Origin of the sequence: Candidatus Effluviviaceae Genus V sp. (assembly GCA_014728125.1) — a bacterium.
Lineage (GTDB): Bacteria > Joyebacterota > Joyebacteria > Joyebacterales > Joyebacteraceae > WJMD01.
The window spans coordinates 1-47,880 of the sequence record WJMD01000162.1 but is presented as its reverse complement, the minus strand read 5'-3'; the positions used below and the strand labels follow the sequence as shown (position 1 = coordinate 47,880).

The 47,880-nt window shown below is 67.7% G+C and carries 35 protein-coding genes; 30 read left to right on the top strand and 5 right to left on the bottom strand.

All coding sequences use genetic code 11. The annotated features are described in order from the left end of the window. The 11 genes from GF405_09915 to GF405_09865 form a co-directional block, all read left to right on the top strand. Nucleotides 1-980 (top strand): hypothetical protein (locus GF405_09915; GenBank protein MBD3368469.1); only part of this gene is annotated, 980 nt, incomplete at its 5' end. Next, nucleotides 920-2,191: an anhydro-N-acetylmuramic acid kinase gene (locus tag GF405_09910; protein ID MBD3368468.1), complete on the top strand. Its 1,272-nt coding sequence runs from the start codon at nt 920-922 to the stop codon at nt 2,189-2,191. The genes GF405_09915 and GF405_09910, both read left to right, overlap by 61 nt. Nucleotides 2,192-2,282: 91 nt before the next feature. Then, nucleotides 2,283-3,800: a hypothetical protein gene (locus tag GF405_09905; GenBank protein ID MBD3368467.1), complete on the top strand. Its 1,518-nt coding sequence runs from the start codon at nt 2,283-2,285 to the stop codon at nt 3,798-3,800. Nucleotides 3,801-3,940: 140 nt separating this feature from the next. Continuing rightward, the gene (locus tag GF405_09900; GenBank protein MBD3368466.1) at nt 3,941-5,317 is read left to right on the top strand and encodes an MATE family efflux transporter; all 1,377 of its coding nucleotides are present in this window, start codon (nt 3,941-3,943) and stop codon (nt 5,315-5,317) included. A 7-nt stretch (nt 5,318-5,324) separates the two neighbouring features. Continuing rightward, nucleotides 5,325-6,302: a ribokinase gene (locus tag GF405_09895; protein MBD3368465.1), complete on the top strand. Its 978-nt coding sequence runs from the start codon at nt 5,325-5,327 to the stop codon at nt 6,300-6,302. Nucleotides 6,303-6,313: 11 nt separating this feature from the next. Next, nucleotides 6,314-7,555, top strand: coding sequence for an HAD hydrolase-like protein (locus tag GF405_09890; GenBank protein MBD3368464.1), 1,242 nt, complete (start codon nt 6,314-6,316; stop codon nt 7,553-7,555). Then, nucleotides 7,552-9,084 carry a D-alanyl-D-alanine carboxypeptidase/D-alanyl-D-alanine-endopeptidase gene (dacB, locus tag GF405_09885; GenBank protein ID MBD3368463.1) on the top strand — a complete coding sequence of 511 codons (1,533 nt, stop codon included), beginning with the start codon at nt 7,552-7,554 and terminating at the stop codon, nt 9,082-9,084. The genes GF405_09890 and dacB overlap by 4 nt, the downstream gene beginning before the upstream one ends. Continuing rightward, the gene (locus GF405_09880; protein ID MBD3368462.1) at nt 9,050-10,246 is read left to right on the top strand and encodes a hypothetical protein; all 1,197 of its coding nucleotides are present in this window, start codon (nt 9,050-9,052) and stop codon (nt 10,244-10,246) included. The genes dacB and GF405_09880 overlap by 35 nt, the downstream gene beginning before the upstream one ends. Further along, nucleotides 10,239-11,009: a response regulator gene (locus GF405_09875; protein ID MBD3368461.1), complete on the top strand. Its 771-nt coding sequence runs from the start codon at nt 10,239-10,241 to the stop codon at nt 11,007-11,009. Before GF405_09880 ends, GF405_09875 begins: the two co-directional genes overlap by 8 nt. Nucleotides 11,010-11,250: 241 nt before the next feature. Beyond that, nucleotides 11,251-12,702: a hypothetical protein gene (locus GF405_09870; protein MBD3368460.1), complete on the top strand. Its 1,452-nt coding sequence runs from the start codon at nt 11,251-11,253 to the stop codon at nt 12,700-12,702. 19 nt (nt 12,703-12,721) lie between these two features. Further along, a complete protein-coding gene (locus GF405_09865; GenBank protein ID MBD3368459.1) occupies nt 12,722-14,101 on the top strand; it encodes a SpoIIE family protein phosphatase in 1,380 nt (459 codons plus the stop codon). An 89-nt stretch (nt 14,102-14,190) separates the two neighbouring features. On the opposite strand, the gene GF405_09860 is transcribed toward GF405_09865, so the two are convergent. Beyond that, nucleotides 14,191-16,233: a hypothetical protein gene (locus tag GF405_09860; GenBank protein MBD3368458.1), complete on the bottom strand. Its 2,043-nt coding sequence runs from the start codon at nt 16,231-16,233 to the stop codon at nt 14,191-14,193. A 247-nt stretch (nt 16,234-16,480) separates the two neighbouring features. Here GF405_09860 and GF405_09855 point away from each other — a divergent pair, with 247 nt between their 5' ends. Next, nucleotides 16,481-17,962, top strand: a complete 1,482-nt coding sequence (locus GF405_09855) for a hypothetical protein (GenBank protein ID MBD3368457.1) — start codon at nt 16,481-16,483, stop codon at nt 17,960-17,962. A 92-nt stretch (nt 17,963-18,054) separates the two neighbouring features. Here the strand turns inward: GF405_09855 and GF405_09850 are convergent, their stop codons facing one another. After that, entirely contained in the window at nt 18,055-18,768 is a 714-nt protein-coding gene (locus GF405_09850) for a hypothetical protein (protein ID MBD3368456.1), read from the bottom strand. 326 nt (nt 18,769-19,094) lie between these two features. Here GF405_09850 and GF405_09845 point away from each other — a divergent pair, with 326 nt between their 5' ends. From GF405_09845 to GF405_09790, 12 genes are all read left to right on the top strand, one after another. Next, nucleotides 19,095-20,057 (top strand): radical SAM protein, encoded by a 963-nt coding sequence (locus GF405_09845; protein ID MBD3368455.1) that lies wholly within the window; start codon nt 19,095-19,097, stop codon nt 20,055-20,057. A gap of 147 nt (nt 20,058-20,204) precedes the next feature. Next, nucleotides 20,205-21,107: a DUF4912 domain-containing protein gene (locus GF405_09840; GenBank protein MBD3368454.1), complete on the top strand. Its 903-nt coding sequence runs from the start codon at nt 20,205-20,207 to the stop codon at nt 21,105-21,107. 67 nt (nt 21,108-21,174) lie between these two features. Next, on the top strand, nt 21,175-22,779 hold the full coding sequence (locus GF405_09835) for a DUF1957 domain-containing protein (protein MBD3368453.1): 1,605 nt from the start codon (nt 21,175-21,177) through the stop codon (nt 22,777-22,779). A 41-nt stretch (nt 22,780-22,820) separates the two neighbouring features. After that, nucleotides 22,821-24,821 carry a hypothetical protein gene (locus GF405_09830; protein ID MBD3368452.1) on the top strand — a complete coding sequence of 667 codons (2,001 nt, stop codon included), beginning with the start codon at nt 22,821-22,823 and terminating at the stop codon, nt 24,819-24,821. 94 nt (nt 24,822-24,915) lie between these two features. Beyond that, nucleotides 24,916-29,127: a hypothetical protein gene (locus GF405_09825; protein MBD3368451.1), complete on the top strand. Its 4,212-nt coding sequence runs from the start codon at nt 24,916-24,918 to the stop codon at nt 29,125-29,127. Then, nucleotides 29,090-30,931, top strand: coding sequence for an outer membrane protein assembly factor BamA (bamA, locus tag GF405_09820; GenBank protein MBD3368450.1), 1,842 nt, complete (start codon nt 29,090-29,092; stop codon nt 30,929-30,931). Before GF405_09825 ends, bamA begins: the two co-directional genes overlap by 38 nt. Nucleotides 30,932-31,123: 192 nt before the next feature. Then, the gene (gene groL, locus GF405_09815) at nt 31,124-32,782 is read left to right on the top strand and encodes a chaperonin GroEL (GenBank protein ID MBD3368449.1); all 1,659 of its coding nucleotides are present in this window, start codon (nt 31,124-31,126) and stop codon (nt 32,780-32,782) included. A gap of 393 nt (nt 32,783-33,175) precedes the next feature. Continuing rightward, entirely contained in the window at nt 33,176-35,659 is a 2,484-nt protein-coding gene (locus GF405_09810; GenBank protein ID MBD3368448.1) for a valine--tRNA ligase, read from the top strand. Nucleotides 35,660-35,682: 23 nt separating this feature from the next. Beyond that, nucleotides 35,683-36,741: a hypothetical protein gene (locus tag GF405_09805; protein MBD3368447.1), complete on the top strand. Its 1,059-nt coding sequence runs from the start codon at nt 35,683-35,685 to the stop codon at nt 36,739-36,741. After that, nucleotides 36,738-37,835, top strand: coding sequence for a glycosyltransferase (locus GF405_09800; protein MBD3368446.1), 1,098 nt, complete (start codon nt 36,738-36,740; stop codon nt 37,833-37,835). The genes GF405_09805 and GF405_09800 overlap by 4 nt, the downstream gene beginning before the upstream one ends. A 31-nt stretch (nt 37,836-37,866) precedes the next feature. Continuing rightward, complete coding sequence (locus GF405_09795; protein MBD3368445.1) at nt 37,867-38,346, top strand: hypothetical protein; 480 nt, start codon at nt 37,867-37,869, stop codon at nt 38,344-38,346. Then, entirely contained in the window at nt 38,343-39,500 is a 1,158-nt protein-coding gene (locus GF405_09790; protein ID MBD3368444.1) for a glycosyltransferase, read from the top strand. The genes GF405_09795 and GF405_09790 overlap by 4 nt, the downstream gene beginning before the upstream one ends. 38 nt (nt 39,501-39,538) lie before the next feature. On the opposite strand, the gene GF405_09785 is transcribed toward GF405_09790, so the two are convergent. Beyond that, nucleotides 39,539-39,937, bottom strand: a complete 399-nt coding sequence (locus GF405_09785) for a hypothetical protein (protein MBD3368443.1) — start codon at nt 39,935-39,937, stop codon at nt 39,539-39,541. Between the two features lie 152 nt (nt 39,938-40,089). Here GF405_09785 and GF405_09780 point away from each other — a divergent pair, with 152 nt between their 5' ends. Genes GF405_09780 through GF405_09770 form a run of 3 tightly spaced genes read left to right on the top strand, consistent with a single transcriptional unit; the run spans nt 40,090 to nt 41,217 of the window. Further along, the gene (locus GF405_09780; protein ID MBD3368442.1) at nt 40,090-40,305 is read left to right on the top strand and encodes a DUF1858 domain-containing protein; all 216 of its coding nucleotides are present in this window, start codon (nt 40,090-40,092) and stop codon (nt 40,303-40,305) included. Continuing rightward, nucleotides 40,302-40,769 (top strand): hypothetical protein, encoded by a 468-nt coding sequence (locus GF405_09775; protein MBD3368441.1) that lies wholly within the window; start codon nt 40,302-40,304, stop codon nt 40,767-40,769. Before GF405_09780 ends, GF405_09775 begins: the two co-directional genes overlap by 4 nt. 4 nt (nt 40,770-40,773) lie before the next feature. Beyond that, nucleotides 40,774-41,217 (top strand): hypothetical protein, encoded by a 444-nt coding sequence (locus tag GF405_09770; protein MBD3368440.1) that lies wholly within the window; start codon nt 40,774-40,776, stop codon nt 41,215-41,217. Nucleotides 41,218-41,234: 17 nt separating this feature from the next. On the opposite strand, the gene GF405_09765 is transcribed toward GF405_09770, so the two are convergent. Then, a complete protein-coding gene (locus GF405_09765) occupies nt 41,235-42,479 on the bottom strand; it encodes a SagB/ThcOx family dehydrogenase (GenBank protein MBD3368439.1) in 1,245 nt (414 codons plus the stop codon). Here GF405_09765 and GF405_09760 point away from each other — a divergent pair. From GF405_09760 to GF405_09750, 3 genes are all read left to right on the top strand, one after another. Beyond that, entirely contained in the window at nt 42,018-43,253 is a 1,236-nt protein-coding gene (locus GF405_09760) for a hypothetical protein (protein MBD3368438.1), read from the top strand. The genes GF405_09765 and GF405_09760 overlap by 462 nt on opposite strands. A 3-nt stretch (nt 43,254-43,256) precedes the next feature. Further along, on the top strand, nt 43,257-43,910 hold the full coding sequence (locus tag GF405_09755) for a histidine phosphatase family protein (GenBank protein MBD3368437.1): 654 nt from the start codon (nt 43,257-43,259) through the stop codon (nt 43,908-43,910). A gap of 75 nt (nt 43,911-43,985) precedes the next feature. Beyond that, nucleotides 43,986-47,153, top strand: coding sequence for a hypothetical protein (locus GF405_09750; protein MBD3368436.1), 3,168 nt, complete (start codon nt 43,986-43,988; stop codon nt 47,151-47,153). A gap of 46 nt (nt 47,154-47,199) precedes the next feature. Here GF405_09750 and GF405_09745 read toward each other — a convergent pair whose 3' ends face one another. Beyond that, a complete protein-coding gene (locus GF405_09745) occupies nt 47,200-47,550 on the bottom strand; it encodes a carboxymuconolactone decarboxylase family protein (protein ID MBD3368435.1) in 351 nt (116 codons plus the stop codon). Between the last annotated feature and the right edge of the window lie 330 nt (nt 47,551-47,880).

Below are 47,880 nucleotides of genomic sequence, written 5' to 3'. Positions count from 1 at the left end.
GCCGCGGACCGGAGGCTCGAGCGGGCCGGGGGATCGGTCCGCAGAGCGCTCGAGTGGGAGGAGAAGGAGAGCTCTTGAGCTCGATCATCGTGCACGGAGGAGCCGGAGCCTTCGATCCCGGAGAGGACTACGAGAAGGGGCTCCTCGAGGCCATTGCCGCGGCGACCGCCTGCCTCTCAGACGGCGGCGCGGCCGTCGACGCCGTGGAGGCGGCCGTCATCAGCATGGAGAACGAGCCCGTGTTCAACGCCGGCTACGGCTCGTCGCTCAACTGGGACGGCGAGGTGGAGATGGACGCGTCCATCATGACCGGCGAGGGGGAGTGCGGCGCCGTCGCGTGTCTTCGCGCGGCCCGGAACCCGATCCGGGCGGCGCGGCTCGTCATGGATGAGCTCGACCACGTCATGCTCGCCGGCCCCGGCGCCGACGCCTTCGCCGCCGCGATGGAGCTGCCTTCGGGTGACCTGGTGACCGAGCGCCGGAGGAAGCTCCACGCGAAATACCGCGCGCAGTACAAGGCGGGGAAGGTCCTGCGGCACATGCCGAGACTGCGGGACGTCGAGGAGCGGCTCGGGCTCGGCACGGTTGGCGCCGTTGTCGTCGACGACGAGACGCGTGTGGCGGCGGCGACCTCGACAGGGGGGATGATGATGCATTTGCCCGGCCGCGTCGGCGACAGCGCCATCATCGGCGCCGGGACGTATGCGAACAGGGCCGGAGGCGTGTCGCTGACCGGCCACGGCGAGCCGATCATCCGGGACGCGCTCGGCAAGGTCGCCGTCGAGGCCATCGAGGCCAACGGCGCCAGGGAGGGCATCCAGACGGCGGTCGAGATCGCGCGGTCGCGGGAGGCGCGGATCGGCATTATCGGGCTCGAGGCGAACGGCGCCGCGGCGTACGGCTTCACGACGGAGGCCATGTGCTGGGCGGCGTCGCGCGACGGGGAGGTCCGGACCTTCCTGGAGGAGCGAACGTCGTGACGAAAGGCCCCGGGGCACTGGTCGAGAGACTCCAGCGGGCGACCGGATCGACCGAGCGGTCGGTCGTCGGGCTCTCCTCAGGCACGTCACGCGACGGCGTCGATGCAGCTCTCGTGCGGGTTCGGGGAGACCGACCGGACCTGTCGGTCGAGCTGGTCGGCTACCGCTGCATCCCGTACGAGGCCGAGCTGGCGGCGGCGCTCGAGGGCGCCGAGAGCGCCCCGGCGTCCCGTGCGGCACATCTCGACCTCGCGGTCGGTGAGGCGTTCGCGGCCGCGGCAGGGGCGCTTCTCTCGGAGCTCTCATGCTCGCCGGACGACGTCTCATGCATCGGCTCGCACGGACAGACGATCTACCACGAACCGCCGGGTCCGGGACGAACCGGCACGACCTTCCAGATCGGCGATCTCAACGTCATCGCCGAGCGGACGGGCATTCCCACCATCGGGGACTTCCGCCGGGCGGACGTCGCCGCCGGCGGGTCGGGCGCGCCGCTCATTCCACTCGTCGACTGGCTGCTCTACCGGCGTCCGAACGAGGCCCGTCTCCTCCTGAACATCGGGGGCATCGCCAATGTGACGATGGTCGTCCCGGCGCTCGAGGACATTGCCGCTTTCGATACCGGCCCCGGCAACACGCTCTCCGACGCGATCGTCAGGGAGGCGACGCACGGACGGCTGGACCGTGACGAGAACGGACAGCTCGCCCTCGAGGGAGCACCGGATGGAAGCGCGGGCGAGGCGTTCCTCGCGACGTACGACTACTTCACGGCGCCGCCGCCGAAGTCGACGGGGAAGGAGCTCTTCGGCGTCGACGCAGCCCGGCGGCTCTCGGAGCTCGCGACGGGAACCCGCGACATCGGATCACTCGGTCGTGAAGCGCTCAGCGACCTGCTCGCCACAGCGGCCCTGGTCGTCGGTCTGTCGATCGCACGGGGTCTCGAGATGCTTCCGTCCGACCCCCCGGCGTCGGAGCTCATCGTGAGCGGCGGCGGCGTGAGGAACCGGGCCATCATGAAGGCGCTCGACGAGAGCTGCGGCGGTCTCACAGTGCGCAGTCTCGAAGACCTCGGACACGACCCCGACGCCAAGGAGGCCGTCGGGTTCGCCGTGCTGGCGCACGAGACGCTCTACGGGCGGCCGGGGAACGTCCCCGGCGCGACCGGGGCCCGGCGGCCGGTCGTGCTCGGGAAGCTGGCGCCCGGGCTCTGACCTGGGTGCGCGGGGGGCGTCAGATGGTTCTCGAGAAGTCCGAACCCTGCTCTGAACGCCCGCGCGCGCGGTCGAACGAGAGGGAGGTTGCATGACGTCGGAGCGGCTGGCGGCCAGACTCGTCATGGTCGGCGCGCGGTGCGGCGAGGACGAGATCGAAGGATCGCGGCGGGAGGTGCTCCGGCTGGTCCGTGACCTCGGCGTCGGGGGACTCATCATCTTCGGCGGGCGTCGGGAGACCGTCGGAGAGCTCATCGCAGAAGTCCGCGCGGCGTCGCACGGGCCGCTTCTCGTCGCGTCCGACCTGGAACGCGGACTCGGCTGGCAGGTGAAAGGGGGGACGCTCCTCCCGTGCCCGATGGCGATCGCGGCGTCCGGGGACACCTCTCTCGCCTTCGAGGCGGGGCGAGTGACGGGGTCCGAGGCACGGGATGTCGGCATCGATCTGGTGTTCGCGCCGGTCGCCGACCTCGCGGACCGTCCGGACAACCCCATTGTCTCCAACCGCTCGTTCGGCGGCGACCCGCATGCCGTGCGCCGCTTTGTTCAGGCGTTCATCCGAGGCTGTCACGCCGGAGGAGCCGCGGCGACCGCGAAGCACTTCCCGGGGCACGGGAGGACGCGCACGGATTCCCACATCGAGCTGCCGACGGTCGACGCACCGGAGGAGCGGCTTCGCGGGCGCGACCTCGTCCCCTTCCGGGGCGCCATCGAGGCCGGCGTCGACGCGGTCATGACGGCCCACGTCGCCTATCCGGCGCTCGACGCCTCCGGCGGCCCGGCCGGCTTCTCCCGGACCGTCGTCACCGGTCTGCTCAGACGTGAGTTCGGCTTCGACGGGCTGGTCGTCACCGACGCGCTCGTCATGGGCGGCGTCACGGCGAACGGGGCCGAGGCCGCGCGGCGGGCGCTCGCGGCGGGAAGCGACGTACTTCTCGCGCCGGCCGACGCGCGCGAGACGGTCGAGAGCGTCGCGGGGGAGATCGAGGAGGATCCGGGAACGGCGTCGCAGGCCGAGCGTTCCGTCGAGCGCATCGAGGCGCTCGTTCGTCGTGTCCGCTCGGTGACGCCGCCGCCGGTCGACGGCTCGGAACTCGCTGACAGGATCGCCGGAGCGGGAGCGACCGTGCTGCGCGGTTCGGTCGGGCCGGACATCGGGAGCGCCGCCGATGTGGCCGTCGTCATCGCGGGGGAGCGGCGCCGGCTGCCGGACGCTCCCGAGCTTCTCACGGCGCTCCCGCGTGCCGTGCGCGGGCACGGGATTCTGCGGCTCGACGAGCGGGGAGAGATGATGGACAAGGCCTGCGAGGCGGCGCGAAGTGCCGAGCTCACACTGGTCGCCCTCTACGATGAGCCGGCGGCGTGGCGGGGTGGCCATCTGCCTCCGGACGCGGTCGTGGGGGGCGTCAGAAGCCTGCTGAGGGTGGCCCGAAACGCCGTCCTCGTCCTGTGTTGCCCACCGTTCGTTCTCTCCGAGCTCGATGCCGACTGCCCCGTGATCTGTGTCTGGGACACCGCGCCCGCCTCGGAACGAGCGGCGGCCGGCGTTCTCCTCGGCCGGTCGGCGCCGGGAACGCAGCCCGACGTTCTTCCGGGCGACGGTGCGTGAACCCGCGACACCCCGCGGCGGCTCTTGAGTCGGGGCTGCGGCGGGGGTATGCTGAATGTGCTCTCTGACCGCCTCGCGAGGACCAGAGCCGACAGGGGCCCTGAGCGGCCCCTGTCTCTCGTGTACGCACCGGAGCGTTCATGTCGGACCGGCAGACGAATCGATCAGAGCCGCCCGAGCGGCCCCAGGTCGACATCACCGAGGGGAACACCCTGCGGAACGTCCTGTACATGGGCATTCCCTCGATGATCGGCTTCGGCGCGATGACGATCTACAGCCTGACCGATATCTACTGGGTCGGCAGGCTGGGAACTGCTCCCGTCGCCGCCATCACGCTCTTCGCCGCCATCGCCTGGGTGCTCGGTTCGGCGAACCAGATCGTCGGGACGGGTTCGGTGGCGCTCATATCGAGGCGCTTCGGCGAGCGTGAGTACGAGGCCACGCGCGACGTCATCCGTCAGACCCTCTTCCTGAAGGCGGCCATCGCCGTCATCATGGCGGCGATCGGTCTCCTGGCACTCGAGTCGATCCTCGGCATCATGAACGCGGACGAGGCGGCGCGGTCGCAGGCGGTCGTTTACGGCAGGATCTACTTCCTCGGCCTTCCGTTCATGTTCTCCTCGTACACGATCTACACCGCGCTCCGCGGCGTCGGAGACGCGCCGAAGGCCATGTACATCATGCTCCTGTCGACCGCCCTGAACGTCGGCCTCGACCCTGTCTTCATCTTCGGGCTGGACATGGGGATCGCCGGCGCGGCGCTGGCGACCGTTCTCTCCGCCACGATCGCCGTTCTCGTCGGTGTCGTGGTGCTGGCGACCGGCTGGGCCAACATCCGGGTGCCGATGTGGGGGCGCTTCCGGCCCCGCTTCCGTGTGATGCTGCAGATCCTGAAGATCGGGATTCCCGCGGGCCTGAACGGCATTCTGAGAAGCACCGGCCACTGGTACGTCACGGCGCTCGTCGCGACCTTCGGGACGGTCGTCGTCGCGGCCTACGGAATCAGCGGAAGGATCCTGCAGCTCGGCATCCTGTTCGCCGTCGGGCTCAATCTGGGCTCGAGCGCCATCGTCGGACAGAACCTCGGAGCGCAGAAGAAGGAGAGGGCGCGCGATGCGGTCGTCAAGTCGACCCTTCTCGTGCTCGGTCTGACGGGCATCCTCGCGGCCGTCGAAATCGCGTTCGCACGACAGATCCTCGGCGTCTTCACGAACGACGCCGGCGTCATCGAATCGGGCGTTCTCCTCGTCCGCATCTTCGCCGTGTCGCAGATTCTCATCGGCATGCACATCGTCCTCTCCTCCGCTTTCTGGGGTTCCGGTCACACGTGGCCCCCGACCATCGTGACGGCCATCGTGCAGTGGGCGGTTCAGATCCCGCTCATCCTGGTCGTCATCCACGTGATCGGCGGGTCCGAGACGATGGTGTGGTGGACGATGCTCGTCGCTGCAGTGATTGAGGTGCTTCTGACCTACCTCTGGTTCCGACGCGGCAGCTGGATGCACCGGGAGGTCTGAGTTACACGTGATCTTCGGACTCGAGATGCCTGAAGAGCGCGCGTTCGACGCTGTGGGCCTCGGCCTGAACGCCGTCGATCACCTGTGTGTGGTCGGTGCCTTTCCGGAGCCCGATACGAAACCCCGCGTCGACCGGTTCGCGCGGTCGCCGGGAGGACAGGCTGCGAGCGCGATGGTCGTTCTGAGCCGCCTCGGGTATCACACCAAGTACATCGGGAAGGTCGGCGGCGACGAGATCGGTCGCTTCTCGCTCGAGAGCATCAGGTCCGAGGGGGTCGACGTCGCCGATGTCGTGACCGTCGGAGGCGTCACGAACCAGCTCGCCATGATCATCGTGGATACGGGGCGGGGAGAGAGGACGATCCTCTGGCATCGGCCCGACGATGTAGCTACCCTTCCGGATGAAGTCGCCGCCGACGCTGTGAGCGCGGGACGCGTGCTCCTGGTCGACGGTCACGACGCAGAGGCCGCCGCCCGGGCGGCCGAACTCGCGCGGGAGCGGGGAACGCTCGTCGTGATGGACGCGGAGTCCGTGAAGAGGGGGACGCGCGAGCTTGTCGAGAGGGTCGACGTCCTGCTGGCGTCGCGCGACTTCCCGGAGCGCCTGACGGGCGAGACGAACCTCGACCGGTCTTTCGATCTGCTGCGGGCGATGGGCCCGCGGGTGGTCGGCGTGACGCTAGGACGCCTTGGCTCGATCGTCATGACGGCGGACGGCTCGGTCTACGGCTCACCGTCCTTCGATGTTGAGGTCGTCGATACGACGGGCGCCGGCGACGTGTACCATGGCGCGTTCATCGCCGGTCTGCTCGAGGGATGGTCGGTCGAGCGGACGGTCGACTTCGCGAACGCGGCCGCGGCGCTCAACTGCGAGGGACTCGGAGCCCGTTTCGGACCATCGAGCCGACGTGAGGTAGAGGCTCTGGTCGAGCGGCAGAGGCGGCGACCGGGGCAGGGGCGCGACTGCGGACTGATGTGCGACTGACGGGAGACCGTGTGAGACGCTTCGATCTGGTGATTCTCGATCTGGACGGAACGCTCTACTCGTCGACACGGACGACGCTCGGCGCGGTGGAGCGGGCCGTCAACGAGCTGAACGAACGGCATGGGTTGGATCTCTCCGTACCAGACGAGGCGACGGTCCTCGGCGGCGTCGGTCGGACGCGGGACGAGTTCGCCCGCGTCGTCCTTCCGGATCTCGACGAGAGCCTCTACGACGAGCTGGATGAGCTCATCTGGAAGTGGGAGAACGCGCTGATCTCGCGGGGGCTCGGCTCGCTCTACGACGGCGCGCGGGACGCACTCGAGGGCCTGGAGAAGAAGGGATACGAACTGGCGGTCGCGACGAATGCCGGGGCCGACTACATGGACCACATCCTGGACATCTTCGACCTTCGTCGTTACTTCTCGGCCATCCGCTGCGCAGGCTGCGAGAACACGACCGACAAGGCACACCTCATCCGGCGCATCCTCGAGGAACTCGATACGGACCCGGAACGCTCGGTCATGGTGGGTGACAGGGCGTCGGACGTCGATGCCGCACAACGATGCGGAACCGCGTCGGTGGGCTGCACGTGGGGGTTCGGCAGCAGGGCGGAGCTTGAGGCCGCCGACCGTGTCGCGGACTGCCTTGGTGAGCTTGTCACGATCATCGAGACGTGGGATGGTGAGCGTCCGACGGTGCGCATCAGCGACATCGCGTCGAAGCTCCCGGTCTCCAGGGAACCCGAGCGTCGCGACCCGGAGGGGATCGACACGGTCGTGCTCCACTGCACGGCGATGCCGGGATGGGACGTCCGTGACACGGCGACATACCACACGCAGCCGAACCACATCTCGGACGAGGGATGTCCCACGATCGCCTATGCGTACTTCATCGAGGCGGACGGACGCGCGTACCGCTGTCTGCCGGACGACGTCCGGGCATGGCACGTTGGCCCCTGGAACGACCGCTCCATCGGTGTCTGTCTGGCGTACGAGGGTGCCGACGAGGCCCCGCCGGCGCGCCAGCTGGAGGTCGCGGCAGCCGTGTGCGCCCATCTCGTCTCGCGGTTCGGACTGTCGCCCGATCGCGTGCTGGCACACCGCGAGCTCGAGGGCACCGGGTTCGTCGTCGAGGACGGCCGGAGCGTTCAGAGGAAGGAATGCCCGGGCATGAGGATCGACATGGATGCCTTCAGGGACCGTGTGCGGGAGCACCTTGAGGGGTCCGGTGATGTGGAGGTGTGCGAGACATGAGGCCGCGGAGACGACAGGAACCGGTCCGAAGAGGGAGGGCGCTCGCGGCCCTCGCCCTCGTCGCGGCGCTCGTGTCGGCCGCCCTCGCTCAGCCGGCAACGGCCGCCGAGCCGGCACCGGCCGACTCCTCGTCCGCCGCCGGGCCGGGGCGTCGGGCCCTGGAGCGCATCGATTGGGTCATCGAGTCGCTGCTGTCCCGGCCGGAGCTGTCCGGGGCGCGGGTCGGCGTGCTGGTCGAGGGACTTCACTCCGGAGAGGTCCTCTATGAGCGGAACGCGGACGAGCTCTTCATCCCCGCCTCGAACATGAAGATCGTGACGGCCGCCGCTGCGCTCGACATCCTGGGCCCGCAGTACGTCTACGAGACCGTGTTGTCGGCCGGAACGCCCGTCATGGACGGAGTGCTCGGCGACCTCTACGTGACCGGACACGGCGACCCATCGCTGGTCTTCGAGGAGATGGTCCGACTCGCCGAGTCGCTTCGCCTGCGGGGGCTCGAGCGCATAGCCGGCGACATCGTCCTCGACGACACGCTGTTCGCCGTCGCCGGTCCGGTCGACCCGGACGCAGTCGACGGTGACCGGGCCTATCACGCGCGCGTCGGAGCCCTCTCGTTCAACTTCAACGCGGTCGCCGTGCGCGTGAGCCCGGGTGCGTCCTCCGGTGACACGGCCGTCGTGCGGCTCTCGCCACGAACGGGGTTCGTGGAGGTCAGGAACCGGGCGACGACGATCTCCTCGAGATCGCGCTCGACCGTTACCGTCCGCCGGCGCAGCGGAGACGGCGGGAACGTCATCGTCGTCGAGGGGCGCGTGCCGCTGGGGACCGGCGGCCGAACGTACTACAGGAGCCTCGATGACCCGACGGGGTGGTTCGGCTCGGCGCTCGTCGCGGAGCTCGACCGGGCGGGCGTGGCATTCGAAGGTACGATACGGCGCGGGGCGACGCCGGACGAGGCCGTCGGAATCGCCGTCCACGAGTCGAAGCCGGTCTCTCTGCTGGTGAGGGACCTCGGCAAGTACAGCAACAACTTCATCGCCGAGCAGCTCGTTCTGGCGATCGCCGCGGAGCGGGGGCACGTCCCGGCGACGACGGAGGCCGGCGCGATGGAGATCTCCGAGTACCTGAGCGAGGTCGCCGGGCACGGCGATGAGAACGGCGGGACGGCGTTCCGCGTCCTTGACGGGTCCGGGTTCTCCAGGGGTAACCGGCTGTCCCCGAGGGTCCTCGTCGCCGTGATGCGACGTGCCCTGTCGACGTTCGAAACCTCGTACGAGTTCGGCGGGTCCCTCAGTGTGAGCGGCACCGACGGCACGCTCTCCGACCGGATGGGGTATCCCCATCTGAAGCGCGCTGTCAGGGCGAAGACGGGGCTTCTCGACGGCGTGACCGGTATCTCGGGGTTGATGGAGACGCTGGGTGGCGAGGAGGTGCTCTTCTCCGTTCTCGTTAACGGCTTCGGCTGCGAAGCGTGGCGCTCGCACGACATGGAGCATGCGATCCTCGGGTCGATCCGCGAGGGGCGCTGACACGTTCGTGAGCGAACAGACCTGGACTGATATGAGACCGAGCGATGGTCGTGAACACAAGCGGAAGCAGACGCGCGCCTCGGCGCAGGGGCTCGCAGTCTGGGTCGCCGCGAACACGGCGGCCGGCGTCGTGGTCGGGGCGGCTATCGCGTTCTTCTCCGAGGAACCGGGCTCGACCGCCCGCCTCATCGGGACGAGCGTGCTTCTGGCGAACACGATCGGGTTCGCGACGGTCTTCTCGGCGCGCTTCCTGCTGCCGCGGTACAGCGAGCTTCCGAAGATCGTGGGCGTACCGCTAGCCGTCGTCACGCTGCTGGCCGGGGGCGCGTTCGGTACGCTGCTCGTTGTCCTCTTCTATCCCCTGAGCATCTTCTACCAGGGCAGACTGCTGCTGCTCCTGGTCGTCGTCTGCAGCGTCATAGCCGCGATCGTCGGGCTCATCATCTATGCCTACGAGCGCATGCGCGACCAGCTCGAAGAGAGCTACCGGGCGGCGGCCGAGATCCGGGTTCGGGCGGAGCGCCTGAGGGAGCTGGCGGCCCGCTCGGAGCTCAAGGCGCTGAAGGCCCAGATCAACCCCCATTTCCTCTTCAACGCACTCAACTCGATCTCTGCGCTCATTCCCATCGACCCTCCGGCCGCCGAGCGCACGGTCGAGCGGCTGGCGGGCATCTTCCGCGGCTCGCTGCTGGCGTCGGAGAAGGAGACGATCCCGTTGAAGAAAGAGCTCGAACTCGTCAACGCCTACCTCGATATCGAGCGCGCCCGGTTCGGCGAACGCCTCGAGGTCGACGAGGACGTCGCCGACGAGGCGTACGACGTCCCCATTCCTCCGCTCGTCGTCCAGCCGGTCGTCGAGAATGCCGTTCGCCACGGCATCTCGCCGCTCATCGAGGGCGGCCGCGTCTCGATCTCGGCCCGTGTCCGCGCGGGCGAGCTGCACGTGACGGTCGAGGACGACGGTGCCGGGTGGGAGGGGAAGGCCGGCGACGAACTCTTCGAACGGGGATACGGACTGAGAAACGTACGCGACCGGCTTCGCAACAGGTACGGTGAGCGGCGCTGGGTCTCGATCGGCCGTTCCGCTGACGGCGGCACGCGCGTCGTGATCGTCGTGCCGCTCGAGACGGCGACCGGCGACCGAGGGAGAACAGGTGCGTGACGCGAACGGACGACCGACGGTGAGAGCGCTCGTCGTGGACGACGAGCCGCTGGCGAGGACCCGCGTGCGGCGGTTCCTCGAGGCGATCGACGACGTGGAGGTCGTCGCGGAGGCGGCCAACGGCGTGCAGGCGCTGACAATGATCGAGGAGCACCGGCCCGATGTGGTGATACTCGACATTCAGATGCCGGGGATGGACGGGTTCCAGATGCTCAAGGAGCTCGACGAGATGCCGCTCGTCGTCTTCGCGACGGCGTACAACGAGTATGCCATCCAGGCCTTCGAGATCAACTCGGTCGACTATATCCTGAAGCCGATCGAGCGGGAGCGGCTCGAGGAGGCGGTCGACCGCGTCCGCGGGCTGCTGGCGAGCGAGACGCAGAGAGCGGACGAGCTCGAACGGCTCTCCGGGCTCGTGCGCTCCCAGGGCCCGGACCGGCTGCCGGTGCTTCGCGGAAAGAGGATCGTGCTGCTCGACTCCGCCGACGTCGTATGGGCCGAGGTCGAGAACGAGCTCGTCTTCGTGCACACGCGGGACGAGCGCTACATGATGAACACGACGCTGACAGACCTCGAGAAGAGACTGGACCCCGCGCGGTTCTTCAGGATCCACCGTTCGACGATCGTCAACCTCGATCACGTGGTCGAGATCATCCCCTGGTTCAGCGGGAAGTACAAGGTCGTCGTGGACGACAAGGAGCGGTCGGAGCTCGTGCTGTCGCGTGGCCGAGCCAGAGAGCTCCGCGAGTTCCTGCCGTGGTAGTCCACAACGTCCCTGCGACCGCCTCTCGGGACGCCGCGGCATGCGTTCGGCGTCGCCCGTCGTGCGGTCCGCCGTCCACACTGCCCGAAGCCGGCCCGCGGCCGTTTCCCGCAACGTGCGATTCGACCCCCCGTCTGTGCACTTCACCCTCCGGAAACACCGTTCCACAGGCCGTTCTTTGCCGCCACAGGGAGACAGGCTCTAGAATGGCACTGTGAAACAAACCGGGAGGTGATGCATCATGTTGAGCACACTGGAGAGAGAGAAGAGGCCGGCAGCGGCTGTCGCCGCCGTCGCCCGGGGTCGTGTCCTTCCGCTGGTCGCCGCCGTCCTGGCGGCCCTGGTGCTCGTGCTGTCGAGCGTCGCGCCCGCCGGTGCGGCCATCGTTCCGCTGCCCTCGGCGGGGGAGCGGGCCGTCCGGTCGCCGCTCACCGATGCGGTGTCGATCGCGGCGAGGGGCGCGGTCGGCGACGCCGTCGTGGGGGCCATCGGCAATGCGGCCGAGCGAAGCGCCGGCAGTCTGCAGTTCCTGCAGGAGGACGAGTACATCGTCCCTTACGGAGAGACGGAGGTCAAGGACCTCTACCTCTTCGCGCAGAGCATGTCGATCGACGGCACGCTCGACGGGGACCTGATCTGCTGGGTCCAGAACGGTAACATCACCGGAACCGTGACCGAGGACGTCAACGTCTTCGCACAGATCCTGACGATCGACGGCGTCATCGAGGACGACGTCAGGATCTTCGCGCAGAACCTCTACATCAACGGCACGGTCCGCGGCGAGGCCCTCGTCATGGCCGCCAACGTCTTCATCGGCGACGGCGCCGTCATCGAGGGTGACGCGCTCATCGCCTGCGGCACGGCCTCGATGGACGGGACGATCGGAGGCGACGCCAGGCTCGTCGGCGGAACCGTCTCGATGAACGGGACGATCGACGGCAACGCCGAGATCATGACCGACGGCGGGATCACGCTGGGAGACGAGGCCTCGATCGGGGGGAACCTGCACTACACGAGCCCCGTCGAGATCGAGTTCCAGCGCGGGATCGTGTCCGGGACGATCTCGTTCGACGCGCCCGAGGAGAAGGACGAGGTGACGGCCGATGTCGACTTCGACATTCCAGGCGTCGTCGGCGTGGTCATCCAGGTTTTCCTCTTCCTCGGGGCCGTCATCGTCGGCTCGATCCTCGTCGCCTTCACGAAGAAGCACGCGAGGCGAACGGCGAACACGATCCGGACCAGGCCGATGCAGAGCCTCGGCATCGGGTTCGTGGCCTTCATCCTGGCGCCGATCGTCGCCTTCATCGCACTGATACTGATCATCACGATCCCATTGTCCTGGATCATCACTCTCGGCTTCTGGATCGCGATCTACATCGCCAAGTTCTACGTGGCCATCTGGCTCGGCGATCTCATCCTCAGACGGGCTGACCGCCCCGACACCTCGCCGATACCGTCGATGATCCTCGGCCTCGCCATCCTCTATATCATCGCCGCGATACCGGTCGTCGGCACGCTGGCCATGTTCATCATCGTCTTCTTCGGGCTCGGCGCGCTGCTGCAGCGCCGCGGCACGAAGCTCGACATGGCGTTCGAGGACGACGCGGGTGAGGTCGACGAGGGGCTCCCGAGCAGCTTCCCGGCTCCCCCGGCGCCGCCGGCCCCGCAGACCGGCAGCGGCGGGAACGACTAGACCCGCTGACGGACGAGGCATGACGCAACGGCTTTGGGAAGGACGCGTGACGATGTCGACGAGGCAGGACAGACGAGCCGGATCGACCAGGCCGAGGCGGCTCAAGGCACGCACGGTGTTCCTCTGGGCGCTCTTCAACAGCCTGGCGGGACTGGCCATCGGCGGGGCGATCAAGCTCTTCGCCGACGGCTCCTCGTCGGCACACGCCCTCATCCCTATGAGCATCGTCTTCGCCAATGTCGTCGGCTTCGCCGCCGTACTGACGGTGCGATACGTGTTTCCGAAGTACTCCGGGTTCCCCGGGTACGTGCGGCTGCCGATGGGCGTCCTCACCCTGGTCGCCGCGGGCGTCTTCGGAAGCGGCGTCGCCATTCTCGTCAACCCGCTCGTCGTCTTCTATCAGATGCGGCTGGCGCTCATGGCGGTGACGGTCAACGGCGTGCTCGCGCTCGCGGTGGGCTTCGTCGTCTATACGTACGAGCAGATGCGCGGGCGTATCGAAGAGGAGGCCTCGGCCAGGGGACGCCTCGAGCACGAGATGAATGTCGCGCGGGACATCCAGATGGAGCTTCTGCCGAAGACGTTCCCGAACCTGGCAGGACTCGACATCTACGGCTTCTCCGTCCCGGCCCGACACGTGGGCGGCGACTGCTACGACATCATCGATCTCGGCGACGGCAGGCTGGCCTTCACGATCGGCGATGTCTCGGGGAAGGGAACGCCGGCCGCACTGCTCATGGCGAACGTCCAGGCGGCGGTCAGGGCGCTGGCCGACAGCGGGGCGAGACCGTCGGACCTTATCCGGCGCGTCAACCGCATCGTGCACGGCTACACGAAGGAGAGCGTCTTCATCACCTTCTTCTACGGGGTGCTCGACAGCGGCACCGGCGAGTGCCTCTACGTCAACGCAGGACACAATCCGCCCTGCGTCATGCGCGCCGGCGGCGACCGCGAGCACCTGACCGAGGGTGGGCTCGTGGTCGGCGCGATGCCGGGTACGACGTACGACGAGGGACGGTGCCGCCTGGGACCCGGCGACGAGGTCGTCCTCTACACCGACGGCATCACGGAGGCGACGAACCCAGCCGACGAGATGTTCGGCGAGGAGCGGCTGATGGAGCTGCTCGACATCAACCGTTCGTTGTCCGCGAGGGAGATCGAGGAGCGGGTCTATTCGAGCCTGCGGGACTTCACCGAGGGCGCTCCTCAGTCGGACGACCTGACCATGGTGATCATCAAGCTGGCTTCAGGCATCGGGACATCGGAGGCAGACAGCGATTCGGACTCCCCCCGAGAGGCTGAGGGCGGGCTCTCTGCCGCGCGAGGCGCGTCCTCCACGGACGCCCTCAGAGAGCCCGCCAAGGCCGTCGAGAGAGCGGAGAACGCACTGCTCTCCTGAAGAGCTGGATGCTGACGTGCGAGAGGGCCGCCTCCCGTCCGGGAGACGGCCCTCTTCGTGTCTCGGAGCGGCCCGACCGGCGTCGGCCGCTAGCGTATGAACGACACGCGGGCGAGGTCGCTTCCGCCGGGCGTGTCGAGCCTGAAGAAGTAGACGCCCGACGAGACCCGGCGTCCGTCGGCCGTGTTCCCGTTCCAGGTCACCTCGGTCGGGCCCGCCGGGAGGTCCCGGTCGAGCGGGGTGGCGACCCGGCGGCCGCTGGCATCGTAGACAGTGACGGTCGCGCGTCCGGGCTCCGGCAGCTGAAGAGCCATCCGGGCCGACCCGACGGCGGGCGTCGCCGCGAGCGAGAGCGTCGCCGCGTTCGGAGCGTCCGCGACGCCCGTGACCACCTGCGCGGCGTCCTTGAGTATCCAGTTGTACGGGTCGAGGTCGACGCCGATCGGCGACCAGGTGACCTCGAAGAAGAAGTCCTGGTTCCACTGGTCGTTCCAGACGGTGACGAGCTCGTCGGGACCGGTCGTCTCGATCAGCAGGTCGATCGGCATCGTGAAGAGCCCCGCGTCGGTCTGGACCTGCTCGATGTGCACCATGACGTCCCAGTGGTCTCCGGCGTTCGAGGCGACCCACGAGTACTCGTACTCGGGACGGTTCTCACCGTAGACCCACGGCTGGAAGAACCAGTCGAGGCTGCTCCCGTAGACGCTCTCGGCCGCCGCCTGGAACTCGGGCGTCGTCGCCGAGTCGTAGGCCTTGTCGGCGCCGTAGACCGCCAGCACGTCGAGCAGACCGTCGAGCGGGTAGTGGCTCATCGGGCCCTCGTCGACCTCGAGCACGCGTCTGAGCATGTGAAGGACGAGGGCGCCCTTGTCGTAGACGGTCTTGCTGAACGTGCTCCACGGGTCGTAGACCGGTCCGCCGAACGACCCGTCGCTGTCGTACGAGGCGACGTAGCTCCTGTACGACGACACGCCGCCGAGGTGCTCGAACCAGAGCGCCTCGGAGTAGCTGGCGAACCCCTCGTTCAGCCAGATGTCGTCCCACGTCGCGCAGGTCACCCAGTCTCCCCACCACTGGTGCGCAAGCTCGTGGACGAGGATCCAGTCGTAGTAGTGGTCGCCGCGGATGAGGATGGCGCCGTAGCTCGTCGCCGTCTGGTGCTCCATGGCGCCGTACCACGGGAACTCCGCGTGGCCGTACTTCTCCTCGATAAACGGGTACTCCCCGTAGATCGATGCCAGGAACCCGATGGCGTCGGCCGTGATATCGAGATCGATGAGGGCGTCCGAGAGGTCCTCCGGATAGACGTAGTTGTCGATCGGCATCGAGTCGCCGACGGCGGGGTGGTAGTAGTCCGTGAACTTCGAGTAGTTGGTGATCGCAACGGAGACGAGGTAGGTCGTGATCGGGTACCCCTCGAACCACTCGTAGGTCTTCGTTCCGTCGCCGTTGTCGATCTCCGAGACGAGCAGTCCCTGCGAGACGGCGACGAGGTCGTCCGGAACGGTCAGCGCGATGCGGGCCGAGTCGGCCTTGTCGTCCGGGCGGTCCTTGCACGGCCACCACTCCCGGGAGCCGATCGGCTCGGACAGGCTCGAGATGATCGGCTCGCCCCAGTGCGTGGAGAAGTCGAGCGCGTTGTCGATCGGCGCCCCGTGGTATGAGACCACGAGCTCGAAGACCTCGCCGGTGTCGAACGACTGGTCGAGTGTCACCGTGATGACGTCGTTCGTGTGTGAGTAGGAGAGGGGCGCTGCGTTTCCTGTAACCGAATCGACAGTCATGTTGTCCAAGAAGTTGAGAGCCACGCTCGAAAGACCGTCGACCGTGCTCTCCGCCCGCATCAGGACATCGCCGGCGACGGTCTCGGGACCCGGGTCGATCGCGATGTCGATGTCGTAGAAGAGAACGTCGTAGTCCTCCTGCGAGGCGTGGACCGCATCAGGGGGCAGCCAGAGGGCGGTCTGGAGTCTCTCGTGGAGTTCCTGCTTCGCACGCCACAGTATCTCCCTCTCAGCACCGTCCGGAATCCGGGGCACGACACCGTCCTCACGCGCGAGCACGGTTGCAGGGACGAGGGTGATGGCGAGCATCAACGCGACGAGTACGAGGAGCGGTGCACGACGGGTCATCGGAGACCTCCTGGGCGGAACCGGGAGTGGACGCCGGTCGTCCCGAGCCCCGGCGCTGGTCCGGCGGGGCGGAGACGACCGTACGGTGGTGTCAGATGATGCAGGTTCTCTTTATGCATTATACCGCAGGCGTGTCGTCTCGTCAAGAGTTGTCCCCGAATGCACCCTGCCCGTGCCTTGCGACGCTTGACGAGCTATCTTACAATGAACGCGTCTCGAATGGCCGTCCCCGAGGGGGTGGTTCGACATGACACGCTGGCCGAGACCCGCGGCATTGCTCCTGGGTATCCTGCTGCCGGCGATCCCCGTCCTCTCCTCCGCCGATGCGCCGGACCCCGCCGACCTCGCTGCGCTCCGACTGATCGAGCCCGCTCTCGAAGCCACCGGCTCGAGCGACGCGGTCTGGCCGGGCTGGGACATCTCCGACGTGCCGCTGGCCCTTCTCTCTCCCGGGAGGGCATGCATCCTCGTGCATCACCCGCGCCCGCCTGTCGGCTTCCGCCGGCTGTCTCACAGTGACGACCTGGACCTGACGATCTACCGGGGCGAGCCCGACAGCATCTCGATCCCGACGGCCGAACTGGGACGAACGACGGCGGCCGTCGTTGAGCGGCGTGAGCTCGAGGCCGCGGGGCCCGCGGTCGTGTTCGAGCGGGCGTTCCTCGTGCATGAGACGGAGCTCTGTTCCCGGGCGCTCGAGCCGGTCGACCTCACGATCGCCTACCCGGTCACCGCGAAGAACCTCGTGCTGTCGGACATCGAGTGCGAGATCCTCGTGGCTGCGGGCGAGGCGATGGAGACGGGCGCGGCTCCGGCGGTCGTTGAGTCCATGGCGAGGGACTTCGTCTGCGTAAGATCGTTCCGTCGCATTCAGATGGGCAACCGCTTCGCCGAGTACGAGCGGCGCTTGGAGTTGCGGTACGGCCTGCCGCGCTACGTGGCCGGCCGCATGCTGGAACGCACAAGCGAGCAGCGGACGAGCGCCGTCTTCGAGGAGGCGGTGGCCCGCAGTCGGGACAAGGCTGGGCGCGGGCTCGGAGACCGCCCGTGGTGTACCGACCCGGGGGCCGACCTCACCTGGTACCGGGAGCTGCGCTTCGGGCCGTGCGGCGCCTCCGTCTGCCGGTTGCTCGACGCGACCGTCCCCGGCTGGAAGGAGCGCGTGCGCGACGACTGCGTGGACCCGTATTCCGTTCTCGAGGAGCGCTTCAGGCTCGAGGCGCCGCGGCCCGCACATGTCACACCGCGGTACGGGTACGAGACCCGTCTGGCTGAACGGGCGGCGTTCGCGGAGGAGGCGCTGACACCGGGCGAGAGGCGCTTCAACGAGCTGACGCGCGGCGACTCACTCCGCTTCTGCGTGAACACCCACCTTCTGGCGAACGTCAGCGTCAGCTACGAGCGGAACACGATGACGGAGGTCGACGGGCACCGCCAGATCCACGAGCGGATCCTCCGTCTCGAGTTTTCCGGAACGACCCGCCTCGAGCTGGTGGGACGTCCGTGCGCGGTCATCGTTGAGAACGGAGCGTTCGATGTCCGGCAGGTGATCCTGCCCGCGCCGGAGCGCTTCACGCTGAAGGTGGGAGGACGAGAGGTCGCCCTCGAGCACGGTATTCACGAGATCGACGAGCCGCACCGCGTCGAGGCCAGGGGGTTCCTGCTGGAGGCGGAGCGCACCGTCGTCTTCGTCTCGGATGAGCGCATCACGTTCGTGATCCACAGATGACAACGGTACAGAGAAGCCGAGGGCGGGCCGACGGGCCCGCCCTCACGTTCTGCTCATCTTCTGCCGTCCGACCGGGATGCCGCGTTGCAGCGCTACTCCTCGCGGTAGATGGCCTTGATGGTCGTCCAGGAGCTCGGCTCGACCGCCGTCGGTCCCTGGCACTGCAGGGTTGCGTAGAGGCTGAGATCGCCCGGGAAGCCGAAGTCGCACATGTCCTGCCAGCCGGAACCCCAGTGGTTCCACGAGCTGCCTTCAGTACACGGACCGGAGTCGGTCACGACCTTCGGGAGGTTCCCGCACGGATCCATGAACTCGACGGCGACGAAGAACGGGTCCGTCAGAATAGGCGTGTCCTGCGGGAGCTCGATCGTGACCGCCCAGAGACCGCAGGTGCCGGTGATACCGACCTCGGTCGGGTCGGACGTCACGATAGGGTCACCCGGGACCAGTGTCTCTCCGCATTCCTCCACCTCGCGTATGGTCGCGACGGCCGACATCCGACATGTATCCGCCGTGGTCCAGTAGAGGAAGATCGTCACGTCGTCCGCCTGCCACCCGCCCCCACAGTCTGAGCAGTCGTCGGGGTCGGCCAGAGCGGCGTACACTTCGTTGCCGGTGAACCAGTCACCGACAGCCCAGTAGTAGTCGCTTCTGCCGGCGGAGCAGCGATCGCCCGGAACACGCGTGGTCGCGGCCGTCCGGTGCAGCTCAACCTCTCCGAGCGGCGCGATCCGCGGCTCCCGGGCGCCGGCGTGGACGACCAGGACGGCCAGCAGGACCGTCAAGACAATCGCTCTCACCATCATGCGCCCACCTCCTTCGCCCGCACGGAATGTCCGTCCGGTCGCGCGGCGTCTTCACCGTTGCTTCCCTGAGGGCAGCGGTGCTAAGAGTCATACGAACCCACTCAGCAGAGTGCATGAAGCGTACCGCATTGCCGGCCGCCGGACGTTCGAAGGGGCGATGACCGCCTCTGGAACGCGTCGAGCGGTCCCGATGACGGCCTCGTGAACGCATCGGGCGGCCCCGACGACGGGCTCGTGAACGCGTCGGGCGGCCCCCGACGACGGCGTCGAGAGCGCGTCGGGCGGCCTCGTACGGGCCGCGGCGCGGCAGGAAAAGAGGATCTGCGATGGCCCGAAGACCCGGCTTCCAGAAGCTCTTCTCAACCGGCATCCTCGAGCGGCGGGCCCGGGCGGCTGAGGCTTCGCTCAGCGCGTGCCGGCTCTGTCCCAGGACGTGCGGGGCCGACCGGGCGTCAGATGAGGCAGGCGCCTGCGGGGCGACCGGGGAGCTCAGGATCTACCGGCACATGCCGCACCACGGTGAGGAGCCGCCGATCTCGGGTACGCGGGGGAGCGGAACCGTCTTCTTCTCCAACTGCACGATGTCGTGCGTCTACTGTCAAAACGAACGCATGAGCAGGAGAGGAGAGGGGTCGGCCCGGTCCGCGGAGGAGCTGGCGCGCATGCTCGAGGAGCTGGCGGACGCGGGGTGCCACAACTGGAACTTCGTCTCGCCGACGCAGTATCTCCCCTGGATCCTCCGCGCGCTCGTGGAGCTGGCCGGACGGGATGTCGCGCTCCCCGTGGTCTGGAACACGTCGGGTTACGAGTGTTCCTCGACCCTCGAGCTCCTGGAGGGGATCGTGGACGTCTATCTCTCGGACATTCGCTACGGCGTGCCGGGGCCGGACGCGCGTCTCTCGGGCGTCTCCGACTACGTCCCGGTCTCGCGGGAGGCCCTGATCGAGATGCGGGAACAGGTGGGTCCGCTGGTGCTCGACGACGAGGGAACGGCCTTGCGAGGGCTCGTCGTCCGCCATCTCGTGATCCCGAACGGGCTATCAGGCACACGCGAGGCGTTGCGCTTCGTCGCCGAGAGGCTCGGACGGGACACCGCCGTCAGCCTGATGTCTCAGTACTATCCGGTTGGAGAGGCGGTCGGCGACGAGGAGGTCGGCCGGCGCATCACGCGCGGGGAGTGGCGTGACGCCGTCGACACCCTCGAGAGCCTCGGGCTCGACAACGGGTGGGTCCAGGAGTTCCACGGTGAGCTCTACCCGGCCGCCGGGAGCAGGATAGAGCCCGACTGAACGCCGACTCGCCCGGTGAGTATTCCATGAATCCCAGCGACCGTGTTGACATACGTCTCCGACGCGACCATACTGAGGCGCTTCAGTGAAGACCATTCTGAGCGGCACCTCCCGGCGAAGAGCGCCGGCACGGGAGCAGGGAGAGCGTTGAAGAAGAACGAGCTGACGAAGAAGACGGTGGCCGAGCTTCGCGAGATGGCCGGACGTCTGGGCCTCACTGGCATCTCGAGGCTCAGGAAGGCCGATCTCATCGCGGTCATCATGAACGCGGCGAAGAAGGGCTCGAGGGCGAAGCCGTCCGCGACGAAGCGGAAGGGCGCCGGCGGCGCCTCGTCACGCGTGGTCAGAAAGTCGGACGCGAAGCGCGCCGCGCCGAAGAAGACCGGCAGGACGTCGCGGACGAAGAAGCGCACCGGCAAGACGGCCGCGAAGAAGCCGTCCGGCAGCTCCTCGCTGTCGCCGCGGACCTCGAAAGCGTTCGCTGCGTTCAGGGAGCGAGGCGACCAGCGCGTCCGCGCGAGCAAGTACTACCTCGCGCCCCACGAGACGCCGGAGCTCGATTCCGACTTCGAGTTCCCTGCCACCTATGGTCAGAACCGCATCGCCCTGATGGTCAGGGATCCCTACTGGCTGTTCTCCTACTGGGAGTTCAGACCCGACCTCGAGGCTGAGCTGGTCGAGCGGCTCGGACGGGAGACAGTCGAGAACAGCAGGCTCATTCTCCGCGTCTACGACGTGACCGGGACCGATCCGGAGAGCGCCGACGGCTGGCATGACATCGAGGTCGCCGGAGGGGCTCGGAACTGGTACATCAACGTCATGCGGGTCGAGCGCGAGTACTGCGTCGACATCGGGCTTCTGACACCCGACGGTGAGTTCATCCTGATCGCCCGTTCCAACCGCGTGTCGCTGCCTCCGGTGGGGCCGTCCGATGTCGTCGACGAGGAATGGGTCGTCGTCGAGGCGCTCGACGAACTCTACCGAGACACCGGTCCCGGCGGTCCCACCTCGGGATCCGGCGGATGGGGTTCAGGCGGGCTCAGGGACTGATGGGTCCGTCCGGCCGTCCGACCGGACCTCACTCTTGCTGTGACAGAGCGCGCACCATGAGGGAAGCATGGAAAAGGGCTACCTGAGTCTCGTTCTGCACGCGCACCTTCCGTACGTGCGCCATCCGGAGTACCGGAGCTTCCTTGAGGAGGACTGGCTCTTCGAGGCGATCACGGAGACCTATGTCCCGCTGATCCAGGCGTTCCAGCGACTCTCCGACGAGGACGTCGACTTCCATCTGACGCTGTCTCTGAGTCCGCCTCTCGTCTCGATGCTCCAGGACCCGCTCCTTCAGGAGCGGTACCTCGGTCACATCGACCGGCTGATCGAGCTCACGGGCCGTGAGGTCGACCGGTGCCGGAAGGACCCGCCTCTCAAAAGGCTGGCCGAGATGTACCACGAGAGCTTCCTCGCGTGCCGCCGGACGTTCGCCGATGAGTACGGTCTCGATCTCGTGCGCGCCTTCCGTGCGTTCCGCGATGCCGGGAGTCTCGAGCTGACGACCTGCGGGGCGACCCACGGGTACCTTCCGCTCATGCAGGAGCACCCGGCCGCGGTTCGTGCTCAGGTCGAGATAGCCGCCAGGCATCACGAACAGTCGCTGGGCAGGAGGCCGCGGGGGATCTGGTTGCCGGAGTGCGGCTACTTCCAGGGTGTCGACGAGTATCTCCGCGAGGCCGGGATCCGGTTCACGTTCGTCGACAGTCACGGGCTGCTCCACGCCGTGCCGAGACCGCGGTACGGCACGTACTCGCCGGTCATCTCGCCCGCCGGGGTCGCCGTGTTCGGACGCGATCTCGAGTCGTCGAAACAGGTCTGGAGCGCCGAAGAGGGTTATCCGGGGCATCCCGCGTACCGGGACTTCTACAAGGACTACGCGTACGAGCTGGACTACGACTACATCCGTCCCTATCTGGGCGAGGACGGCCGGCGGAAGATGCTGGGTCTCAAGTACTACAGGATCACGGGGAAGACCGACGACAAGGAGCTCTACGACCCGGACGAGGCGCGCCTGCTCGCCGACGAGCACGCGGGGAACTTCATGTTCAACCGCGAGCGCCAGGTCGAGTACCTCGAGGGCGTTCTCGGCAAGCGCCCCATCATCGTGGCTCCATACGACGCTGAGCTCTTCGGGCACTGGTGGTACGAGGGACCGATGTGGATCGAGTCGCTTCTCCGGAAGATCGACCAGGTTCGCGGTCCCGTCCGAACTGCGACGCCCGTCGACTACCTCCAGAGCGAGGGGCCGTTCCAGACGGGACGGTTGTATCACTCCAGCTGGGGGCACAAGGGCTACAGCGAGGTCTGGCTCAACGGCGCGAACGACTACATCTACCAGCACCTTCACCGGGCCGCCGAGCGCATGACCCGTCTTGCGAAGCTCTATCCGAACGCCGAGGGTCTGAGGCTCCGTGCGCTCAACCAGGCCGCGCGGGAGCTGCTGCTCGCGCAGGCGAGCGACTGGGCCTTCATCATGAAGACCGGCACGATGGTCGAATACGCCCACAAGCGGACGCGCGATCACGTCTCGAGGTTCACGCGGATCGCCGACGCCGTTGAGTCGAACGCTGTCGACGAGACGTGGCTCGGCGAGATCGAGCGGCGCGACAACATCTTCCCGGAAATCGACTACCGCATCTACGCCGACGACCGACCGCCCGGGAGCGCCTGACGGGCAGCGTCTCCGGCGTCGCACCGGATCCCGGAGGTACGATGGCTGCACGGAAGCGCCGGCGCGGACGTCTCCCTGTCGGCATCCTCTGGCACCAGCACCAGCCGTTCTACAGAACGCGGCTGGGTGGCGACCCGCGCGATGCGTACCTGCTCCCCTGGGTGCGGCTGCACGCGGTGCGCGACTACTATCCCATGGCGGCGCTCGTCGCCGAGTACCCCGGCGTCCACCTGACCGTCAACCTGGTTCCGTCCCTTCTCGCCCAGATCGAGGACTACACGGAGCGCGGGGCGACCGACCGCTGGATGGAGCTCTCACTCAAGCCGGCGCCGTCGCTGACGTCGCTCGAGCGCGACTTCCTCATCGCGAGGTTCTTCGACGCGGACTGGGACAACGAGGTCCGCGTGCATCCCCGCTACGCGGAGCTTCTCGAACTCAGACTGAACCGCGTCTCCTTCCGCGACAGAGACATCACCGACCTCCAGATGTGGTTCAACCTGGCCTGGTTCCCGCCGGAGATGCGCAACGGCTCGATGACGCTCGAGGACGGCAGCGAGCTCTCCGTGCGTGATCTCGTCAGGAAGGGACACGGGTTCACCAGAGACGAGATCGCCGAGCTCATCGAACGGCAGCTCTCCGTCATGCGCAGCGTCATCCCGATCCACAGACGCCTGCTGGAGTCAGGGCAGATCGACGTCTCGGTGACGCCGTTCTATCATCCGATCCTCCCCATCCTGGTCGACAGCGACAGGGCGACGATCGACGCTGAAGGCGCATCGCTTCCGCCCCGCTTCGCCTACCCACAGGACGCCCGGGCCCAGATCGAACGCGCCGTATCGTCCTACCGGGAGCGGTTCGGACGGGCCCCGAGGGGGATGTGGCCGTCGGAGGGTTCCGTCGGCGAGCACATGGTGGAACTCGTCGCCGACGCCGGCTTCACGTGGATGGCGACCGATCGTGGCGTGCTCGAGAAGTCCGGGGAGTGGGGTTACGAGACCGAGGACCCGGACATCCTCCTGAGACCATACCTCGCCGGGCCGGAGGGGAAGAGCGTGAGCGTCTTCTTCCGGCACACCCGTCTCTCCGACGACATCGGCTTCACGCTCCAGGGGTACGCGGACTACGACCACGCGGCCGAGGAGTACCTCGGCTGGATGAGGAAGGGGTTCGCCGACCGCGTCGAGGACAGGCCCAACCGCATTCTGTCGCTCATCCTCGACGGCGAGAACTGCTGGGGTTCCTACAGGAACGCCGGGCGGGCGTTCCTGAGGGGGCTCTACGGACGACTGCAGGACGACGCGGACCTCGTGGCGGTCTCGTTCTCCGACTTCATCGACGGGGACGAGGCGAGGGGCGTCCCGGCGCATCCGCAGGAGGAACAGCACGAGGTGTCGCCGCTCTTCACCGCGAGCTGGATCGACGAGATGGGGTCTCCGCACGGGAACGACCTCAACATCTGGATCGGCTCACCGGAGGAGAATAGGGCGTGGGAGCTTCTGGGGAAGGCGCGCGCCCGGCTCGCCGAGGAGGGGGCGACGCCGGAGTCGCATCCGCGCGCGTATGAGTCGGTCTACGTTGCGGAGGGAAGCGACTGGTTCTGGTGGTTCGGGGACGACTTCGTGCTGGCCCCGGGTGTCGACGTGGCCTTCGACTGGCTCTTCCGGGAGCGGCTCCGCGATGTCTACCGGGAACTGGGTGAGGAGCCGCCGCCGGAGCTCGACGAGCCGGTCCGGCGTCGTTTCTCGGTGTGGACCCACGACGAGCCGCTTGAGGCGCTGCCCGCCTCAGGGGCTCTTCGATGCCTGACCGACCGTCCGGGCACGCTCGTCTGGACGACCGACGGCTGGAAGACCCGGCACGAGACGCCGCTCGCGGCCATCGGCGACGTGATGGGGCTGCACGCCGGCTACGCGGCCACGATCGGTCCGTTCGGGGAGGACTGCAGCAGGCTCGGGTTCGGGTTCCGCTGGCGCGGCGCCAGGCGTGTCGCGCGACGCCACTCCCTGCGGATCGTGCGGGGCGAGGAGACCGAACCGACGTAGCCCGGGCGGCGGATCAAGGGCGTTTCGGCAGGACCATACGTTGCAGCCCCCGGCCTCCGGTTGCTAGACTGCAGGGTAGCTGGAGGTCTTGCGCTTGAAGCGTTGGCAGACAACGATCCTCACCTTCATCGCCGTCCTCGCGATCCTCATTGTGACGCTCGCTCTGACGCCCGTCGGGCACGAGCCCGCCCGCCGGATCATCGAGGACGTCGTGCGCGACGCGTCCGGGTACGAGCTCTCGATGTCGGACCTCTCCGGCAATCTCCTCTCCAGAATCGCAGCGACCGACGTGCGGCTCATCTCCGGATCGGGCGTCCCGCTGGTCGAGGCGGACAGGATCGTCGTCGACTTCGAACTCCTGCCTGTCCTCTCCCGCACAGTCTCGGTCCCGCTCCTTCACTTCGAGAACGCGCAGGTCTGGTTCACGGTCGCCTCTGACGGCAGGCTCGTCGGGTGGACGGACGTCCCTTCCGGCAGTACCGCCGCGCCTCCGGACACGACGACCTCGTCCGAACCGTGGGAGATCTCCGCCGTCGTCCTGTTCGACGGGCTCGCGGCGGTCTACGCAGACAGCGCCGCATCGCTCAGTGTGAAGGCCGACCTCGACCGTCTCGAGGCGCAGGGCGGCATCGACGCCTTCGACGCCGACCTCGAGGGTCGCGTGCGGTACGAGGGGACGCCGTTCGAGAGGCCGCTCGACGTCGCTCTCTCGATCGCCGGAGGCCTCGAGGGGACGACGGTCCGCGTGACATCACTTGAACTCTCGACCGAAGCCGCCGATGTCTCGGCGACCGGCTCGCTCGCCTTTCCATCGACCGGCCTCGAGCTCGACGTCGAGGCGGCATCGCAGCTCGACACCCGGAGGCTGGCGGGCCTCTTCGGCATCGACGGCATGGCGGGCGCCGCGACGCTCCGCGCCGCCGTCGATGGACCCGCCCGCGAGCTGCGCTACGATGCGACGGTCCGTTCGGATAGCCTGCTCCTGTCCGGCGTGGCGCTGGAGTCGGTCGCGGCCGACATCGAGGGACACGGCGGACGCGCCACACTGACGTCTCTCCAGGGAAGTGCCCTCGGCGGCTCGTTCGTTCTGAGCGGAACGGCAGACATCACCCGACCGTCCGGCTCCCTCGTGTCCTTCGAGGCGGCGGGAGACCGGCTTGCGCTCTCTGCGGTACCGGGGGCCCGGCTTTCGGGCACGTCGTCGTTCGTGGCGCGAGGCGAGATCCCACTCGAGCGACTGCCCGCGGCGACCGGCACGCTCGCCGTCGATGTGTGGGACCTGCGGTACGAGGCGTGGGCGTTCGGCGACGCGGGGGTCCGGGCGGGCGTCGGGGACGGCCTCGCGCGGGCGCGCGCGTGGTGCTGCTCGACGGATGTGACGGCGACGGCGGAGCTTCGCGGGGCCGGCGTCGACAGCCTGTCCGCCACGGTCGACGCGCCGGACCTCGGCCGCATCGCGGCCCTCTTCGGTATGGAGGGGCTCGCGGGCCGCGCGACGGTCGATGTGAGGGCGGATTCTTTGCCCGGGGACCGTCTTCGGTACGCCGCCGTCATGCCTGAGCTCCGGTACCGCGGCGTGAGCCTGGGCCCGGTCGAGGTGCGGGGAAGCGCCTTGAGGAACGTGTACGACCTCTCGTGGTCGCTTCTGGACGGCGTCGCGGACGGCGACGCGTCGGTCGATGCGGTGGAGGGGACGTACGCGGCACAGACGGAGATCGACGGCCTCCAGCTCGGCGCGGTCCTCTCTGACTCCCTCCTCCGGGCGTACGACGCGGAGGGCGCCCTATCGCTCTCCGCGACCGTCGAAGGGTCGTTCGATGGCGACATCGCCGTGTCCGGCACCGTGAGCTCACTCGACGGCGCGCTCCGCGGCGAACGGTTGGAGCTCGAGAGGTCCTTCAGCTTCAATGCGACGAACGACGGACTGAGACTGAGCCCGGTGTGGCTCGCCGGTTCGTTCGGGACCTTAGGGGTGTCCGGAACGGTCTCCGCCGACGACTCGCTCGACCTCAGGGCCACGCTCGACCGGCTCGACCTGGCGGTCGTCGACCGCGTGGCCCGCGGGGCAACGCGCGGTCCGGGGGTGGCGGGAGTCGTCAGCGGCTCGCTGGCCGTCTCCGGTAGCCGCCGCTCCCCGGTGGCTGTGCTCGACGTATCCGCCGACAGCCTGAACGCGGCCGGCGTCTCGTTCGCACAGGCCCTTGTCGAAGCCGACATCGACACGTCGATGGTCATCTTCTCGGTGAGCGCCGCCACGGAGGCCGACGGCGTCCTTCTCGCCAACGGTCTGCTGCCGCTTCGCCCCGACAGCGCGGCCGTCCTCGCGCTCGATACCGACCGGGAGTTCGCCCTCAGTCTGTCGGCAGAGAACTTCGAGGCCGACGTCGGCGAGGCACTGTTGACGGGAACCCGGGGGCCGAAGGTCGTCCGCCTCGACGGTGCTTTGCTCGTGACCGGACTCATCGACTCGCTCGCAAGCCTGAACGGCCGGGGCGATCTGAACGAGCTGGCTCTGTCGCTCGCCCCCGCGCGCGTCGCGCTCGCCGACAGCTTCTCCTTCGAGATCGACGAGGGCGATGTATGGTTGGACAACCTCGCGCTCGACATCACCAGGACACGCGTCCTGAGCGAAGCGTCAGGAGGACGCTTGACGGTGTCGGGATTCGTCGGGGTCAGGGACTCGATCGATGTGTCGGCACGGCTCGACTCGCTCGACGTAGCGACCATCTTCCGCGTCGTGAGCCCGGGCCCTACGGCGCCCGTCGCCGGCAGGCTCGATCTGACCGGAACGGTGCGCGGCCGCCTCTCGGCACCGTCGATCGATGCGCGTTGGACGATGCGGAAGCCGGTCTTCGCGCAGTTCGGTTTCGAGTCGTTCGAGGGTCGCATTCACGCGGAGGACGAGCGCGTCGTTCTCGACCACGCGACGCTGCGCACCCGCACCGACTCGCTGAAGGTGACGGGTGCTGTGGGCGTCGCGGGAGTGCAGGGAGAGGCGCTCCCCATCGACTTCGCGGTACGAAGCAAGGGCATCGACCTCAGCGGCCTCTCGTCGTATCCCCGGAACGTGGACGAGCTCGAGGGGGTCTTCACGGCCGACCTGACGGCAGCCGGGACGACCTCACGCCCGACGTTCGAGGGCTCCCTGAAGCTGTCGGACGGGCTCCTGCGCGGGTACGGCATGACAGAGCCCGCGCGCGATATCGACGTCGGGATCGCGGCGCTCAACCGCGCGTTCACCATCCTGGAGGCGGATGCCTCGCTCGGCTCGGGAAGCGTCTCGGTGGACGGCTCGTACGATCTCGACTCGAACGGTTCGTTTCGGCTGCGCACCCGTCTCGATTCGCCCGAGCTCAGGATCACCGACACGCTCGACGCGCGCCTCGGCGGGAAGGTCACCTGGGCGGGCGACCGGGACCGCTCCGTCATGTCGGGCAACGTCGACATCGAGAAGGCCGAGGTCCTGTACGAGTTCAACATCGCCGATCTGGCCTCGCGCCGGGTGAAGCGGGTGGCGGTCAGATCGTCCGAGGACCCGCGTTCCCGCGTGAGGCTCGATCTCGAGGTGAACGTGCGCGACCCGGTCTCATTCAACTCGAACCTGGCGAACCTCGAACTCTCAGGAGGCGTGCGCATCTCCGGCACGCTGCTCCATCCCAGGCCGACGGGGTCGTTCTACACCGAGAGCGGGACCTTCCGGTATCTGGGTACAGAGTTCCAGATCGAGACGCTGACCGTGAGCTGGCGGGACCCCAGAAGGAGCGATCCGTACATCAACGTGGTCGCCGTCGCGGACGTCGAGGCCCGGAGCGGCGACAGCTACTCGGTGACCGTTCGGTTCGACGACTACTGGTACGACGGGACCTTCAGCTTCACGAGCACGCCGCCGCTGTCCGAGCCCGACGTGATCGCGCTTCTGACCTTCGGCGACACGGTGGGCGGTGTCGTGTCGGGGGGCGACCGTCCGGGTACGTCGAGGACGAGCTTCTCCGAGATGGCGCGGAGGACGTTCGTCGGACGCGTGTTCGGCGTCGCGGAGTCGAAGCTCGAGGACCTCCTGGCTCTCGACGTCGTCGCCATCGACGAGGAGACCACCGAGGAGGGGTCGCTCGTTGAGGGGGCCGGCGTGACGGTCGGGAAGCGGTTCGGGCGCGTCGCGGTCAGCTATACGACCGCCGTCGGCCGCTTCGAGGAGCGGGAGGTCGAGGTATCGTTCTTTCTGACGGAGCACCTGTCACTTGTCACCAAAGCCGATCCCGGCGGGAATCATGCTGCGCGAATCAAGCTCCACATCCCCATTGAGTAGGGCGCTGCGTTTCCTGCTCATCCTGCTGGTGTCGCTTGCGGCCCTCGAGGCGGCCGCGGCGCCGATCGACCCCTCGCTGGTGAAGCGGCGGCGGGAGCGGAGGCGACGCCTGGGTCCGCTCGTCGAGGAGTTGAGGATCGCGGGCAACGAGACCTTCGACCGCGATACCCTCCTCGAGTACATGGAGACCGTCGAGAGCGGGCTCTTCGGCGGCGTCCACTACGACTACGGGACCCTGACCGGGGACCTCGACAACCTCGAACGCTTCTACGCCGTGCAGGGCTTCCTCGGCGCGTCGGCCGTGCTCGAGGACGTCGAGCTCTCGGCCGACTCGCTCCGCGTCCGTCTGCTGATCGGCATCTACGAGGGGCCGCGCTGGCGCATCACCGACATCGCGTTCGAGGGGAACGAGGTGCTTCCTGATTCGCTCCTGCGCGCATCCACGGAGCTCGAGAGGGACGATCCGCTGCTGTCGCGAGCGCTCGACAGGGACTGGCGCTCCATTCTCGACGAGTACGCGCGCAGATCGTACCTGGACGCCAGGGTCGAGCAGAAGATCGAACGCGACGACACGGAGCACGCGGCTCAGGTCACGTACGAGATCGTCGAACGCCACCGCGCCTTCATCGACTCCATCCTGCTCCGCGGGAACGACCGCACCCGCGACTACGTCGTCCGCCGCGAGATCATCCCCCGGCCGGGCGACCCCTTCGATCCGGACGAGACGGGGAGGACACAGGCGGAGCTCTACGAGACGGGGCTCTTCCACGCCGTGTGGGTCGAGCCCGACCCGGCCGACACCGGGCTCGTCAAGAAGGACCTGATCGTCGGCGTCCGCGAGCGGCCGGCCGGCGCGCTCGACCTCTCGATGGGCTATGCCGCCGTCGACGGCATCGAGGTCGGGGGACAGATCGAGAATCGGAACCTGCAGGGACAGGCGACACGTCTGAGGCTCGAGGCCGAGTACAGTGAGCCCTCGAGGCACGGGAGGGTCTCGGTCGCCGATCCGTGGTTCCTGGGTTTCCCCGTGTCGGGCGAGTTGTCGTTCATGTACGAACGGAACGACGAGGGGACCTACGTGGCGGAGAACTTCGGAGGGAGCTTCTTTCTGACGAAGGCGTTGACGCCGGCTGTCACGGTCGAGGGGGGGTACACGTACGAACGCACGATCGTCTTCGACGTGACGGAGACGCTCGAGAACGTCGGCGAGAGCTACACCACCGACGTGCTGCTGGCTGCGACGTACGATTCACGGGACGATGTCCTCAACGCGAAGCGAGGCGCGTTCGCCCGAACGGCCGTCGACATCGCGAGCAGCCGCCTGGGCGGCACCAACGACTACCTCAGGACCGACGTGACGCTGAGCGGATACAAGGAGTGGACGCACGATCGCGTCATCGCCGGCTCGTTCACCGTGGGATGGATCGGGCCGCTGGGTTCGGACTTCGAGGTTCCGGCCAGCGAGCTCTATCTTGCCGGCGGCGTCGGGAGCGTCCGCGGGTTTGACAGGAACTCGCTCGGACCGGAGGGCGAGGGCGGAGACGCGGTCGGCGGCCGCGCACTCATGGTGTCACGCGCAGAGGTCCGCTTCCCGATCGCCGGTCCGGTGACCGGTGCGCTCTTCGGTGACGCCGGTCAGGTGTACGAACATCTGCAGTCGGTTCGTCTGGACGAGTTGGCCGTCGGAGCAGGCCTCGGGGTCCGGTACGATTCCCCGTTCGCGCTCTTCCGTCTCGACTTCGCCTCACCGGTCACGGACGACTTCCGCGTGGCCTGGTACCTGGGCATCGGCCAGGCCTTCTAGCGGCCCCATCCCGGTACGTGGCGCCGTTAAGGCCCATTGCACGGGCCCTCGGCGGGACCCGTTAGCACTCTACCTTCCGGGTTGCCAAGACCCCCATCCGCGTGTAGAATGTTGGCTCGGCCTGAGAAGGCCTGATGGTCAGTGTTTCACCAAGGACAGCAGAGGTTCAGCAAGAAGGGAAAGGAGACGCCTATGCCTGCGAAGGAACTTCTCTTCGGAGAGGAAGCGCGCCACGCGGTGCTCCGCGGCGTGGAGCAGCTTTCGAAGGCCGTCAAGGTGACCCTCGGCCCCAAGGGCAGGAACGTCGTGCTCGACCGGAAGTGGGGCGGGCCCAGGATCACGAAGGACGGTGTCACGGTTGCCAAGGAGGTCGATCTCGACGACCGCTTCGAGAACATGGGCGCACAGATGGTCCGCGAGGTCGCCTCGAAGACGTCGGACGTCGCCGGCGACGGCACGACCACCGCGACCGTGCTCGCAGAGGCCGTCTTCCGCGAGGGCCTGAAGAGCGTGACCGCGGGCGCGAACCCGATGTACGTCAAGCGCGGCATCGAGAAGGCGACGAGCGCCGTCGTCAAGGAACTCGGCGGCATGTCGCGCAAGGTGCGCGACCGCAGCGAGATCCTGAGCGTCGCGAAGATCTCGGCCAACAACGACCAGACCATCGGCGAGCTGATCGCCGACGCGATGGACAAGGTCGGGCGCGACGGCACGATCACCATCGAGGAAGCCAAGAGCATCGAGACGACTCTCGAGGTCGTCGAGGGCATGCAGTTCGACCGCGGCTATATCTCGCCCTACTTCGTCACGGACGCGCAGAGCATGGAGGCCGTGTTCGAGGACGCCTACATCCTCATCTTCGAGGACAAGCTCTCGAACATGAAGGACTTCGTTCCGCTCCTCGAGAAGGTCGCGCAGTCCGGCAGACCGTTCGTCGTCATCGCCGAGAACGTCGAGGGCGAGGCGCTCGCGACGCTTGTCGTCAACAAGCTGCGCGGGGTGCTGCCGTGCGTGGCCGTCAAGGCGCCGGGCTACGGCGATCGCAGGAAGGCCATGCTGGAGGACATCGCGGCCCTGACCGGCGGCACCTTCGTCGCCAAGGACCTCGGGCTCAAACTCGAGGGTCTGCAGCTCACCGACCTCGGCCGCGCCAAGCGCGTCATCATCACTAAGGACGACACGACGATCGTCGAGGGCGCGGGCAAGAAGAAGGACATCGAAGGGCGCATCGCGCAGATCAGGCACCAGATCGAGGAGACGACGTCCGACTACGATCGGGAGAAGCTCGAGGAGCGTCTCGCGAAGCTGGCGGGCGGCGTCGCCGTCCTGAAGATCGGCGCGGCGACCGAGCTCGAGATGAAGGAGAAGAAGGCGCGCGTCGACGACGCGCTGCACGCGACCCGCGCGGCCGCCGAGGAAGGCATCGTGCCGGGCGGCGGCGTCGCGCTCGTGAGGTCCGTCAAGGCCCTCGACAAGCTCAAGGCCGAGACGACGGACGAGCAGATGGGAATCGACATCGTCCGCCGCGCGCTCGAGTCGCCGATGCGTCAGATCGCGCAGAACGCCGGCTACGAGGGTTCGCTCATCGTTCAGAGGATCCTCAAGGAGCGGAAGAAGTCGTTCGGGTTCAACGCCGAGTCGGGCGAGTACGTCGACATGCTGGACGCCGGTGTGATCGACCCGACGAAGGTGACGCGGGTTGCGCTCCAGAACGCGACCTCGATCGCGTCGCTGCTTCTGACCACCGAGTCGCTCGTGACCGAGATCCCCGAGGAGGAGCCGCCGCCGGCGCCTCCGGGAGCCGGCATGGGCGGCATGGGCGGTATGGGCGGTATGGGCGGTATGATGTAGAATGAGGGTGGGCGTCCGGGCGAGGAGCCCGGACGCCGCCGACAACCGAATACGCGGTCAAAGGCGTTGATGGAGAGGAGTAGACCGGAAACGCGCGTCCAGGAGAGAGGGGCTCCATAGGCTGAGAGAGCCCCGGGCGACGCCGGTCGAAGTCGCTCCGGAGCCGCCGGTTCGAGGGACCAGCAGATGGTCCGGTAGGGCCGGCCGGGCGGGCCCGTCACAGCCCGAATCGAGCGCCCGCGCATCGTTCTCACGGGGCGGCGGGAAGCGGGATGGTACCGCGGGAGCGGCTCTACACATCGGGCCCTCTCGTTCCCTCACACGGAATGAGAGGGCCCGTTCGTACGTTCGGCCCTGGGGGCGACGCCGCACGAACTCCACGAGGGGAAAGCGATGAAGCTGCCGAAGAAATACAAGCCGCAGGAGGCCGAGCCCAGATGGCAGCAGGTCTGGGAGGACCGCGGCCTCTTCCGGTTCGACCGAGCATCCGACCGACCGATCTACAGCATCGACACACCGCCGCCGACGGTCTCGGGGAACATCCACATCGGCCACGTGTTCAGCTACGTGCAGGCCGAGGTCATCGCCCGTTTCTGGCGGATGCGTGGGATGAACGTCTACTACCCGTTCGGCTTCGACGACAACGGCCTCCCCAGCGAGCGGCTCGTCGAGAAGGAGAAGGGCGTCAAGGCGACCGAGGTCGGTCGGGAGAAGTTCGTCGCGATGTGCCTCGAACTCACAAAGGCCTACGAGGAGGAGTTCCGGGTCTTCTGGAAGCGGCTCGGCCTCTCGGTCGACTGGGAGGAGCACTACTCGACGATCGACCCGACGTCGCAGCGGATCTCGCAGCGCTCCTTCATCGACCTCTACCGCAAGGGGAAGGTCTACCGCAGGGAGGCGCCGACGCTGTGGTGTCCCGAGTGCCACACGGCGATCGCTCAGGCCGAGGTCGAGGACGCCGAGCACGACTCCGTCTTCTACGACGTCGCGTTCACGCACGACGGCGAGGACCTCGTGATCTCCACGACGCGGCCGGAGCTTCTCCCGGCGTGCGTCGCCATGTTCGCGCATCCTGAGGACGAGCGGTACGGCCATCTCATGGGGAAGAGGGCGACCGTGCCGATCTTCGGACACGAGGTGCCTATCCTGGCCGACGAGAAGGCCGATCCGGAGAAGGGGACCGGTCTCGTGATGTGTTGCACGTTCGGCGACACGACCGACATCGCCTGGTGGCAGGAACATGAACTGGGCACGCGGATCGTCTTCGACGACCAGGGCCGGATGAACGAACTCGCCCCGGGATACGAAGACCTCTCCATCAGGGCGGCGAGGAAGCGCATCGTCGCCGACCTTGAGGAGCGCGGTTCCCTCAAGGGCAGCCGCCCGATACAGCACACCGTCAACGTTCACGAACGGTGCGGGACCGGCATCGAGTTCTCGGTGGCGTCCCAGTGGTTCATCCGCATACTCGACATCAAGGACGAGATCATCGCCGCCGGCGACAAGGTCGACTGGTGTCCGGACTACATGAAGGTCCGATTCAGGAACTGGGTCGAGAACCTCCGCTGGGACTGGTGTATCTCCCGGCAACGCTACTACGGCGTCCCGTTCCCGGTCTGGACGTGCAGGGACTGCGGCGAGGTCGTGCTGGCCGAGGACGACGAGCTTCCGGTCGATCCGACGACGACGTGGGCGAGGGTCGGGAAGTGCCCGTCGTGCGGGTCGGTCGAGCTCGAGCCGGAGCGCGACATCATGGACACGTGGATGACGTCGTCGTGCACACCGTTCCTCAACGTGAAGTGGGGCGAGGAGGACTCTCGCGTGGACCGGTTCACGAAGGAGGTCGACGGCACCGAGTTCCTGATGGACCTGAGGCCTCAGGCGCACGACATCATCCGGACGTGGGCCTACTACACCATCGTCAAGAGCGTGCTGAACGAGGGCAAGGTCCCCTGGCGGACGGCGATGATCTCCGGGCACGTCCTGAGGCCCGACCGGGCCAAGCTCTCGAAGTCGAAGGGCGGCGGGGGACACGCGCCGAGCGAGGTCATCGAGCAGCGTTCCGCCGACGCGACGCGCTACTGGTCGTGTTCAAGCAAGCTCGGCGTCGACACCATGATGGCCGACGAGGCGTTCGACGCCGGGAAGAGACTGACCGTGAAGCTCTGGAACGCGTCGAAGTTCGCCATACAGAGACTCGAGGACTACGACCCGGAGGCCGAACGCGGGCCGGCGGTCATCGACCGGTGGCTCCTCGCGAGGTTGAAGCGGACGGTCGAGCGCGCGACGGCGAGCTTCGAGGAGTGCGAGTATCACGCGGCCGTCGAGGCGGTCGAGGCGTTCTTCTGGCACGACCTCTGTGACAACTACATCGAGATCGCCAAGAAGCGCCTGTACGGCGACGAGGGCTACGACGAGCCCGGCCGCCGCGGGGCCCAGCATGCGCTCTACACGGGGCTCCTGGCCGTTCTCAAGATGATCGCGCCGGTGATGCCGCACGTCACCGAGGAGATCCACTCGCTCTTCTTCGCCGAGAAGGAGGGCGTCGAGTCGATCCACATCTCGGACTGGCCCGACGCGCCGGCCGAGTGGGACGACCCCGACGCCGAGCGGGCCGGCTCGGTCGCCCTGGCCGTCATCGAGGGCATGCGGAAGGTCAAGTCGACCCACAAGGTGTCGGTCGCGACCCCCGTCTCGACGCTCACGGTCGCGTGCGACGACGCAACGTGGGAGATGCTCGAGCCGATGCAGCCTGAGCTCATCGCCGTCTCGAACGCGGAGCGTCTCGAGCGCGTCAGCGAGCCGGGCGATGGGTTCGTGACGACCGACATCGAAGGTGTTATGGTGCGCGCGCAGCTGGTGCTCGACGAGGATTGACGGGCCGGCAGGAGGGGGTGCCGATGAGCGGGCAGCGCACGGATGTGCCGGAGTTCCCCGCGAAGCCGCGCTTCCTTGTCATGGAGACCGGTTTCGTCGGTGACGTCCTCGTCGTGACGCCGGCGCTCCGGGCGCTCAGGACCGCCTTCCCGGATGCCGAGATGACGGCCCTCGTCCGTCCGAAATCGGGCATGGTGCTCATCGGCACGCCGAACGTCACCCGCCTCCTGCCTCTTCCCAAGGAGCACCGTCGCGGCTTCTTCGCCGTGATGGGACTGGCGTCGTGGGTCCGCGGCCAGCGGTTCGACGCGGCGTTCGTCTTCAGACCCTCCTTCCGTAGCGCGCTCATCCCGTTCCTCGCCGGAGTGCCGACCCGCGCAGGCCTCAGCAGCGAGGGCCGTGGTCTGCTCCTGACCCACAAGGCACCATTCGAGCCCTCCATGAGCGAGGTCACCAAACACCTGACCGTCGCCGGCCTCGTCGGCGCCGAGCCCGCGGGCGATCAGCTGGAGATGTTCCTGACCGATGAGGAGCGGAGCGACGCGAGCGAACTCCTCGGGGATTCGCCGGACCGTCCCGTCGTCGTCATCCATCCCGGCGCGAACTGGCCGATCCGCCGATGGTATCCGGAGCGGTTCGCCGAGCTGGGCGCCAGACTGCGCGAAGAGGGTGTCTCCGTCTTCTATCTGGCCGGACCTGCTGACGCGGAGGTTCTCGCGGCCATCCGGGACTGGTACGAACGAGAAGGCATCGAGTCGCCGACCGTGCTCGAACCGCCGAACGTTCGCGTTCTGGCGGCCGTCATCGAGGCGGCCGACCTCGCCGTGACGAACAACAGCGGACCGCTTCATCTGACGTCGGCCGTCGGGACGGAGGGCGTCTTCATCCACGGGCCGACGCCCGTCGAACGCTGGCATCTTCAGGACCCCCGACACACGGACATCGCCGCCGCCGATGTCGACTGCCGGCCGTGCGATTCCACCTCGTGTCTTCACGACACCTTCCGCTGTCTCGACAGGATATCGGTCGACCGCGTTTACGAGGCCGTGCTCGATCGGCTTGAGAGCGGGAGTCGGGCATGAAGGTCCTCCACGTCCAGGAGTGCCCGTCGTGGGGTGGAGGCTCGGTTCAGCTGATCGAGCTTGCGAAGGGGCTGGTCTCACGCGGCCACGAGGCCCACATCGCGACGGACCCCGGGAACGAGCTCTGGAAGCGGGCGCGAGCGGCAGGTCTCCCGCTCGTCGGCATCGAGACGCGTTCCGAACTCAACCCGGCGGCCATCGGTCGACTGGCCGGAGTCGTCCTCGGTCGCGGCATCGACATCGTCAACGCCCACGCGGCGCACGCGCACTCGATCGGGCTCGCGGCGGCGGCGCTGACCGGCCGTCCCTTCGTGCTGACCCGCAGGGTCTCGTTCACGCCGCGCGACAACGCCGGCAGCCGTCTCAAGTACACCGCGAAGGCCGTGACCCGGGTGATAGCCGTGTCCGAGGCGATCCGGGACGTGCTCGTCCGATACGGCGTGGACCCTGAGAGGATCGACGTCGTCTACAGCGGGACCGATCCCGCGGTCTTCCAGCGGGCCGACGGGAAAGACGTGAGGCGGGCCTTCGGCGTTGCAGGGAACGACGTGCTCGTCGGGAAGCTCGCGAACCGCTATCACAGCTGGAAGGGACACGACACGTTCGTCGATGCTGCACGCATCGTCCTCGAGAGCAGAGACGATGTCGTCTTCGCCGTTGTCGGAAAGAGGACGGACGACGACCGGATGGAGGAGCTCGTGCGCGCGGCCGGCGTCGAGCGGAGCTTCGTGCTGGCGGGGCACCGGGACGACGTTCCGTCGGTCCTCAGTGCCTTCGACGTCTCCGTCAACGCGTCGCGCGCCGGCGAGGGACTCTCAGGGGCGGTTCGGGAGTCGATGGCCGCGGGACGACCGGTCGTGGCGACCGACGTCGGAGGGAACCGGGAGATCGTTGAGGACGGTGTGACCGGGAAGCTCGTGCCGCCGGCCGACCCCCCGGCCCTGGCCGCCGCCCTGCTGGAGGTGGTGGAGGACCCTGAGGCCGCGCACCGCATGGGCGCGGCCGCCGCCGAACTCGTCCGGAGGCGGTTCACGGTCGACCACATGGTCGAACGGACGATCGAGGTCTACGGCCGGGCGCTCGGCCGCGACTGAGTCTCCGGGCGCACGGGTGCAGGGAGGCAGTGTGAGCGGTGAGAGAGCACGCTTCGTCGCGGACGTGATGTTGGGCCGCCTGGCGCGATGGCTCAGGATCATGGGATACGACGTCCTCTACGACAACGTAGCAAGCGACCCGGAGCTCAAGCGGGTCGCGGCGGCCGACGATCGGATCCTGCTGACGCGCGACCGGGAGATCGCAGAGACGCGGCTGCCCGTCACCGTGTTTCTCGTGGAGCACGACGACGTCCAATCACAGATCCGGCAGGTCGCGCGGGCCTTCGGACTCGATGCGGAGCGGGACCTCTTCACGCGCTGCATCGTCTGCAACGCCGGGCTCGAGAGCGTCGGGAGGGAAGATGTGCAGGGGCTCGTTCCGTCGTACGTTCTTGAGACGGCCGGGACCTTCGCCCGGTGTCCCGACTGCGGGAAGATCTACTGGCCCGCCACCCACGTGGCGAGGGCGAGACGCTGGCTCCGCGAGACGCTCTCGCAGGAGGACGGATGATCACGGGTGTTGGGACGACGCGTGCGAGCCGAGGGGCGGGTCGACGGCTCCGCGTCCTCTTCGTGCTGACCTCGAGACAGTGGGGCGGCAACGAGAAGTGGACGCTGCTGACTGCTGAGGGACTCATGGACCGCGGTCACGACGTCTGTCTTCTGTGGAGCCACCCGCCCGTGCGCAGGGAGGCCGAACGCCGCGGCATTCCCGGCGCCAGGGTCCGGCTGTGGGGCGACGTGAACCCCGTGGGGTTCATCTGGCTCTGCGTCCGGATCGCCGCGTACAGGCCGGACGTCATCGTCCTGACCAAGCAGCGCGAGTACTGGATGGGGGGTGCGGCGGCCCGCGTTGCCGGCGGACCGATGGTCGTGCTGCGCCTGGGCCTCAAGCGCAGGCTGAGTGACGACCTCAAGCGAAAGCTCTCCTTCGGGCGCTTCTCGGACGCCATCATCGTCAACTCGACCGCCGTCCGCGACGCGCTGCGCGAGTCATCGTGGCTCGACGCCGGGAAGGTCGCACTCATCGAGAACGGCGTCCCGACCGACGCCGTAGAGCCCGATCGAGCACGGGATGCCGTCCGTCGCGTGGGCGTTCCCGAGGAGGCGAGGATCGTTCTCGGGGCGGGTCGGCTGTCGAAGCAGAAGGGCTTCGACGTACTGATCGACGCGTTCGCGCAGGTTCGGGACCGCGTTCCCGGCGTTCATCTGGTGCTCGCCGGCGGCGGACGCGACCTGCGGAAGCTGACCGAACGCGCCGCCGGGCTCGGTATCGGCGATGCCGTTCACCTGCCCGGCCACGTGGACGACGTCCGGGCCCTCATGGCGGCCTCGGACGTCTACGTTCTTTCCTCGAGGAACGAGGGGATGGCGAACACGCTGCTCGAGGCGATGTCGGTCGGGGCGCCGATCGTGGCGACCGACGTCTCGGGAACGGCCGAGGCGGTGAGACCCGGTCGTGAGGCCCTGGTCGTTCCTCCGGAGGATGTCGAGGCGCTGGCAACCGCCATCGAGCGCGTGCTCAGCGACGATGAACTGGCGGAGCGACTCGGTGGGGCCGCGCGGGAACGTGCGCGGTCCCGGTTCGGCGTGGAGAGAATGCTCGACGATGTGGAGGAGCTGCTCGTCGGGGGAACCGGACGCAGAGGAGATCGTTCCCGGTGACATCGCCAACGACGGGACCCGCCTGGCGACCCCGGCCCTCAGGGCTCGCGGCGATTCCTCGGTGGCCACGTACCGGCCCTCATGCCGCCGGCCAGCACGAAGATCACGCCGCTGATCCCCACGGGGACGGCCAGGAGGAAGAGTGTCCTCAGTGCTCCGTAGGGGGAGTAGTCGTCCAGCTTGAGGGCGACCCAGACGACGATGAGAGCGGCCTCTCCGAGCAGGGTGATGCCGGAGGCCGTGCTCCAGCGTACGCCGGCGAGGCCCGTGAGCACGACGGCGATCGTGAAGATGATCTTGACGAGCGCCAGGTGAAACGGGGCGCAGTCGGCCGACAGTGTGAGGCCGAGCCAGAGGACGGCCGCCACGGGCGCCAGGACGGCCGCGAGGGCCGTGAGAACCTGCCAGTGGGTCTGTCGTCCGTTCACATCAGGCATACCAACGCTCCGTTCGAGAAGCCTCGTCCCGGAATCTACTCCCGCCGCCGCGTCTCCGACAAGGGTTTTCGGGCCTCTCATCAGACTTGAACGCGCCGCCCTGCGGCAGTACGGTCTCTCTGAGAGACCGGACGGCTTCGCGAGGAGGTACCATGGCGGGATTCACGAAGGACGTGACCATCGAGGAGCTTCTGGAGAAAGCCCCGGAAGCCAATACGTTCCTCATCGAACGCGGGCTGCCGTGTCTCGTCTGCGGCGAGCCGTTCTGGGGGACGTTGGAGGACCTCGCGCGCCGGAACGGCATCGAGGACGTCGACGCGCTGGTCAGCGAGATGAACGCCCATCTGAAGAAGGGAGGGTCGTCGTGAGACGCATTCTCCTGTTCGAAGTCCTCCTGCTCGTTGCTCTTCTTCTGTTGGCCGGGTGCGCCCGCAGAACGCCCGCCGCGCGGCTTGCCGAGGAGGGCGGCGAGGTCGAGGTCCGGCTGATCATGTCGGACGGGGAGACGCTGAACGGTCGTGTCGTCTCGCTCACCCGGATCGACCTCGTCGTGGATGCGGTCTACACCGAGGGAGGAGGCGTCTCGATCGACGGCATGCCGGACGACAGGCGCGTCGTCGTCGACGGCGCCGAGGTCGAGGGCCGACTGCTCGATGTATCGAGGACCTCCGAGGGAAGGGTGCAGGCGACCGTCCGGAGAACGTTGCCGCTTCACAGCATCGCCGAAGCGGACTTCGCCCGCAGTCGTCGGGATGTGACGCTCGGGACGCTCATCAGTCAGATAGCCGGGCCGGCGGTCGGCCTCCTGCTCGGCCTGCTCGTTCAGGGGTGATGCCATGACCGGGAAGTCAACGTTCAGGACGGTCGCCCGTATCGCGGCGGCCGTGACCATCGTCGCGGTGCTCTCCGGCTGCGCAGGCCCCGGCGCGCGCTTCGAGGACCGCATCGGCGTGCCGGTCAATGTGACGGTCGCCGACAGCATCTCGTACGGGGGCACGCTGGTCGGAATGAGGGACGGCGCGCTTCTCGTAGACCGGGAAATACCGAAGAGCGACGACCTCGTCGTCGTCAGGAGCGGTGGAACCGACTTCGTTGAGTCCGGGGGGCGTGTGCTGGGAACGGCAGTCCTGGTCCGTGACTTCGATGTGTTGGTGAGGCAGTCCGTGCCGCCCGAAGCCGTCAGCGACCTCGAGCTCACGACCCGGGCATACTTCGGTTGGGGGACGGGGATCGCCGCCGTCCTGGCCTTCGCTCTGGTGCTGGCCATCGAGGACATCTGACGGAGCGCGAGACGGAACTACGTGACCGGCCCCGCCACCGCGGCGTAGACGGTCGTCTCGATCTTCCCGTCGGCGCCGACGATCTCGTTCATCGCGTCGTCGTCGAACGCCGCGATCGTACAGACCCCGAGACCGAGCGCCGTCGCAGCGAGGTAGAGGTTCTGGCCGACGTGTCCGGCGTCGAGGAAGAGGTATCTGTGACCGCGCTCGCCGTAGCGCCCCGTCGTCCGCGGCACGACGGCCGTCCAGATGAAGCTCACCGCGGCGAGTTCGCACATGCGCTGTCCCACCGCCGCTCTCGTGACCTCGGGGCCGATCTCGCCGTCCCGCATGAGAACGAGCTCGTGGCTTCCGACGAGGTACCTGTAGAGCCCGGCCGGCAGGCCCCGCACGCGATTCGCGACAACGTAGGCATCGATCGGATAGCAGGCGCCCGCGGACGGCGACGTCCGGAACGCGTGTCCGCCGCGTCGCCCCGTGACGCCGTGGGTCGACCAGAGAAGCTGCGAGAGGTTCTCGAGCGACATCGGTTCATCGCTGTAGTCCCTGCTCGAGCGTCGGTCGCGGACGGTCGACCAGATGGGCGGGCCGTCGTCGGTCCTCGGTTCGGGGAGCTTCACGCTGTCTGACATCGTCTTCTCCCTGGTGTGTGGTCGTCGGGAAGGGGCCTCGCTCGACCCTGACGCAGTATACAGCCGCACCCGCAGGCCTCCAAACGCCGCTCGGGCGCGGGACGGCCACGGGGCGCGCGGTCTTTCCACAGAGACCCCGCCGGTTGCGGCCGGCGCCGACTCCGGGGTATGCTCGTTCCGGGAGGTTTCATGCGACACATGAGAGCAGGGTACGTGGCGCTGGTTCTCGCGGCGCTTCTGGCGGCCGCGGCGCCGGGCCCGGCGATTGCGAGAGAGGCCATGGTCACCTTCAGAGTTCGCGTACCGGAGGGCACGCCGCCGGACGCCGGCGTCTACATCACGGGGAACATCGACGCTCTCGGCCCGTGGGACCCCGGCAAGGTCGAGCTCGGTCGCATAGACGACCGGCTCTTCGCTATCACCATCATTCTCCCGCCCGGACTCGATCTCAGGTACCAGATCACGCGGGGGACGTGGGACACCGTCGAGAGAGGGGCCGACTTCGGTCCCGTCACCGACCGTGCGCTCTCGGTCGTGGGTGACGAGACCGTCGAGGTGGAGGTCGAGGCGTGGAAGGACTTCGCGCCGGGGCGCGACCGCCACACGGTCGTCGGCGACCTTCGCTACCATCGGGAGTTCCGCTCAGAAGCCCTGGGCAACAGCAGGACGCTGCTCGTTCTGCTGCCTCCGGGGTACGACGAGGCCCCGGACGCCCGCTATCCCGTGCTCTACATGCACGACGGACAGAACCTCTTCGACGCCGCCACATCGTTCATCGGCGTCGAGTGGAACGTCGACGAGACCGTTCTCAGGATGGTCCGCGACGGCGCGGTGGCACCGCTGATCGTTGTCGGCGTGGAGAACACGAGCCAGCGTGCCTTCGAGTACACGCCCGTGCCCGACAGGGCGCGGGGCGGGGGCGGGGGTGATCTCTACGCGCGATTCCTGGTCGAGGAGGTCAAGCCCTTCATCGACGGGAACTACAGGACGATGACGGGCGCGGCCCACACAGGTATCATGGGGTCGTCGTTCGGCGGCCTGGCATCGCTCTACACGGCATGGCAGTATCCCGGTGTCTTCACCCGCGTCGGCGCAATGTCGACATCGTACGGGTGGGCCAACGGGCACATCCTCGACTTCGTCGAGTCGAACGACGCGCCCCCCGGCGCGCGTGTCTGGATCGACATGGGGACGGCCGAGTACCCGGGCGACTCCAACGGCGACGGGATCCCCGACATCATCGAGCAGCACCGCCGTATGCGTGACGCGCTCATCGAGCACGGTCTCACGCTTCCCGGCTCCCTGGGATACGTCGAGGACGAGGGCGCGGTGCACAACGAGAGGGCCTGGGCCGCGCGCTTTCCCCGTGCTCTGAGACATCTGTTCCCGCCCGGGAGACGGTAGACCATCCCGAAGACCTCTGAAGGAGTCGGTGTGACCGAGCTCGTCATCGTGCGTCACGGCGAAACGGAGCTGAACAGGGACGGCGTCTTCCGCGGCCGACTCGACGTCCCGCTGAACGACCGGGGCCGCCTTCAGGCAGAGGCGGCCGCCGAGGCGCTCTCCGGAAAACCGGTGGCGGCCGTCTTCTCGAGCCCGCTGTCGCGTGCCCTCGACACGGGCGCCGCGATAGCGAGGCGCCACGGGGTCGAGGTCATTGTCGACGAGGCGTTCCACAACTTCGATCTGGGAGTCTGGCAGGGGCGTCCGAAGGAGGTCGTCCGAAGCGAATCGCCCGAGCTGTGGGACACATGGGTGAACGACCCCGCCCGGCTCCGCATTCCCGGCGGCGAGACCCTCGACGATGTCAGGGGCCGCGCTCTCTCTCGCGCCCTCGGACTGGTCGAGGAACACAGGGGTGAACGCATCGTCATCGCGACGCACCGTTCGGTCGCGAAGCTCCTCGGCGGGGCGCTCCTCGGGCTCGGCACGGACTCCTTCTGGAGCTTCTACCTCGACAACGCGGGCTACTCGATCTTCGGTCACGGCAAACGCGGCTTCGTTCTCCTGACCTGGAACGAGGCGGCGCATCTGGGCGAACGGGTCGTCGAGCTCTTCTGAGGCTCGGGCGCGTCGCCCCAAACCCCGGCGCGGGCCGTGCGGCGGCCTGCGCTCGAATGCCTTGGAGGAGAGACCTTGTCTGCCACCACGAGCGCCCCGAGGGGTACCGTTGTCCTTGTGCTGTTCGTTGCCCTCCTCGCCTGCGCTGCGAGCTCCACAGCCGCGGTCCTGAACGCGAGAGCTCCGGCGCCGTCCCCCGACGGCGCAGCCATCGCCTTCTCCTACATGGGCGACATCTGGATCGTGGACGCATCGGGCGGCGACGCGCGCCGTCTGACCGTCCACGAGGCCTACGACAGTTCTCCCGTCTGGTCGCCGGACGGGCGACGGATCGCGTTCTCATCGGACAGGCGCGGGAACACGGACGTGTACGTCGTGCAGGCCGACGGCGGCGAGCCGACGCGGCTGACCTGTCACGACTCGTGGGACGAGGTCCAGTGCTGGACGCGGGACGGCTCGGAGATTCTCTTCACCTCGAGACGCGACACGCTCGAGTACGAGCTCTTCGCGGTCGACGCCGAGGGTGGGATGCCGTACCGGGTCATCCGCGACCGCGCGAACAACCCTGCCGTGTCCCCTGACGGCCGCTGGATCGCGTACGTGCGGGGCCGGACGTCCTGGTGGAGGAAACACTACCGGGGCAGCGCGTCGCGTGACCTCTGGATTCGTGCGGTCGACGGTGGAACCAGCGTGCGTCTCGTCGACTGGACCGGGGACGACGACGATCCCATGTGGGCCGCCGACGGACTGACGCTCTACTTCACATCCGAACGCGAGGACGGAGAGACGAACGTCTGGCGCCTGGTTCTCGATATGCCCGCGCCCGAGGAGAGCAGGATGCCGCGGGTCGCGGAGGGGCCCGAACGGGTCACGCAGCACACCGAGGACGGCGTGCAGTTCGCCTCCATCTCGGACGACGGCACCCTCATTGCGTACGAGTGCGACGCCCGCGTCTGGGCGCTCGCCGTTCCCGACGGCGTTCCCCGCGAGGTGGCGATCCGTGCGCCGAGCGACGACAAGTGGAACGACGACCTCAGGATGACGCTCCATTCCGACCTTCAGGACTTCGCTATCTCACCGGATGAGTCGGAGATAGCGCTCGTTGTGCGCGGCGAGGTCTTCGTCTGTTCCTTCGAGGACGGTGAGATCGGCGACGCCGCGCGCATCACCGAGACGCCCGCGAGAGAGAAGGACGTCGCCTGGCTCGACGATGCTTCGCTTCTCTTCTCGTCCGACCGTGAGGCGAACTACGACATCTACGTGGCGCGGCCGGCCGAGGAGGGGAAGGGGAGACTGTCGGAGTCCCTGCTGCACCGGGTCGAGCGTCTGACGGACTCCCCCGAGGACGAGTTCGGGGCGTTCGTGTCACCGGACGGAGAGACGGTGGCGTATCTGGTGGGGAGCGAGTACCTCTGGACGATGGACGCCGACGGGTCGGGCGCCCGACGGCTTCTGCCGGACGCAGAGATCCTCCATGCGGCGTGGTCTCCGGACAGCAGGTGGATCGCCTTCTCCCGGACGACCATGGGACACAAGGAGGATGTCTTCATCGTGCCGGCCGATGGCGGCGAGGCCGTCAACATCACCCTGCACCCGAACGATGACTTCCAGCCTCAGTGGTCCGACGACGGGAAGCGCATCTCGTACGCGTCGAGGACCGAGGCGGGTCAGTACATGCTCAAGTACGCCTGGCTCACACGCGACGACTACTGGAAGACCGCCGAGGAGCGAGAAGAGGACCGGGAGGCTTTCGATGAGGCCGCTCCGGATTCGATCGACGTCGAGGTCGAGATCGACTTCGAGGGGCTCAACGACAGGACGCGGACCGTGGTGACGATGCGCGGGTACTACGATTTCTACTCGGCCACGCCCTCGTGCCACCATTACGCCTTCCGGTCGGGGAGCCTGGGCAGAGACAATCTCTGGATCGTCGACTGGCGAGGCAACAAGCTGACGCAGGTCTCCGAGGGGGGCAGCGACCCCAGCGGGCTGACATGGAATGACGACGGGACGACCTGCTACTACATCGACGGCGGAAGACTGCGCTCCGTCACGATCGAACCGGAGAGTGGTTCGGTGACCGGCCGAGGCGCTCCCGGGTTCTCGGTCCCGATGACGGTCGACGTCTTCGCCGAGCGGCGCCAGATGTTCAACGAGGCGTGGCGTCTTCTGCTCAACGGCTTCTACGACCCCGACCTGCACGGGGTCGATTGGAAGGCGATGCGGGAGCGCTACGAGCCTCTGGCGGGCGCCGCCTATACCGAGGAGGAGTTCCGCGCGGTCGTGCGCGAGATGCTGGGCGAGCTCTCGGCGTCGCATCTGGGCATCTACAAGTGGGGAGGCGGCGGCATCAACACGGGGCGTCTGGGCATCCGTCATGACGAGGGTCACGACGGGCCGGGGGTGCGCGTACGGCACGTCGTACGCGACAGCCCGGCCGCCCGCGCGGGCATCGAGCCGGGGGAGTACATCGTTGCGATCGACGCCGAGCTTCTCTCCGAAGCGGACAACTATTACTGCAGGCTCACGGACACGGTCGGTGAGGAGATACTCGTGACCGTGGCCTCGAGCGCCGCAGGACGGTCGCCGCGCGACGTCAGGATCCGGCCGGTCGGAAGCGGGACGCTCTGGAGGCTCATGTACGAGGAGTGGGTTCGCGGGAACCGCGAACGTGTGGAGGAAGCCTCGGCAGGAAGGGTCGGCTACCTGCACATCCCGAGCATGGGCACCGGCAACCTCCTCGAGTTCGCCGAGGACCTCTTCGCACAGAGTGCGGGGAAGGACGGACTGGTCATTGACATCCGCGGTAATGGCGGCGGCTCGATCCACGACCAGATCCTCAGGTACCTCGACAGGACCTGGTACGGCTACGAGACGACGCGCACGAGGCCGCCGGCGTACAACCCGCTCGAGCTCTGGACCGGTGAGCTTGTTCTTCTCATCGACGAGAGCTGCTACTCGGACGCTGAGATCTTCCCGATGGGATGGAAGGCCCTCGGGCTCGGACCGGTCGTCGGGACACCGACCTTCGGCGCCGTGATCGGCACGAACGACGTGAGTCTGATCGACGGAACCGGCTTCCGGGTCCCCGGCTCCGGCTGGTACGACATGTCCGGACGAAACCTCGAGAACTGGGGGATCGAACCGGACATCCGCGTTGACTCGGTTCCCGAGGAGCATGCGCGCGGAGAGGACGTGCAGCTCGACCGGGCGATCGAGGTGCTGCTCGGGCGGCTCGAGTAGATCGAGCGCGTCGCATCACGACGACCGAGAGAAGGCCCGGGCCTCTCTACCTCCGCTCTGCGCGCAGCTCGTCGAGCGTTGCCACGGCGCGTCGCAGGTGCGGGATGACGATCGACCCGCCGACGATGAGCGCGATGTTGAGCGCCTCCAGAACCTCGTCGTCGGTCAGGTTCTCCTCGACACACCGGATGAGATGGTAGGTGATGCAGTCGTCGCACCGGAGAACGGTCGACGCGACGAGTCCCAGGAGCTCCTTGGTCCTCGCATCGAGCGCTCCGTCCTCGTAGGCTCTGGAGTCGAGGCCGAAGAAACGCTTGATGCCGAGGTTGCCGGCCTCGAGGATGCGTTCGTTCATCCTCTCTCGTTCCTCTCGAAACGCCTTCACCGAGTCGGACATGCCGTCCTCCCTCTGCGGTCGCAGTTCCTGCCGTTCTCCGTGGCGACCGCATCTTAGAGCCTGGTTCTGCGCCGCGCAAGCCGTCCGCCGCCCCCTGCGGTCAGCCGGACGGACCGGACATGAAGAAGGGGCGGGATCGCTCCCGCCCCTTCCGTCGTCCTTCTTCCCGTCACGAAGCCGAAGCTCCGGGACGTCAGGCCTGTCCGCTAGCGGTACATGGCCTTGATGTTGCCCCAGCTCGAGTCCTCGGTGGCCGAGCCGGCGCCGCCGATCTTCGCCCACTTGATGTACCAGCCGAGATCGTCGGTCTCGTAGCTGTCCGAGCCGAAG

Excerpts from the sequence above, each read along its gene's own strand:
- GF405_09905 (MBD3368467.1), top strand. The coding sequence starts at position 2,283 with ATGACGTCGGAGCGGCTGGCGGCCAGACTCGTCATGGTCGGCGCGCGG.
- GF405_09900 (MBD3368466.1), top strand. The coding sequence starts at position 3,941 with ATGTCGGACCGGCAGACGAATCGATCAGAGCCGCCCGAGCGGCCCCAG.
- dacB (MBD3368463.1), top strand. The coding sequence starts at position 7,552 with ATGAGGCCGCGGAGACGACAGGAACCGGTCCGAAGAGGGAGGGCGCTC.
- GF405_09880 (MBD3368462.1), top strand. The coding sequence starts at position 9,050 with ATGCGATCCTCGGGTCGATCCGCGAGGGGCGCTGACACGTTCGTGAGC.
- GF405_09870 (MBD3368460.1), top strand. The coding sequence starts at position 11,251 with ATGTTGAGCACACTGGAGAGAGAGAAGAGGCCGGCAGCGGCTGTCGCC.
- GF405_09865 (MBD3368459.1), top strand. The coding sequence starts at position 12,722 with ATGACGCAACGGCTTTGGGAAGGACGCGTGACGATGTCGACGAGGCAG.
- GF405_09860 (MBD3368458.1), bottom strand. The coding sequence starts at position 16,233 with ATGACCCGTCGTGCACCGCTCCTCGTACTCGTCGCGTTGATGCTCGCC.
- GF405_09855 (MBD3368457.1), top strand. The coding sequence starts at position 16,481 with ATGACACGCTGGCCGAGACCCGCGGCATTGCTCCTGGGTATCCTGCTG.
- GF405_09850 (MBD3368456.1), bottom strand. The coding sequence starts at position 18,768 with ATGATGGTGAGAGCGATTGTCTTGACGGTCCTGCTGGCCGTCCTGGTC.
- GF405_09845 (MBD3368455.1), top strand. The coding sequence starts at position 19,095 with ATGGCCCGAAGACCCGGCTTCCAGAAGCTCTTCTCAACCGGCATCCTC.
- GF405_09835 (MBD3368453.1), top strand. The coding sequence starts at position 21,175 with ATGGAAAAGGGCTACCTGAGTCTCGTTCTGCACGCGCACCTTCCGTAC.
- GF405_09830 (MBD3368452.1), top strand. The coding sequence starts at position 22,821 with ATGGCTGCACGGAAGCGCCGGCGCGGACGTCTCCCTGTCGGCATCCTC.
- bamA (MBD3368450.1), top strand. The coding sequence starts at position 29,090 with ATGCTGCGCGAATCAAGCTCCACATCCCCATTGAGTAGGGCGCTGCGT.
- groL (MBD3368449.1), top strand. The coding sequence starts at position 31,124 with ATGCCTGCGAAGGAACTTCTCTTCGGAGAGGAAGCGCGCCACGCGGTG.
- GF405_09810 (MBD3368448.1), top strand. The coding sequence starts at position 33,176 with ATGAAGCTGCCGAAGAAATACAAGCCGCAGGAGGCCGAGCCCAGATGG.
- GF405_09805 (MBD3368447.1), top strand. The coding sequence starts at position 35,683 with ATGAGCGGGCAGCGCACGGATGTGCCGGAGTTCCCCGCGAAGCCGCGC.
- GF405_09800 (MBD3368446.1), top strand. The coding sequence starts at position 36,738 with ATGAAGGTCCTCCACGTCCAGGAGTGCCCGTCGTGGGGTGGAGGCTCG.
- GF405_09790 (MBD3368444.1), top strand. The coding sequence starts at position 38,343 with ATGATCACGGGTGTTGGGACGACGCGTGCGAGCCGAGGGGCGGGTCGA.
- GF405_09785 (MBD3368443.1), bottom strand. The coding sequence starts at position 39,937 with ATGCCTGATGTGAACGGACGACAGACCCACTGGCAGGTTCTCACGGCC.
- GF405_09780 (MBD3368442.1), top strand. The coding sequence starts at position 40,090 with ATGGCGGGATTCACGAAGGACGTGACCATCGAGGAGCTTCTGGAGAAA.
- GF405_09770 (MBD3368440.1), top strand. The coding sequence starts at position 40,774 with ATGACCGGGAAGTCAACGTTCAGGACGGTCGCCCGTATCGCGGCGGCC.
- GF405_09760 (MBD3368438.1), top strand. The coding sequence starts at position 42,018 with ATGCTCGTTCCGGGAGGTTTCATGCGACACATGAGAGCAGGGTACGTG.
- GF405_09765 (MBD3368439.1), bottom strand. The coding sequence starts at position 42,479 with ATGGTAGCGAAGGTCGCCGACGACCGTGTGGCGGTCGCGCCCCGGCGC.
- GF405_09745 (MBD3368435.1), bottom strand. The coding sequence starts at position 47,550 with ATGTCCGACTCGGTGAAGGCGTTTCGAGAGGAACGAGAGAGGATGAAC.